This is a genomic window from Xanthomonas cassavae CFBP 4642 (genome assembly GCF_000454545.1).
In the GTDB taxonomy this organism is placed as follows: Bacteria; Pseudomonadota; Gammaproteobacteria; order Xanthomonadales; family Xanthomonadaceae; genus Xanthomonas; species Xanthomonas cassavae.
The window spans coordinates 2,188,908-2,242,678 of sequence record NZ_CM002139.1 but is presented as its reverse complement, the minus strand read 5'-3'; the positions used below and the strand labels follow the sequence as shown (position 1 = coordinate 2,242,678).

The 53,771-nt window shown below is 64.8% G+C and carries 30 protein-coding genes, 1 tRNA gene and 5 pseudogenes (1 of these 36 only partly in view); 18 read left to right on the top strand and 18 right to left on the bottom strand.

Annotated elements, in window-relative coordinates; genetic code table 11:
• Nucleotides 1-95: 95 nt before the first annotated feature.
• Nucleotides 96-4,736 (bottom strand): annotated as a pseudogene (locus tag XCSCFBP4642_RS0110035) (hemagglutinin repeat-containing protein); the annotation flags it as partial.
• A 271-nt stretch (nucleotides 4,737-5,007) separates the two neighbouring features.
• On the opposite strand from XCSCFBP4642_RS0110035, the gene XCSCFBP4642_RS0110030 reads away from it, so the two are divergent.
• On the top strand, nucleotides 5,008-5,352 hold the full coding sequence (locus XCSCFBP4642_RS0110030) for a SymE family type I addiction module toxin (RefSeq protein ID WP_029219664.1): 345 nt from the start codon (nucleotides 5,008-5,010) through the stop codon (nucleotides 5,350-5,352).
• Between the two features lie 181 nt (nucleotides 5,353-5,533).
• Here the strand turns inward: XCSCFBP4642_RS0110030 and XCSCFBP4642_RS28485 are convergent, their stop codons facing one another.
• Nucleotides 5,534-5,944, bottom strand: a complete 411-nt coding sequence (locus XCSCFBP4642_RS28485) for a hypothetical protein (protein WP_152527246.1) — start codon at nucleotides 5,942-5,944, stop codon at nucleotides 5,534-5,536.
• A 115-nt stretch (nucleotides 5,945-6,059) separates the two neighbouring features.
• Between XCSCFBP4642_RS28485 and XCSCFBP4642_RS26870 the strand changes: the two are divergent.
• Nucleotides 6,060-6,182, top strand: a pseudogene (locus XCSCFBP4642_RS26870) (transposase); the annotation flags it as partial.
• A 190-nt stretch (nucleotides 6,183-6,372) separates the two neighbouring features.
• Here the strand turns inward: XCSCFBP4642_RS26870 and XCSCFBP4642_RS30000 are convergent.
• From XCSCFBP4642_RS30000 to XCSCFBP4642_RS29995, 3 genes and pseudogenes are all read right to left on the bottom strand, one after another.
• Nucleotides 6,373-18,960, bottom strand: coding sequence for a hemagglutinin repeat-containing protein (locus XCSCFBP4642_RS30000; protein WP_228325726.1), 12,588 nt, complete (start codon nucleotides 18,958-18,960; stop codon nucleotides 6,373-6,375).
• Nucleotides 18,887-19,036 (bottom strand): annotated as a pseudogene (locus tag XCSCFBP4642_RS30740) (ShlB/FhaC/HecB family hemolysin secretion/activation protein); the annotation flags it as partial. The pseudogene XCSCFBP4642_RS30740 and the gene XCSCFBP4642_RS30000, both read right to left, overlap by 74 nt.
• Before the next feature lie 119 nt (nucleotides 19,037-19,155).
• Nucleotides 19,156-20,025: pseudogene (locus tag XCSCFBP4642_RS29995) on the bottom strand (ShlB/FhaC/HecB family hemolysin secretion/activation protein); the annotation flags it as partial.
• A 730-nt stretch (nucleotides 20,026-20,755) separates the two neighbouring features.
• Here XCSCFBP4642_RS29995 and XCSCFBP4642_RS0110020 point away from each other — a divergent pair.
• Genes XCSCFBP4642_RS0110020 through pgaD form a run of 4 tightly spaced genes read left to right on the top strand, consistent with a single transcriptional unit; the run spans nucleotide 20,756 to nucleotide 26,294 of the window.
• A complete protein-coding gene (locus tag XCSCFBP4642_RS0110020; RefSeq protein WP_029219662.1) occupies nucleotides 20,756-22,714 on the top strand; it encodes a tetratricopeptide repeat protein in 1,959 nt (652 codons plus the stop codon).
• A complete protein-coding gene (gene pgaB / locus XCSCFBP4642_RS0110015) occupies nucleotides 22,696-24,594 on the top strand; it encodes a poly-beta-1,6-N-acetyl-D-glucosamine N-deacetylase PgaB (RefSeq protein ID WP_029219661.1) in 1,899 nt (632 codons plus the stop codon). The genes XCSCFBP4642_RS0110020 and pgaB overlap by 19 nt, the downstream gene beginning before the upstream one ends.
• Before the next feature lie 3 nt (nucleotides 24,595-24,597).
• A complete protein-coding gene (gene pgaC, locus XCSCFBP4642_RS0110010) occupies nucleotides 24,598-25,851 on the top strand; it encodes a poly-beta-1,6-N-acetyl-D-glucosamine synthase (RefSeq protein ID WP_029219660.1) in 1,254 nt (417 codons plus the stop codon).
• On the top strand, nucleotides 25,848-26,294 hold the full coding sequence (gene pgaD, locus XCSCFBP4642_RS0110005; RefSeq protein WP_029219659.1) for a poly-beta-1,6-N-acetyl-D-glucosamine biosynthesis protein PgaD: 447 nt from the start codon (nucleotides 25,848-25,850) through the stop codon (nucleotides 26,292-26,294). The genes pgaC and pgaD overlap by 4 nt, the downstream gene beginning before the upstream one ends.
• A gap of 141 nt (nucleotides 26,295-26,435) precedes the next feature.
• Here the strand turns inward: pgaD and XCSCFBP4642_RS0110000 are convergent, their stop codons facing one another.
• The gene (locus XCSCFBP4642_RS0110000) at nucleotides 26,436-27,389 is read right to left on the bottom strand and encodes an AraC family transcriptional regulator (protein ID WP_029219658.1); all 954 of its coding nucleotides are present in this window, start codon (nucleotides 27,387-27,389) and stop codon (nucleotides 26,436-26,438) included.
• Nucleotides 27,390-27,513: 124 nt separating this feature from the next.
• On the opposite strand from XCSCFBP4642_RS0110000, the gene XCSCFBP4642_RS0109995 reads away from it, so the two are divergent.
• Nucleotides 27,514-27,888, top strand: a complete 375-nt coding sequence (locus XCSCFBP4642_RS0109995; protein ID WP_029219657.1) for a VOC family protein — start codon at nucleotides 27,514-27,516, stop codon at nucleotides 27,886-27,888.
• Between the two features lie 141 nt (nucleotides 27,889-28,029).
• Here the strand turns inward: XCSCFBP4642_RS0109995 and XCSCFBP4642_RS0109990 are convergent.
• Nucleotides 28,030-28,106: transfer RNA gene (locus XCSCFBP4642_RS0109990), tRNA-Arg, on the bottom strand.
• A gap of 135 nt (nucleotides 28,107-28,241) precedes the next feature.
• On the opposite strand from XCSCFBP4642_RS0109990, the gene amaB reads away from it, so the two are divergent.
• The 7 genes and pseudogenes from amaB to XCSCFBP4642_RS0109955 form a co-directional block, all read left to right on the top strand.
• Entirely contained in the window at nucleotides 28,242-29,774 is a 1,533-nt protein-coding gene (gene amaB, locus XCSCFBP4642_RS0109985; protein ID WP_029219656.1) for an L-piperidine-6-carboxylate dehydrogenase, read from the top strand.
• 364 nt (nucleotides 29,775-30,138) lie between these two features.
• Complete coding sequence (locus tag XCSCFBP4642_RS0109980) at nucleotides 30,139-30,423, top strand: DUF4190 domain-containing protein (RefSeq protein WP_029219655.1); 285 nt, start codon at nucleotides 30,139-30,141, stop codon at nucleotides 30,421-30,423.
• Between the two features lie 2 nt (nucleotides 30,424-30,425).
• The gene (locus XCSCFBP4642_RS0109975; RefSeq protein ID WP_033898217.1) at nucleotides 30,426-31,193 is read left to right on the top strand and encodes a class I SAM-dependent methyltransferase; all 768 of its coding nucleotides are present in this window, start codon (nucleotides 30,426-30,428) and stop codon (nucleotides 31,191-31,193) included.
• 5 nt (nucleotides 31,194-31,198) lie between these two features.
• A complete protein-coding gene (locus XCSCFBP4642_RS0109970) occupies nucleotides 31,199-32,254 on the top strand; it encodes a quinone-dependent dihydroorotate dehydrogenase (RefSeq protein ID WP_029219653.1) in 1,056 nt (351 codons plus the stop codon).
• Nucleotides 32,251-33,303, top strand: a complete 1,053-nt coding sequence (gene murB, locus XCSCFBP4642_RS0109965; protein WP_029219652.1) for a UDP-N-acetylmuramate dehydrogenase — start codon at nucleotides 32,251-32,253, stop codon at nucleotides 33,301-33,303. The genes XCSCFBP4642_RS0109970 and murB overlap by 4 nt, the downstream gene beginning before the upstream one ends.
• Entirely contained in the window at nucleotides 33,297-34,208 is a 912-nt protein-coding gene (locus XCSCFBP4642_RS0109960; protein WP_029219651.1) for a DMT family transporter, read from the top strand. The genes murB and XCSCFBP4642_RS0109960 overlap by 7 nt, the downstream gene beginning before the upstream one ends.
• A 195-nt stretch (nucleotides 34,209-34,403) precedes the next feature.
• Nucleotides 34,404-34,604: pseudogene (locus tag XCSCFBP4642_RS0109955) on the top strand (MFS transporter); the annotation flags it as partial.
• Nucleotides 34,605-34,746: 142 nt separating this feature from the next.
• Here the strand turns inward: XCSCFBP4642_RS0109955 and XCSCFBP4642_RS0109950 are convergent.
• Both XCSCFBP4642_RS0109950 and ispG read right to left on the bottom strand, forming a co-directional pair.
• Nucleotides 34,747-35,445: a phosphatase PAP2 family protein gene (locus XCSCFBP4642_RS0109950; RefSeq protein WP_029219649.1), complete on the bottom strand. Its 699-nt coding sequence runs from the start codon at nucleotides 35,443-35,445 to the stop codon at nucleotides 34,747-34,749.
• A complete protein-coding gene (gene ispG / locus XCSCFBP4642_RS0109945; protein WP_029219648.1) occupies nucleotides 35,426-36,691 on the bottom strand; it encodes a flavodoxin-dependent (E)-4-hydroxy-3-methylbut-2-enyl-diphosphate synthase in 1,266 nt (421 codons plus the stop codon). Before ispG ends, XCSCFBP4642_RS0109950 begins: the two co-directional genes overlap by 20 nt.
• Before the next feature lie 120 nt (nucleotides 36,692-36,811).
• On the opposite strand from ispG, the gene XCSCFBP4642_RS0109940 reads away from it, so the two are divergent.
• Nucleotides 36,812-38,038 (top strand): ATP-binding protein, encoded by a 1,227-nt coding sequence (locus XCSCFBP4642_RS0109940; protein ID WP_029219647.1) that lies wholly within the window; start codon nucleotides 36,812-36,814, stop codon nucleotides 38,036-38,038.
• A complete protein-coding gene (locus XCSCFBP4642_RS0109935) occupies nucleotides 38,035-38,613 on the top strand; it encodes a response regulator transcription factor (protein ID WP_029219646.1) in 579 nt (192 codons plus the stop codon). The genes XCSCFBP4642_RS0109940 and XCSCFBP4642_RS0109935 overlap by 4 nt, the downstream gene beginning before the upstream one ends.
• Before the next feature lie 111 nt (nucleotides 38,614-38,724).
• On the opposite strand, the gene XCSCFBP4642_RS0109930 is transcribed toward XCSCFBP4642_RS0109935, so the two are convergent.
• Nucleotides 38,725-39,717: a glycoside hydrolase family 5 protein gene (locus tag XCSCFBP4642_RS0109930; protein ID WP_029219645.1), complete on the bottom strand. Its 993-nt coding sequence runs from the start codon at nucleotides 39,715-39,717 to the stop codon at nucleotides 38,725-38,727.
• 425 nt (nucleotides 39,718-40,142) lie between these two features.
• Between XCSCFBP4642_RS0109930 and XCSCFBP4642_RS0109920 the strand changes: the two genes are divergently transcribed.
• A complete protein-coding gene (locus XCSCFBP4642_RS0109920) occupies nucleotides 40,143-41,996 on the top strand; it encodes a putative bifunctional diguanylate cyclase/phosphodiesterase (protein ID WP_029219644.1) in 1,854 nt (617 codons plus the stop codon).
• A gap of 211 nt (nucleotides 41,997-42,207) precedes the next feature.
• On the opposite strand, the gene XCSCFBP4642_RS0109915 is transcribed toward XCSCFBP4642_RS0109920, so the two are convergent.
• The 7 genes from XCSCFBP4642_RS0109915 to XCSCFBP4642_RS0109880 form a co-directional block, all read right to left on the bottom strand.
• On the bottom strand, nucleotides 42,208-42,714 hold the full coding sequence (locus XCSCFBP4642_RS0109915) for a hypothetical protein (protein WP_029219643.1): 507 nt from the start codon (nucleotides 42,712-42,714) through the stop codon (nucleotides 42,208-42,210).
• Nucleotides 42,715-42,734: 20 nt separating this feature from the next.
• The gene (locus tag XCSCFBP4642_RS24530) at nucleotides 42,735-44,090 is read right to left on the bottom strand and encodes an XVIPCD domain-containing protein (protein WP_029219642.1); all 1,356 of its coding nucleotides are present in this window, start codon (nucleotides 44,088-44,090) and stop codon (nucleotides 42,735-42,737) included.
• A gap of 48 nt (nucleotides 44,091-44,138) precedes the next feature.
• A complete protein-coding gene (locus XCSCFBP4642_RS25840) occupies nucleotides 44,139-44,702 on the bottom strand; it encodes a hypothetical protein (protein WP_029219641.1) in 564 nt (187 codons plus the stop codon).
• Nucleotides 44,703-44,728: 26 nt separating this feature from the next.
• Complete coding sequence (locus tag XCSCFBP4642_RS29990; protein WP_228325724.1) at nucleotides 44,729-45,571, bottom strand: hypothetical protein; 843 nt, start codon at nucleotides 45,569-45,571, stop codon at nucleotides 44,729-44,731.
• Between the two features lie 21 nt (nucleotides 45,572-45,592).
• The gene (locus XCSCFBP4642_RS0109895) at nucleotides 45,593-46,201 is read right to left on the bottom strand and encodes a hypothetical protein (protein WP_029219639.1); all 609 of its coding nucleotides are present in this window, start codon (nucleotides 46,199-46,201) and stop codon (nucleotides 45,593-45,595) included.
• Nucleotides 46,202-46,578: 377 nt separating this feature from the next.
• Nucleotides 46,579-48,141 carry a sodium/sugar symporter gene (locus tag XCSCFBP4642_RS0109885; protein ID WP_029219638.1) on the bottom strand — a complete coding sequence of 521 codons (1,563 nt, stop codon included), beginning with the start codon at nucleotides 48,139-48,141 and terminating at the stop codon, nucleotides 46,579-46,581.
• A gap of 261 nt (nucleotides 48,142-48,402) precedes the next feature.
• Nucleotides 48,403-51,018 carry a glycoside hydrolase family 3 protein gene (locus XCSCFBP4642_RS0109880; RefSeq protein WP_029219637.1) on the bottom strand — a complete coding sequence of 872 codons (2,616 nt, stop codon included), beginning with the start codon at nucleotides 51,016-51,018 and terminating at the stop codon, nucleotides 48,403-48,405.
• Nucleotides 51,019-51,449: 431 nt separating this feature from the next.
• Between XCSCFBP4642_RS0109880 and XCSCFBP4642_RS0109875 the strand changes: the two genes are divergently transcribed.
• On the top strand, nucleotides 51,450-53,405 hold the full coding sequence (locus XCSCFBP4642_RS0109875) for a PhoX family protein (protein WP_029219636.1): 1,956 nt from the start codon (nucleotides 51,450-51,452) through the stop codon (nucleotides 53,403-53,405).
• A gap of 216 nt (nucleotides 53,406-53,621) precedes the next feature.
• On the opposite strand, the gene XCSCFBP4642_RS0109870 is transcribed toward XCSCFBP4642_RS0109875, so the two are convergent.
• Nucleotides 53,622-53,771 carry the 3' portion of an ATPase gene (locus XCSCFBP4642_RS0109870; protein WP_029219635.1) on the bottom strand. The gene runs 474 nt beyond the window's last position, so the window shows 150 of its 624 coding nt (coding positions 475-624); its start codon lies beyond the right edge, outside the window; the stop codon is at nucleotides 53,622-53,624.

Here is a 53,771-nt window from a genome sequence, read left to right as displayed (position 1 = left end):
ACGCCGCGTCCGCTTGCGCTTGCTGTTGTACTCCGCGTCGCCGAAGGTCAGTTGCATCGTCATCGTCCTGGTGCCTCTGTGCGATTGTCGCAGGATCAGGGGGAGTTGTTCAGAGTTTCCTTAGTAAGCCAGTTGTTCTCGACAGAATTCTTCGCAATCTCTGCGGTGGACGCAGCATCCGCCAAGCTCCCACCCGTCATCCCACCCGCGATGGCACCAACGGCCTGCGACAACGACACCAGCATCTGCTTGTCCGCTTCCGGCAGCTGGTTAGGATCGAACTTGCCATCCGGGCCATAGGCTTGCGGGTCGTCGCCATACAGGCTCTTGGTCAGGTACTGCGCTGCGAGCTCGCCGCCAGCGCCAGCGAGGGCACCGCCGGTCATCGACGTGCCGTTGACTTGGGCCAGCACCGCGCCGAGGACCGCATGCGACAAGCCTTGCAGCACGGCATTCGGGTTGCTGCCGTGGTTTTGGTCGAAGGCCTTGCCGACCAGTTGGGCGGCGTAAGGTGCCAGTGCATTACCGGCAACTTGGCTCGCCCCCTGGCCGGCGACGCTCCCGACCAGCACCGTGGTGACCGCCTGCAACGCACGGCTGTAGTCGCCGCCCGTGCCCCACTGCTGCTTTGACTCGTAAGCCGCGCGGTAGTCGGGGACGTTCTGCAGCAGTTCGCTTTCCCGCTGCGCGGGGGTCAACGCTGCAAAGCGATTCCTGTCATCGTCGGTCTTGAGCCCAGTCTTGTACTGATCTTCGATGGCGCGAGCGTTGTTCTCGGCGGATGCGGCAATGTCCTGGCCGATCTGCCTGCCCGTTGCGATGACCGTGCCGGCAGCCGCCGCCATTGCCTGCTGCTCGCCCAGGATCTTGCGCACGTCCGGCAATGTGGCCACGGCCTCGTGCGCGGCACTGGCATCGGTGTTGATGCCCGTCGCTGCTGCGGTGGTCGCCTTGCCGCCGATCTTGATGGTGCCCTCGGTCAACGTGGCGCGGGTAGAGCTGGTGTCGCTGCCGCTTTCGTGCATCGGCACGCCCGGCATGAAGCTGCCGGTATTGGCCTTGCCGTAGTCACCGTTGGCGATGGTGTTGCCGATATCGCGGGATTGCTCGCCAGCGCTCTTCTGCACCGGGTTGCCGTTGGCATCGGTCTGGTTGCCGGTACTGCCGAAGCCACCGCTGATGCTGCCCGACGAGGCGCTGTAGTCCATCCGGTTCTTCAGATCGGTGAACGTCAGCGAGTCAGCGGTCAGTTCGCTAGCGCTGCCATTGGTGCTGGCGATGGCGCCGCCGATCAGGTTCACGTTGCCAGCGGTGACGTGATAGCCGCCACTGCCCGCGAACAGGCCCGACTGTTCGACCACCCCCAGATAGTTGCCGTTGGCCTTGCCGCCGCTTGCGTAGCCACTGGCATCCCAGGCGGTGCCGAACGACACCTGCACGCGGCCACCGACGCTGCTTTCCTTGGACTGGATATCCAGCTTGTCCTGCAGCGACTCGATGGTCAGGTCGCCGCCGGTCTGCACATCGATCCGGTCGCCCTTGACCACCGCACCACGCAAGGTGGTGTCGCCTTCCGAGGTGAGTGCGATGTTCTGACCGGCCAGCTGCGTGTTCTGCCAGGTGCTGCCATCCACGTTCGACTTGTGGCTGCCGACGCTGGCCTGCACATAGGCATACACGCCGGTCTGCGCGCCGACCGAGGCGCCAACGCCGACTTCAAAGCCTGCATTACTGCCCTTGCTCTGCTCGGTGTTGCTGGAGTTACCCGCTTCCAACACCAGATCGCGTGCCGAATCCAGGCGCAGCGTGTCGCCGGCCTTGAGGTTGCCCTGCACGATGTGCAGGTCGCCTTCGGTGGTTTTCAGGCTAACGTTGCCACCGCCTGTGATGGTGGAACCCTGCGATATCTGACTGCTGCTGTTGAAGCTGTTTTCGCTGGTCGCAAATCCGACACCGGCTTCCACGCTGAGCAGCGAGCCGCTCTTCACCGCCCGCGCCGTCTGGTAGGCGTTAGCCGCAGCAGCCATCCCCTGCATCGCACCCAAGCGTCCATCAGACTTGCGCGCATCGTCCACGTTGTTGATCAGATCGATCAGCGGGGACTTGATGCGCGCGAACGCGCCGATCTTGAGGTCGTCGTCCTGCTGTGAGGCGGAATTGCTGGTGTTGGCGGTCAGCAGCTGGATCGAAGCGGCGGTGATGTCCACGTCCTTGGCAGCGACCACATTGCTGGCCGACTGCGTGTACGCACCGCCAGCCGTCAGGCTGACATTGCCGCCCAGGCTGCCCACATTGCTGGCCACCTGCGTGACCTGTGCATTGTCGTCGGTGTGGTTCTTCTTGTTGTAGCCGGCGAAGCGCTCGGTGTCGGAGATGACGACCGTGCCGATGCCCTTGCTAGTGGACTGGTTGGCATTGCCGAGAATGTCCTGCCCACTCTGGATGGTCAGGTCACCTGCCGCGCGCAGGCTCACGTCGCCCTGAGCGGCGATGTTGCTTGCAGTCAGAGAGATATCGCCTTGCGTGGTGGTCAGGCTGGTGTTGCCGCCCACCGACAACTGGGTACCGGTGATGGTGTCGGTCTGGCCGTTGCCGGTGCCTTGCTGGTTGTAGTTGCCGTACGGCAAGCCGGCCGCGTTGTTGAAGCCCCAGCCATTGCCGGTGCTGGCGTTGCCGCTGGACTGGGTGTTGTGCGCAACATCGAACACGATGTCCTTGCTGGCCAGCAACAGGGCGTTGCCTTCGGCCGACATCTGGGTGCCCTGGCTGGTGATCGAGCCGTCGCTGGCGAGCAGGGTGAGATTGCCGCCGGCGGCCAGCTGGCTGACGCGCGCATCGCTGGTGCTCTCGTTCTGCGCCGCGTTGGAGCGATGGCTGCTGGCCTGGATCACCACCGGGGTGATCGCCGCCATGGTGCCGGCCGCGGCGCCTTCGGCATCGCGGCTGATCTTGCTCATGGTCGAGCCGGTATCGACCATGTTCTTGGTGGTGGAATCGCGGGCACTGCGGTAGGAAGCACCTGGATCGTAGGTCACGCCAATCGAGAAGCCGTTCGATTTGCTGGACTGGCTGGCGTCGTTATCCACCGTGTCCTGACGTGCCAGCAGCGCGATGTCCTTGGCCGCCAGGGTCAGGTCCTTGCCGGCTCCGATGTCGGAGGCGGCAATGGTCAGCTGGTTGCCGGCGCTGACCACGAGATTGCCTTCGGTCGAGCCGACTGACGAAGCGACCTGGGTGACCGAGTCGGTCGAATTCTCGCTGTTGCTGCGTGCATGGCTGTAGCCAATGCTGGCAACGCCACCGCCGATGCTGCCGGTCAGGCCCGAGCGTTTCTGGCTGAAGCGATGCGTTTCGCTGCTGGTGTCCTGCGCGGATTCGATGGTGACGTTGTTGCCCGCTGCCAGGCGCACATCGCCGTCGGCGAGGACAGTAGAGCCGACCACCGCCACATCATTGCCGGCCGAGATGTTGACCGACTCGCCGCTCAGCGCGGTGCCGATGGCCAGCGTGTCCTGCCACGCATCATGTGTGGTGGTCGTCTTGCTGCTGAACGTGCCCTTCTTCTTCTTGGTCATGTCCAGCACGGCATCGTGCTGCTCGCTGGCGGCGAGCAGGTTGACGTCGTTGCCGGCGGCCAGGGTGATACCGCCGTCCTTGGTGGCGGCCGATGCGGCGGTGAGGGTGATGTCGTTGCCCGCCTGCATGGCGAGATTGCCACCGGCACTGAACTCGGTGCCGTGGACGGTTTCGTCGCGGGTTCTGGTGGTTTGCTTGAAGCGCTTGCGCGTTTCCAGGACATCGCTGGTGTCCACCGTGGTCAGGGTGCTGGCATTGATGTCGTTGCCTGCGCTGATCCCCAAGCCCTTACCGGCATCGAGCTTGGCAGCGACCAGATTGACATCGTTGCCGGCGCTGAGGATCAGGTTGCCGCCGGCAGTGAGCGCCTGCTGGTCGATGGTCTGGGTGGTCGTGGTGGTGGTGACGCGGGTCTTGCCGTTGCGCGAGTTGTAGCTGTTGGTCTCGCTGTCGTTGAGCACGGACGCGACAGTGAGGTTGTTGCCGGCTGCGGCGATCAGATCACTGCCCGCCTTGACCTCGGCCTGACGGATGGTCAGGTCGTTGCCGGCGGTGAGTTGCAGGCTGTCGCCGGTGCGGATGCTGGTGCGCGTGGCGGGCTTGCCGTCTAGACCCGTGGTCGGGGTGAGCGACAGGTTGTTGCCTGCCTGCAGTGCGGCACTGCCGCCGGCTTTGATGGTCATGCCATGCAGTTGCAGGTCGTTGCCTGCAGACATCACCAGATCCTTGCCGGTGGTCACCGATACCGCATCGCCGCCGCGCAGCAGGCCGTTGTCGTCGCGCAAGGCGCTGGGCGTCAGGCTCAGATTGTTGCCTGCGATCAGCGCCGCACTGCCGCCCGCCTGCACGCGGGTGCCGGTCAGGGTCATATCGTTGCCGGCAAACAGTTGCAATGTATTGCTGGCACTGATGCCGGACAGGATGCCGACGCCATTGATGGCCTTGGCCGCTTCGCTGACCAGATTGTTGCCGGCCGCCAGCCCAACATCGCGGCCCTCAATTTGGCCCTGGTTGAGCAAGTCATTGCGCGCTTCCAATGCCACGCTGCCAGTGCCGCTAATGCGGCCCTGGTTGAGCAGGTTGCCTGCGGTGATGCTGACGTCGGCGCCGGCGATGACGCCCTGGTTGCTCATGGAGTTGGTGGCGTTGAGCGCGAGGTTACGAAGCCATTGACATGGTTCCTGCGCGGTAGCAATCTCTTGCTCCAAGGAGCGTAGAAACTCCTCACGTAGCGGTACCCACCTCCGTCAAACCGGTGGGTTTTTTGTGCCTGCATCTTTGCTGGCGCAACCGACGCGATGCCTGCGTCGGGAGGGCGGCTAATACAACACCCTTTGGGGAAATACGCCCGCCGGCTACGTGCGGTTTCTAACCTCCCGACATCCCGTCGCTGATCGGCGACGGCGCCTGTTCGCAACGGAGGGCTTTGCCATGCGTCAACCGCCATCTCGCACACGCAAGCGCGTAAAGCGTCAATCACCCCGCGACGCGGTCTGGCGCATCAAAGAGTCGCCGCGTACCCCGCTGCTCACCCCCGAAGAGGTTCAAGCCGCCAACGCCGCCGACATGGTCAAACAACAGCGCGCAAAACGTCGCCCGCGCCCGCCGCAGCAGCTGACCGTCGGTTATTGCTACTACTCCGCCAGCGATCAACGCATTCCTACAGTACGCTTGCGTGGTCGCTGGCTGGAAGAAATGGGCTTTGCCATCGGCAGCAAACTTCACATTCGCATACGCGATGGCGAGCTGATCGTGAGTGTTGCTCCTACGGACTGATCTGCTGCAGCGCAAGCGATATGGCACAGACGCACGTCCTCATTTCACGCACCGCGTCATACACGCCTCTAATCGCCCATATTTCTAAGCTGGATCAGGCGCAATAGACATTGGCGCCAAACGGGCTAACCAGATCAATTTAAATTCACAATCAATTCCAAACCTGACACTTAGACATCAGTTATAGCTCGCAATAAATCGCCTCTATCGAGGCCACATTAGAATCCAATATTTCAGGAGCATAAACTCGAATGCCAGCCTCGGGAATACGAATTCCAACATCTCCAATTTCGTAACCAACACTCAATTTATCAAGAATTATTAATAAATCATTTAACTTTAGAGAAAATAAATTATAACCTTTGAAAAAAATTCCATCAGCCGGGAATAATTCAACCCCCTTAATAATGTCATTTTTTGAATAGAAAACGTGCAATTTTAGATGCGGAAAATCATCTGTAGTATTTTCTGAAAACGGCGACTTCTTAAATTCCTCGTAAATACCACCCAACATATAACGCACTTCAGCTCGCCGCATCCCAACATGCAACGGCCCAACAGCCCCATTCTGGCAAACAAATTCTATTTTCATTTCTTCGGGATAAAATCTTTAGGGTCGAGAGTCTTAGTGTACTCCACCGACGTCCCCCCAAGTTTGAGTAGCGCCTTAGTTTGGAGTCCAATTCCCTACCCCGAGGAGATTGGACGTGAAGAAGCGTTTTTCCGAAGAACAGATCATTGGCTTCCTTCGCGAAGCCGAGGCCGGTATGCCGATCAAGGACCTTTGCCGTCGGCATGGTTTCAGTGAGGCTTCCTACTACCTGTGGCGACGTCCCCCCATCCTGAGTAGCAGTCGGGTTTAGAGTCCGGGGTTGATGATATCGCTGTTGGCCAGGTGCTGGGCATAGGCCGTCGGCGTCATTCCGCCGATTGCTTTNNNNCGGCGGAATGACGCCGACGGCCTATGCCCAGCACCTGGCCAACAGCGATATCATCAACCCCGGACTCTAAACCCGACTGCTACTCAGGATGGGGGGACGTCGGCACCATCTGCTTAATCGCATCATCGTACTTGCTGCCGAACTTTGAGCGAATATCATCGATATCCATCTGCTGCGCCTCCATCAAGCGTCCTTGCTCTAACAGCTCCTTCTGCTTTGCACGGTAAGCAACAGCGTCATCTCCCGACCCATTACTTGCAGTTTTTCTGTGATCGTCAGGATCCATCTTAATTGCAGGACCTCTGCTACTGCTGATAGGAGCAGCTGTGTAACAATCCTTTGCGGGACAATGATGTGAATCCAATCCATCTCCCGCAGGCTTACTAGTTTGCCGATGTGGACCTCCGATACCATCTCCTGCCAATTGATACTCGACGTTGTCTAACTTCTTGCCAATTCCTAGCGAATTCTCAAGTAAGCTTCGCGCGCCCGTGCCAGCAGTGACAATACCGGCGACAGACATCATCGCATCGACACCCATCCCTGCCATCACGCTGCTTGCAGGTCTTACCGATTGAAGCTGCTGCTCGCCCTGGGCTCCTAGGCCATAAGTCCCAATAAAATTCCCAAACGGATCAACCAGATACTGCTGCTTCTTGTTCTGCAGGAACTCTCCTGGCGCAGAGTTTTCGAACAGCGTACTCGCGACGGTCTTGACCGGTCCGCCAGCAGCTGCCATTGCGACGTAAGCGAGCGCCAACGCTGTGTCTTGGCCCAGCCAGTTGCTTGCCCTCTCGACGCCGCGGCCACCACTCTCGATGACCCCGCTGACAAGCTGACCGGCGTGCAGTAGCCCCCCGGACGATTTACCGACCACCTCTACTGCTGGAAGCTTCTCGGCACTTCCAAGAGCAGCGAGAGGCTGTCCATCAAGACCGATGCTTTGGGCGCCTTCAACATAGACCTTGCCCAGCAGCCCGAGAACCGACTTCTGATCCACCATATCCAGAGCACTGAAACTCTTGCCGAATTGCCTCTGCGCCGATGCTTCAACCAGCGCCATACTGGCCATGTTGTTGGCGACGCCAGGCGTTGTCAGCGCCGCCGCAAGGCTGGCTGGATCTGCACCATTCTTGATTGCCTCGTTGATCAGCGTACGCATGCCTTGCAGCAAAGCTTCGTCACCGCCCGCCATCTCACGCAGAGCATCGGAGGCCAGTAGCTGTCGCTTACCGTCGCGGTAGTCGTAATAGCCATATTGCTGGGAGGTGCTGGCGGCGATGGCGCCCGACGTGGCATCCCCCATCAGACCGCCAGCGACCAAACCCAGGCCAATGCTGGCCAGGTTCATCGATCCTTCGTGGGCGATACCATCGCCATCCATATCCTTGTTGATGCTTGCTGATAGCTTGGTCAGAAATCCTTCGTTGGCAGCCACACCAGCAGCAGCGCCTAGAGCGCTGCCCCCGCCCAGGCTCGCCTGGAATACGCCTGCCAGCACCTGCGTTGCCATCTTGGCGTTGCCGCCATCGGACCACTGCTTGAGGCTGGATTGAGCCGCGTCACGCCGCATCACTGCTGCCGCACGTTCTTCATCGGTTGTGGCTGCTTGATAGTCCTCGGCGGCAGCCTTCAGTTCGTCTGTTGCCGCGTCGCGCCGTGCAGCAATTACTTCCTTCGCAGTGCGGAATCCGACCTCACCTGCAACCTGGCTCAGCTCGACCTGTTCCTGCAACTTGTTCGTATCAATCGCCTTGACGCTATTGCCATCAAGCATTGATGCGCTGCGTTCCAGACCGTCCAGCGCGCTGAGATCCTTGTTACGTATCTCAATAGCACCCGCAGCAATGTCACTGCGAGTCGTACTTGTTGCATTGCTATTGGCACTACCCAGAGCACTGAGCCCTGCACTTGCGGCGGATTGCGCTAATCCTGCACCACTGGTCCCCGCGCCCACCCCGATGTTCGATGCCTTTGCTTTGGCTTCGTTCTGAAGATCATCTACAGTCAGGCTTTCCGTAGACAGGCGATTGAGCGCCGCATCCGCCGTGCTTGCAATCGCACCGCCAACGAGGTGCGTATTGCCACCAACGGTGATATCAAATCCGCCATTGCCGGCCTGGATGCCGCTTTGTTCATTGACACTGGTGTAGCTGCTATTGACCTTCTGCTGGCTGTAGTTTGCACTACTGCCGCTAAAGCCCCACACCAACGTCATGCCTGCCTGCTGCTGTTTGCTCTTGTAGTCGCTGGTGTCTTGCTCACTTTGGATCAGCAGGTCACCGCCAACGTCGGCCAGCACGCTGTCGCCGATTGCTTGTGCGCCCTTGATCGTAGTGTCGTTACCACTGATCAGCGTCAACCTGTCATTGGCAGTCACCACGCTCTCAGCGTGCACGTCACTATTGCCCTTGGCGCTGCCTTTGCCGGCATAGGCAGTCAGATACACACCTGTCGTGGTGCCAACGCTCACACCAATCTCGCCGCCGGCGTTCTTGTTCTCCGCCTTGTTGGTGTTGGTCTCCAGGTTGCTCAGCAAGTTCAAGTCGTTCGCCGCAGACAGCGCGACATTTTCACCATTGATCTTGCTACCAATGACATTCAGGTCACCGCTGGTCGCTGCGATGGTGACGTTGCCCTCGCTTAGGATTTGGCTACCGCCAGTGGTTTCCTCGTGCGTGGTCGTCTTGCTCGACGCACTGCTGGCACCGATCCCGATGCGTAGACTCACGCCCCCCATACTGCTGCCAGCGGCCGCAGCTGCTTGGTATTCGGCCACGCCATCGCTGACGGCGTAACCCGCCTTGGCGGCGTAGAGTACTTTTAGACGGTCATCCTCTACCTCTGAACCACGTTTGGTTGCGTTGTAGGCCGCTTCTGCGGCAGCCACCACCCCACCGGTCAATCCTAAAGTGATACCCGCACTCTGCTGCTTGGAGGTCTGCACCGTGTCCACGGTGTTTTCCGCCGCAGCAATCGTGACTTCCTTGCCCACGATGGTGGTGCTGGTGGCGCTCAGCACGTCGCTACCGGTGATGGCGACCTTGTTGCCGGCGGTCATCGTCACCGAGCCATCCGTACTTCCGACCAGGCTGCCGGTGTTGGTGACCTCGGTAACGTCTAATCCATCGGTCTTCTTGGTCACGCCCAGGGCGACGCTGAATCCGCCGCCGCCGTAGAGACCGGATTTCTTGACGGTCTTTTCGTGCTCTTCGCTGTGCGTGTTCTGCACCGTGTCCAGCGTGAGGTTGTTGCCTGCGGCCAACACCACATCGCCAGTGCTGGCGACTTGCGCACCCTGCGACAGCAGATCGTTGCCCGCCGCGATCTGTACCGTGTCGCCACTGAGCGTGGTGGTGACCGCCACATTGTCCTGCCACGCATCATGCGTGGTGGTGGTCTTGCTGCTGAACGTGCCCTTCTTCTTCTTGGTCATGTCCTGCACGGCATCGTGCTGCTCGCTGGCGGCGACCAGGTTGACGTCGTTGCCGGCGCTGAGGATCAGGTTGCCGCCGGCGGTAAGCGCCTGCTGGTCGATGGTTTGCGTGGTCGTGGTCGTGCTGACGCGGGTCTTGCCGTTGCGGGTCTTGTAGCTATCGGTCTGGCTGTCGTTGAGGACGGATTCGACGTTGAGGTTGTTGCCCGCGGCAGCGATCAGGTCGCCACCGGCTTTGACATCTGCCTGGCGGATGGTCAGGTCGTTGCCGGCGGTCAGCTGCAGGCTGTCGCCGGTGCGGATGTTGGTACGCGTGGCGACCTTGCCATCCAGACCGGCGGTCGGGGTCAGCGAGAGGTTGTTGCCCGCCTGCAGCGCGGCGCTGCCGGCGGCGGCGATGGTCACGCCGTGCAGTTGCAGGTCGTTGCCGGCCGAGACGATCAGGTCCCTGCCCGTGGTCACCGACACGCCGTCGCCGCCACGCAGCAGGCCGTTGTCATTGCGCAAGGCACTTGGAGTCAGGCTGAGGTTGTTGCCCGCGATCAACGCCGCGCTGCCGCCGGCCTGCACGCGGGTGCCGGTCAATGTCATGTCGTTGCCGGCCATCAGTTGCAGCGTGTTGCTGGCCGTGATGCCTGACAGGATCCCGACGCCGTTGATGGCCTTGGATGCTTCGCTGACCAGGTTGTTACCGGCCACCAATGCGACATCGCGGCCCTGGATCTGGCCTTGATTGAGCAGGTCGTTGCGCGCTTCCAGCGCCACGCTGCCCGTGCCGCCGATGCGGCCCTGGTTGAGCAGGTTGCCGGCGGTGACGCTGACATCGGCACCGGCGATCACGCCCTGGTTGCTCATGGCGTTGGTGGCGTTGAGCGCGACGTTGCCGCCGGCGATCAGCGCGCCATTGCCGCGCAGCTGCAGCGAGTTGGACGCCAGATACACCACCGGCACCAGCACGGTCTGGCCCTGGTAGTCCTGCTCCACCATCCACACGATGTCCTGCGTGAGTGCAGCCGCCTGCGCGGCAGTCAAGCCCACGCCCATGCTCAGCTGCAGCTGGCCTGCAGCGGCCACGCCGGATTCGAGCAAGGCGCGGTATTGCGCCACGCCATCGGCGTAGTTGCCCAGGTAGCGGCGGCCGGTGAGCTGGGTGATCTGGTCCAGCACCAGACGCTGCTCGTAGAAGCCGTCGCCCAGCCGGGTCTGGGTCCACTCCGGATCCACGCCCAGCTTGTCCAGCAGGAAGTCGCTGCTGATGAAGTTGTCGTAGTTGACAAAACGCGGATCGGTCTCGATCAGGTAGCGACGGCCCGGGCCGTTGCTGCGCCAGGCGTTGATGCCACCGAGGCCGGTGGCCGCGCGGCCCATTGCCGTGCGGTCGGTGGCCGCGCCGTTGGACAGGCGATACAGGCCGCCGATGGGCAGATCGATCTGCGTCAGCGACGTCTGGCCGCCGCCAACGATATTGGTGACCGGTATGGTGGCGGGGTCGACACGCGTGCGGGTTTCATTCGCGCCTGCGGTGACACCGGTACCGGAGGCGGTGGTCTGCACATGCGTCTGATCGACGCTGCTGCGCACCAGCCCACTGTCGTTGGACATCACCGGTGCGACCGACATCGCGACGATGCCGCCGGACGTGGCGAGCGTGGCGTCCTGCGTGTTGGCGCCGACTTGGGGGCCTGCGCTGCCGCTGGTGCCGGTCGCAACTTGGATGCTGCCTGCGCCACCGTTGGCGCGACCGACCACGGCCTGGCCGCCCACTCCGCCGGCGCTCTGCGCGGTGCGACCGCTCAAGCCGCCTTGCGCGCCCACACCCGTCAGCGAAGCGCCACTGATGCTGCGACCATCGCTACCGACAGCGCCATTGCTGATATTGGCGCCATTGATGCTGACGCCCTGGTTGCCGGTCATGCTGGCGCCCAGGGCGATGTAGCTGCTGCTGACCGTTGAGGAGCTCAGCCGCTGGTCTTCTTCTTCGTAGTAGCAAACGACCTTCTGCCCGACCGGCTGCATGCAGTCATTGGTAATCGCGGTGACGATATGTTCCACGTCGCTTTGTCGAACCGTCTGATTCAACGCCAGCGCCTGGTTGAGCAGTTGCTCGCCGCCTACGATCATCCCGTCCGAGAGTCCGCCAAGACCGCGCTGGTTGGCAGCGAACACGCCTGCCGCCGCAATGGTGGAGGCATTGTTCGTCACGCTCCCCGACAGCAGGATGTTTCCGCCCGCCGCAATTCTTCCCTCTGCGCTTGCGGAAGACAGCTGCTCCTGCTGGATCACCTGATAGTTGCGATAAATGCCTGGCGCAAGCCCCGTGTAGGGATAAGGCGCCCGGGCGCCCTGGATGTTCCGGATCGCCTTGCCTTCAATGAGCTCACCACCCGAATAAACATCATCGTTGCCGGGATTGGTGGAGACGCTGGTTGTATTCACCACACGCCGCCGATTATTCAGCTGCTGGGCCGCAATCAAAACACTCCCATCCGCCTCAATACTGCCCGAAAAGTTATTCACCACACCCGTACGCGCTACCAGGGTGCCGCCACCATCTTGCGCGCCACCAATCGCGATATTGCCCAGGCTGAAGATGCGCGCATCGCGGTTGAGCAGCTGATCGCGCACGACAAGGTTCATGTTGCCAGTGGAGCCGAGCAAGGCCGAGCCATAGGCGGCATTGTCGGTCGCGCCGCCGAGATCGGCGCCATTGACCAGCGTGCCGGTATTCACCGACACATTTCCACCCACGATGCTGCCGGTGTTGTAGACGCTATTGGCAACCAGCGACAAGGCGCCGTTACCGGAAATGCTGCCGGCGTTGTCGATGACAGTGCCGCCATTGAGGCGGGTATCGTTGGACAGGATGCTGGCGCCGGCGCGGTTGGTGATGCTGCTGGCAGTGATGTCCAGCGCACGTGCGGCCTTGAGCGTGGATTCGTTGACGAGGTTGCCGCCCACGCGAAGGTTGAAGTTTCCGTTGCTGACCAGGTCCTCGCCAGCACGATGGGTGTAGTCGCTACGCAGGGTCAGATCCAGCAGGTTCTGCGCCAGGATGCTGCCGCCACCATCGAACCCCACGGTATCGATCACCACATCGCCGGCACCGCCGGTCGTGCTGCCTGCGCCGATCTGTCCACCGGCGTTGCTTAGGCTCTGCAGATTCAGGCGGACCGCTTGTTCGGCCTTGATCTTGCCGTTGCGGTTGTCCAGCGTGGCGCCTGCGCGCTGCAGCAGGAAGCTTGCGCCGGCATAGACGTTGCCGCCCTGGTTGTTCAAGCCATTGGTGTTGGCGATCAGGTCGCCAGCGGCCACCAGCTGACCGCTGGTGTTGGCGATGCTGGCAGCATCGATGACCACGCTGCCGCGACCGCCCAGATTGCCGCTGCTGTTGGTCAGGGCGCCGCCGGTGGTGATGCGCGTCAGGCCAGCGCCGTTATTGACGATGCTGCCTTGCGTGTTGTCGATCAGCCCACCGGAAGCGGTCAGCGTATTGCCGGCATCGAGCTGGCCACCACTGTTGAGTAGCGCGCCTGCGACGGCGAGGGTGAGATCGCGCCCGGCACTGAGCTTGGCGTTCTGGTGATTGTCCAGCTGGCCGCGCGCAGTGACGCTGAGGTCGCGTGCCGCCTGCAGGCTGCCGCCGGTGCTGCTGATGTTCTCCGCAGTGATCACCGCATCGGTACTGGCGCCGATGATGCCGTTGCCGTTATCCAGGCCACGGTTGAGTTCCGCACGCAGGCTGCCGCCTGCCCCGCCGCTGGCAACCGCCTGCACGAGGCCGCCGGCATTGCTGAGGCTGTCGGCACGCAGGGTCAACGCGCCACCACTGGCCTGCAGCAGGCCGTTACGGTTATCGGTGGCACCGCCCGTCTGTATGCTCAGGCCGCGTGTGGCGACCGAGCCACCAGTGTTGTTGAGGCTGGCCGCCGTCAATGCTGCATCGCCGGCTGCGGCGATGGTGCCGCCCTGATTGTTCAACCCGCTGCTCGCATCCAGGGTGAGCTGGCCCTGGGTGAGGATGCGTCCACTGCTGTTACCCAGCGCGCCGCGGCTGGTGACCGACAGGTTGCCGCTACCGGCATGCTCGATCCGTCCCTGTGCGTTCTCCAGGCTTGCCGCCGTGATGGTCAGATCCTGACCATTGCTGGCCACGGTGCCGGCGGTATTGTCGATGGCGCCGCCGATGCCGACACGGGTCAGACCGCTGCCGCTCTGTACCAGACGACCACCGGCATTGTTCAAACTGCCACCGTCGATGCTGAGCTGGCTGGCCTGCATCTGGCCGCCAACCGCATTGAGCCGGCTGTTATCGATGGTACCGCCGGCCTGGATGGTCAAGCTGCCACCGGCGAGCAGATCGGCGCCCCGATGATCGAGGCTTCCGGCGGTCGCGAGGACCGCATTGCCGGTGGCACGCGTGTTGGCACCGGCAAGGCCCAGCTGACTGCCCTGCAGCAGGAGATTACCCCCTGCCAGCAGCTTGCCGGACACGCCCAGTTGGCGGTCTGCGACCAGGCTCAGGGTGCTTCCCGTCCCCAGATTGCCATCGGCCGCGATACCCGCACCCACGGTGCCGGCAACGCTGATGTCGCCGGCACGCAGGCTGAGGTTGCCCGCTGCTGTGGTCTGTCCTGCATGTTCGATGCGTGCACCTTGCAGGCCCACGGTTGCACCACTGACGACACCTTGCTGACGCAGCACCGCATCGCTGGTCAGCGTGGTCTGTTGGCCAGACAGCTGCCCTGCAACAGTGAGATCGCCCTTGGAGTGCAGGTCCAGGCTGCTGCCCGCACTCAGGCGACCGCTCTGCGACAGGCTGCCGTCGGCCTGCGCGGAAAACGCCGCTGCCGCGGCCAGGTTGCCGTCCAGCTGCAGGTTGCCGCGGCTGATCAGGGCGACATCGCCGCGCTCGCTGCCCAGTTGACCGCTGCTGCTCAGCTGCCCGGCCTCCACGCGCAAGCCGTTGCCGCCGATCAGGTCACCGCGATTGTCCACGGCACCCGATGCCGTCAGGCCAAGACGCCGCAGGCCGTACGCCTGCCCGGTCTGGCGCAGCGCGCCGACGCCGAGCGTCAGCAGATTGCCTGCGCGGATCGCGCCGGCATTGTCGAGCAACCCTGCGATGGTCAGCGTGGTGTCGCCTTGCGCAAGCAATACACCCGTACCCGTATTGCTTGCACTGGCGGCGGTGACGCTCAGATTCTGGCCGGCAACGACCTGCGCCGCGTTGGTCAGCGTGCCGGCCGCACTCAGCACCACGGCGCGATCGGCCTGCGCAACCCCGGCAACGGCCAGATTGCCGGTACTGCGCAAATTCAAATCGGTGGATGCATCGAGGGCGCCGCGGCTATCGATCGCCGCGCCATCCAGACTGATTGCGCCACCGGTCTGAAGCACGGCCGCTTGCGCCGTGCTGATGGTTGCAGCGCGCAGGGTGGCATCGCCGACACTGGACGCCTGCCCGTTCAATGCAAGCGCGCGCTGCGCCTGCAGGTCCAGCGCAGAGCCGGACTGCAACGCGCCTGCCGCGACCAGATCGCGCCCGGCATGCAGTGCAACCGACTGCGCCTTCAGCGATCCGCCTTGCTGCAGATCGCCAGCCGCGGTTGCCTGCAACGTGGTCGCAGCGGCAACCACGCCCTGCAGCGTCATTTCGCCACGGCTGCTCAGATCGACAGTGGCTGTCTGGCTCCCGAGCTGGCCGCTGCTGCGCAGGTTGCCTGCATCCACGACCAGGCGGTCGGTGGCGATCAGGCTGCTGCGATTGTCCAGCACTCCGGTGACAGTGGCGGTCAACGCCTTGCCGGCATTTGCCACACCACTTTGATCCAGGCTGGCTGCGGTGATGCGAAGGTCGCCACCGCTCTGCACGCTACCGGCGTTCTGCAGCGCACCGGTCGTCAGCGTGACAACGCCTTCGGCAGCCAGCGCGCCAGACGCGGCATTGGTAACCGTACCTGCCTGCACCGAAAGATCGCGGCCTTCAATCACCTGAGCCGCATTGCTCAGGCCACCTGCGGCGTTGAGAACCGCATCGCGGTTGGCTTGCGCCACCCCTGCCAAGGCGAGGCCACCGGTGCTGGTCACGCGCAGATCGCTGCCCGCATCGAGCGTACCGCGACTGTCGATGGCTGCACCGTCCAGGGTGATCAAACCCGCGCTTTTCAGCACGGCGGCAGCACCGGTGGCGATGCTGTGGCCACGCAATGCGGCAACACTGCCCGCCTGCGCCTGGCCATTCAAGGCAAGCACGCGCTGCGCCTGCAGATCCAGCGTAGAGGCCGATTGCAGCGTGCCGCCGGCAGTGAGGTCGCGCCCTGCCTGCAAGCTGACAGTCTGCGCACCGAGGGTGCCCGTCTGCAGCAGGTCGCCAGCCGCGGTGGCCTGCAGTGCAGTGGCAGCAGACACGACGCCGCGCAGGTCGATGGCGTTCTGGCTGGTCAGCGTCAGTGCGCCCGTCACCGAGCCAAGCTGGCCGTTGCTGACGATGTTGCTCGCCCCGATGGTCAGGTCCTTGCCGGATACCAGTTGGCCGACATTCTCGAACGCGCCGGTCGATGCAATGGACATCGCATCCCCGCTGTAGAGGCGGCCACGCTGCAACAACGCGCCTGTCGACAGCGCAAGCCCACGCTCGCCATGCAGGGTGCCGCTGTTCTCCAGCGTGCCAGCGACGTCGATCCGCAGATCGCGCAGTGCCCCCAGGGTTGCATCGGCTGCGTTGTCGACACTGGCCGCGCGCACGCCCAGATCGCGAGCGGCGATCACTTGCGCGAAATTGCGCAATGCACCGTCGGCCGCCAGAGCGACATCGCGTCCGGCCTGGGCCACACCGCCCAGTGCAAGATCGCCTGCGCTGCGCACGCTCAGATCGGCGGCTGCATCGAGTGCGCCGCGGCTATCGATGGCGCTGCCGTCCAAGCTGATGTCGGCACCGCTCTTCACCACGGCCGCACTGCCGGTGGTGACGGCTACGCCTGTGAGCGCGGTGTTGCCCGTGCTCGATATCTGCCCATCCACCGTGAGCGTGCGCTGCGCCTGCAGATCCAGGGTGGAGGCAGACTGGACGGCACCAGTGACGGCCAGATCGCGACCGGCCTGCAGTGCAAGCGACTGCGCAGTGAGCGTGCCGGATTGTTGAAGGTCGCCACCGGCGTTGGCACGCAATGCGGTCGCGGCAGACACCACGCCGCCCAACTGCAGGTCCGCCTGGCTGGCCAGCGTGACATCGGCACGCTCGCTGCCAAGCTGGCCACTGCTGCGCAGGAGCGCTGCATCGACCAGCAACGCATCCCTGGCGACCAGGCTCCCGCGGTTATCCAGCGTGCCAGCCACCGCAACATTCAAGGCCTTGCCCGCGGAGACGCTGCCGCTTTGCTCCAGCGCTGCCGACGTGAGCCGTACATCGCCGCCGGCTTGCACGCGGCCGGCGTTGGCGAGCTGCGCCACCGTGGTCAACGCCACATCGCCCTCGCCGGCCAGGACACCGGCGGCAGCGTTATCCAGTTGCTGCGCCAGCACGGTCAGATCGCGTCCAGCCACCACATGCGCGGCGTTGCGCACCGCATTGGCAGCGGTGAGATGCACGTCTCGCCCACCCTGGGCCACGCCAGCCAGCGCGAGATCGCCCTGGCTGCGGACCTGCAGATCGGTGCCGGCGTCCAGCGTGCCGCGGCTATCGACAGCGCCGCCTTCCAGCGTCAGGGCACCACCAATTTGCAGCACTGCGTCCTGGCGCGTGGTTACGCTGCTCGCGCGCAAGGACGCATCGCCGTGTACCTGGCCTTGCGCAGCAAACGTCAGCGCACGCTGCGCCTGCAGATCCAGCGTCGACGCCTGCACTGTGCCGGCCGCGGTGAGGTCCCGCCCAGCGATCAAGGCGACCGACTGTCCCGTCAGCGTGCCCGCCTGCTGCAGATCGCCACCAGCACTGGCCTGTAGCGACGTCGCCGCTGCCGTGACGCCCTGCACCCGCATGTCGCCCCGGCTCGCCAGCCGGACGCTGCCCGCCTCGCTGCCGAGTTGGCCGTCACTGCGCAGGCTGCCGGCATCGATCTGCAGCAGGTCTCGGGCAACCACATTGCCGGTGTTGTCGAACGCATCGCCAACCGTTGCGGTCAGCGTATTGCCGGCGCCAATCCGGCCGCTCTGGAGCAGCGTGCCAGCCGCAAGCTGTACTGCATCAGCGCTGTAAAGGCTACCAGCGTTGTCCAGCACACCGCTGGTTCTTACAACCGCATCGGCGTTGGAGGAGAGTGCCGCGCCCTGCGCATTACGCAGCGAGGCCGCATCGATCTGCAACAAGCCGTTCGCAACGACGTTTGCGCGATTTTCCAGCGCATTGCCCACCTGCAGCGTGGCCGTACCTGCGCTCTGCACCGTGCCGTTCAACGCCAGATCGGTGGCGCTTGCAACGCGCAGATCGGCACCGGCATCGATCACCCCATCGTGCTCGACCGTGCCACCGCGCAGTTGCAGTGCGCCGGCGCTACGCAGCTGGCCGCGCTGGCGCAGCGCGCCATCGGCCTGCAGGTCGATCGCGCCCGCAGCACTCACTAGCGCATCGTTGACCAGCTCACCGCCGGCGACCATGGCGACGTCGCCGTGTGTGGTCTGCAAGGTGCCCGATACCTCGGCATTGCCGAAGCTGCGCAAGGTCAGGCGCGCAGCGTCGACCGCCCCGGAGAGTTGCGCCGCGCTGCCGGCCTCCACTGCCAGCGCCCCACCCGCCACGGCGTTGCCGCCCAGTGCGATCCCACCACGGGCGCGCAAGGTCGTGTCGCCACGCTGGCTGCCGATATCGCCACGGCTTTCCAACTGTGCGGCGTCCACCGTCAATGCGTTTCCAGCCACAACGGTGCCGCTGTTGACGACGTCTGCGGCAACGACAAGCTGCGCGTCGCGCGCAGCGGTGATGCTGCCAGCGTTGGCCACGCCGCCGGCCTGGAGCCGCAGGTCGCGACCGGCGTAAACGCTGCCGGCATTGATCAGCGCAGCGGTGCTGTGCAGATCCAGATCGGTGCCGGCAGACACCGCAGCGCGCTGCGCAAGATCGACCGCGCCGGCACTCAACGCGACCGCGTCGGCAGCGACCAATTGCCCTTGCACCCCCAGTTCCGCGCCGATGCGCAAGACGCACGTCCAGCTGCATCGCGCCCAGATAGCGCCGATGCGTGAAGTAAAACTCAGCGCTGCTGGTATCGCGGCGCTGGATACCGATCTCCACACCATCCAGATAACTGCGCGCACGCCGCCGGCCAACCACCACACCGGCCGAGGTCTTGCTGGTGCCATCGCGATGCAGCACGCGCTGCAGATCCAGCTGCGCATTGCTGGACTCGCCACTGGACTGGAAGGTCTGCAAAACCCGTCCACGCGCTGGTGATAGCGATACGACGATGCTGACAGCGCCAATGTCCACCAGCCCCAGGGCAGGCTGTAGCTCAGGCTGTTGCCGCGGGTACCGCGCTCTTGATCGCGCGTGGCCAGATCGTGGCTGTAGCCCACGCTGAGCAGATCGTTGAGCCCCAGTGGATTGTCCAGCGAAAGATCCAGCCCGCCCTGCACGCGGCCCGTGGCCTCCACACCCGAATCGTCTGCATTGGCAACGCCATGCCAACGGCGGCCGTGCTGCAGCGTGATCACCAGATCCGACTCGCCAGGCGCTTGCCCGGGCGCGATATCGATCTTGGCGTCCTGCGATGGCAGGCGCTTGAACTGCTCCACCGCCTGCTCGATCGCGCGCAGATCCAACAAGTCACCGCTGCGCAACGGCAAGGCCGTTTTCCAGTGCGCGCCAGCGGTATCGGAAACCACACGCACTGCGCGCAGACGTCCGGGCATCAATTCGAAACGCAGCTCCCCACGCGACAGATCCTGCTCGGGCACACCGATACGGGTGGTGACAAAACCACGTGCCACCAGGCGATCCAGTGCGCGGCGGCGAATGATGTCGATTCCCGCGCGGCCAATGCAGCGGCCTTCGTAACGACGCAAGGATTTCCACAACCAGGCAAAACGGTCCGCTGCATCGCCCGCACCGGACAGGCGCACGCGCGTAATGGCAAAGCACAGGTCTTCCTTGGGCAATGCAGTGCTCCATGCGTCCACGCGGTCGGCATCCTCGCGCGGGCCGGCGAAGGGTGCCTGGCGCTCCTGCTCCTGCCTGCGCTGGATCTCTTCGGTCTGGCGCAGCTGTTCCCGACGATCCAGGCTGGAAGGTGCCGATTGTTGTGCAGCCGCCAGCCCGGCGACCGCGCATAGACAAGCCGCCAGCGCCAACGGCGCCGATCGCATCCACATCTGTCATATCCCCTGTGCAACGGTCACGCCGTGGCCTGCCGTTACTCGCACCACCACGCCTGGCCGCCAAAAGCGGCGGCACAACCCGTCAGCGCGGCGAGTGCTGCGGGACTTTGCTGTAGCGTTAACGAAACGTCAAAGCTTGCTGTAGGGGCCACCCTGTAAGAAAAACCCGACAAATCAAAATGTGATGAAAATCACAAAAATAATTGCACACGCCTGCGCTGAAGGAGGTTGCGCCACTCGTTCTTGCGCAAATATCGGCGCCAAGCTCGGCGAACGTGTCGTCAAGTCGCCAACTCACGCCATGCACTGCGAGACATAGCAAAGTTCGCTACGGTGCTTGTCACCGCACGCACGCGGTCACTCGAGCGAGACGATCCAACAACTTCGGGCAGGGATGCAACCGTGGCGCCCATGCAATTCAATGGTCATGTTGCGGCCGCTGACAAGGCAGCTTCAACCGATGAACATCTCATCAACACCGTGACCACGTCATTTTTACAAGGGTATACGCAGTATCGCCGATCCTCATAGCCGGGATCGCTAGTGACTTCTTCTCCCCATACGCTTGCACAAGCACGTGCAGCGCGGTCGCCCTGACCTCACAGGCGCACTCACTCCCTTGCTCGGCCTCGCGTTGTTTGCCATATGTGCGCCCCCAGCGCGCAGTGGCGAAGTGCGGCCTGCGGATGTGACTGACGCCTCCATCGCCCTCACGCCCATGCAGCAGGCCGAGCAATTGCGCGGCCAGCAGCGCTATGCGGACGCCTTAGCCATCTACGCGCGGGTACTGCGTGCGGACCCGCGCGACAAGGGCGCCTATACACTGCGTGCGCTTACGCTCAGCGACCTGGGAAGCGCGCAGCTGGCCGCCGAAGCGGTATGGCGCCACCCCGACTGGTTCTCGCAGCAGGAGCGCGACCGCCTCGAAAACGATCGCGTCGCTCGCATGATCGGCTGGGCCGGTGCCGAACCGACCGATGCAGCGCACCGCTATGCGGAGACCGATCAGGCATTGGTCACTATGGCGCGTATCGAACGCAGCACACCACCGCAGGTCGCCAGCGAAGCGACGCGGTTGCGCGTCGATCGCCTGATCGCACTCAATCAGCGCCAGCGTCACCGCGATGTAGTGGCTGGGTATCAGGCCTTGCGTGCGCAGGGCATCGACGTCCCGACGTATGTGCTTGCCACGGTGGGCGATTCGTTGATGGGCCTGCGTCGCCCTGCCGAAGCCGAAGTCGTGCTGCGGCAGGCGCTGCAGCATAGCCCGGACGATTTCAACACACAGGTCCTGCTCGGCTACGCCTTGCTTGAACAGGAGCGCTTCGATGCAGCGCTGCCGCTGTTCGAACGGCTGGCTGCCACGCAGGCACCCTGGCCGCGGCGGGCCGGCGCCACCAGCGGCTACGAAAACTGGGACCGTTTCAGCGCCGACCTCGCACTGGCCACCGCGCGTTCTGCAGCCAACGACAACCGTCATGCCGAACGCCTGCTGCGCGAACGTGTCGCCATCGGTCCGGACAATGCCCAATTGCAGGCAGCATTGGCCTCGATCCAGGCGCGGCGCGGGCACACCACGCAGGCCCTGCAGCGCAATCGAGTTGCACTGACGCTGGACCCGCACCAGAAACAGGCGCGTAGCGGCATGCTCGAAACCCAGCGCGATCTGGACCGGCTGGATCTGGCCGATGCGCAGTTCAACACCCTGCGCAACGAGTATCCCGATGATGTGGGCCTGCAACGGCTGGGTGCATCGCTGCAGCGCCAGCGTGGCTGGCAGGTGCATCTGAGCCATGCATGGGGCCGCAGCGAAAACGACAGCCGCGCCACATCGATCTCGCCACTCGGCAACCACTTCGGCAGTACCTTGCTGGAAGCAGAGTCGCCGTTGCTCGGCGAGCGCTGGCGTGTCGGCCTGCGTGCCCGCGACGACTGGGCCGACTTTCAGGACACCCGCGTGCGCTACCGCAGCTTCTGGCTGGGCACGCATTACCGCTACGACCGCCTGGATGTCAGCGCCTACGGCGGCCGTGCCCTGGATGATTTCGACCGTGATGGCACCGCGTGGGCGCTGGACGCCGGATGGCGCTTTTCCGATGCGTGGTACGGCAACGTTGCCTGGCGGACACGCGACCCGGAGGCCTCGTTGCAAGCGCGTCGCCTGGGCATCACCGCCGACAGCATCGGCGCTACCGCGCATTGGACACCCAGCGATGAAAGCCGCTGGGAACTGCAGGCGCGCCAGTTGCGCTACAGCGATGGCAACCGGCGCGATCAGCTCGATCTCTCCGGCAGCCAGCGCCTGTGGGCACGCCCGCATGTGCTGGTCGATGGCCTGTTCGCCGCATCCGCCGGGCGCGCCGAAGACGACCGCGTTGTCGATTACTTCGATCCACGCCGCAGCTCGGGCGTGGCCGCGGGTGTACGCATCGAACAAATCGGCTGGCGCCGCTACGACTACGCGTTTCGGCAGCGTCTGGAAGTCACCGCCGGGCCGACCTATCAATCCGGCTTTGGCAGCCGATGGGTGCCTGCGGCTGCGTATCGGCATCTGTGGTCGCTGGGCGATGGCAGCGCGTTGACGTATGGCGTGAGCTGGTCGCGCCCGGTCTATGACGGCCGCCGCGAACACCAACTTGGACTGGACCTGGATTTCCGATGGGGAGGTACGCCGTGATCCGCCTGCCGCTGTTGCTATTCGCGCTGCTGCTGATGACCTTTGCGTCGTCAGCGCAGGCGGGTCTGCTGGTGCTCAGCTACCACGATATTCGCGACGACGTCGCGGCCAAGGGCGACCCGGATCGCTACGCGGTGTCCACCAGCAACTTCGCTGCGCATCTGGATTGGCTGCGCTCGCATGCGTACCACCCGGTAAGCGTGCAGCAGGTGCTGGACGCACGCGCCGGCCGGCGCGCCCTGCCCTCGCGGCCGGTGCTGCTCACCTTCGACGATGGTCTGCGCAGCGTCTACACCCGGGTCTTCCCGCTGCTGCAGGCGTATGGCTACCCCGCGCTGGTTGCGCCGGTGACCAGTTGGGTCGAACTGCCTGCAGGCAGGGTCGTCCCCTATGGCCCACGCGATTTCACTCGCGACGACTTCATCACCTGGGCACAACTGCGCGAGATGCAGGACAGCGGCCTGGTGGAGATCGGCTCGCATAGCGACGACCTGCACAAGGGCATCGCCGGCAATCCGTTCGGTAATCAGACCCCTGCTGCGGTCACCCGGTTATGGGATGCGAGCAGCGGCTACGAAAACGAAGCCGACTATCGCCAGCGTATCCAGACCGATCTGCGCCACAGCCGCGACGCCATCGTGGCGCATCTGGGCAAACCGCCGCGTGCGATGGTATGGCCCTACGCCGCGTACAACCGCGCCAGCAATGCCATTGCCGCGCAGCTGGGGATGACGCTGAGTTTCGACCTGGAAGGCCGCTCGCACGAAGCCGATATCGGCCTGCAGGGCCGCGATCGCGTGGACGGGCAATCGCTGGTCAGCCTTGGCCGCCTGCTGCTGTTCAACAACCCCGATGTGCGCGATCTAGCCGGCGAACTGCGCCGCGATCTATCGCGCGATGGCCTGCGCGCGATCCAGATCGATCTGGATTACGTCTATGACCCGGACCCGGCACAGCTGGCGCGCAACCTCGACATCCTGGTCCAGCGCATCAAGGACATCGGCCCCAGCCATGTCTTCCTGCAGGCCTTTGCCGACCCGGATGGCGATGGCGCAGCCGATGCGCTGTATTTCCCCAACCGGCATCTGCCGATGCGCGCGGACCTGTTCGGGCGCGTGGCCTGGCAACTGCGCACCCGCGCCGGCGTGCGCGTGTTCGCCTGGGTGCCGGTGCTCGGCTTCCACCTGCCCGATGCGCAGCAGCAGGCTGCATTGCAGATCCGCGGCAACGATCCCAAGGACGTACCGCGGCTGGACCCGGGCAACCCGCGCACCCGCGCCCTGGTGGCCGACGTCTATGAGGACCTTGCCGCCAATGCCTACTTCGAAGGGCTGCTCTTCCACGACGATGCCTACCTGCGCGACGACGAACTGCCGGCCTATGGCAATGGCGATCCCGCCAAGCGCACCCAGGCGCTGATCGGCTTCACCCAGCAACTGAAGACCGCCGCCGAACGCTGGCGCCCCAAGCTGGTGACGGTGCGCAACCTGTTTGCGCAGCCGGTGCTGGAGCCGCACAGCGAAGCGTGGTTTGCACAACGGCTGGACGCGTTCACTGCCGCGTACGACTACACCGCGTTGATGGCGATGCCGTACATGGAAAAGGCCGACGACCCGCAGCAGTGGTTGGGCCGGTTGGCCAGGCGCGTCGGCGAAAACCCGCACGGCTTCGACAAGACCATCTTTGAACTGCAGACCGTCGATTGGCGTACCGGCAATCCCTTGGCCGATGGCGTGCTGCTTGCGCACAGCCAGTTGCTGCTGGCCGCAGGTGTGCGCCACCTGGCGTATTACCCGGACGATTTCATTGGCGGCCATCCGTCTCTGCCCGAAGCGCGCGAGGCCATCTCGGCCCGCCAGTTCCCCTATATCGAGCGATGACCGATGACGACCAGCCTCTTACTGGCCGCCCTGTTCAATTTTGCGTTCTTCTACCCGATCATCATGGCGTTCTTCTGGATGATCGGTGGCATCTACTACTACCTGCGGCGCGAACGCGGCACGCCCGGCCCGTCCAAGCCGCCACCGATGGCCAGCGAACCGTTCGTGTCGCTGCTGATGCCCTGCTACAACGAAGCCAAGCACGTTGCCGAAACCATCGCGGCGATGAGCGCGCAGAACTATGCCGATTACGAGATCATCGCGATCAACGACGGCAGCACCGACCGCACCGCTGAAGTGCTGGACGACCTCACGCACCATTACCCGCGCCTGCGCGTAGTGCACCTGGAGCAGAACCACGGCAAGGCCAACGCGCTGCGCGTCGGCACGCTGGCGGCGCGCTCGGATTACCTGGTGTGCGTGGATGCCGACGCCATTCTCGACCCCAACGCCACCCGCTGGATGGTGGGCCACCTGGTGGCCGGTCCGCGCGTGGGTGGCGTCACCGGCAATCCGCGCGTGCGCAATCGCACCACCTTGATGGGCCGCATGCAGGTAGGCGAGTTCTCTGCGATCGTCGGCCTGATCAAGCGCGCGCAGCGTGTCTATGGCCGTCTGTTCACGGTGTCCGGCGTGATCTGCGCGTTTCGCCGCTCGGCACTGCACCACGTCGGCTTCTGGTCCGACAGCATGGTCACCGAGGACATCGACATCTCCTGGCGGCTGCAGCTCGACGGCTGGGATATCCGCTACGAGCCCAATGCCTTGTGCTGGATCCTGATGCCGGAAACCTTTCGCGGCCTGTGGATGCAGCGCCTGCGCTGGGCACGGGGCGGCGTGGAAGTGCTGCTGAGCCATGGACGGCGCGCGCTCGGCTGGCGCAGCCGGCGCATGTGGGGCGTGTTGCTCGAATACGCACTGAGCCTGATCTGGGCCTACGTGATGCTCTTCATCATCGTGCTGTGGGCGCTCGGCAAGTTCATCGCGATGCCGCCCGCACTGTATGTCGACACCATCCTGCCGCGCTGGCATGGACTGGTACTGGCGGTGGTCTGCCTGCTGCAGTTCGGCACCAGCCTGCTGATCGAGCGACGCTACGAAAAGGGCCTGGCACGCCAGTTTTTCTGGGTGATCTGGTATCCGGCCGCCTTCTGGATGATCGGCATGTTCACCGCCGTCATCGCCTTCCCCCGTGCGCTCATCGCCCGTCGCAACACGCGCGCCCGCTGGAAAAGTCCCGACCGAGGAATCCAATGACACCGCCCATCATCAACCTGCCGCAACGCCTCGGCCGCTCGCGCCGCCTCGCCTACGGCGCCGCCACCGCCGGCGCCTGGATGGTCTACTTCTATTTATGGGCGCCGCTGGCCACGCTGATCGCCTGGTTCCTGGGCCTGCGCAGCGCCTACACAGAGTTGTATCTGCAGCACAACGCACTGGACCCCTTCGCCCTTGGCGCGCTGCCGGTGATCGCGTTGATGAGCGCCATCACCACTGTTGGCTGGGCCGAGTACAACCGCCTGCGCTTTGCCAAAGCCGACAAGCGCAAGCGCCCGCGCACCGTACCCGAACCGGAAGTCGACCAACGCCTGGGCGCCACCGAACAACTCGGCCCGCTGCTTCGCCACAGCCGAATCTCGACGGTCGCGATGGACAAGTTTGCGCGGCCTGTCGCGGTACTTGTGGTGCAACATCGGTGACGAGAAAGAAGTGCCGGAGTCGATTTTGGGCAGCAACTAACGGCGTGTTCGAAAGATAGCGGCCAGCAGCAGCTCCGTTGAGGACCGCGTTCTGGTCCACTCCAGAGCAAGCCCATCCAATCGGTATCGGGCGGAGGCGAGTCAGTAAATGCGCCCTTCCTTCGCGTGCCGCAGCTGATCCCACGCATTCGACTCTGACGGGCTACGGATGGGAAGCTGGCACGCAAGCTCGAAGTGATCGTTACCGTGCGCATACGGCAACCCCAGCCATGCCTCGAAGGCGGGCAAGTCTGCTGGCAAGTAGCCGCTTGCCGGCAGCCAGACAGAACGCAACCAGGTGAAGGCACGCGCCTCCAGCTGCAGATCCCCGCGAATCACCACTTCAGCCACCTTCATCGGCGGAAACCGGAATAGGCCGATATCGCCGTAGGGCCGCCCATGTGCCACTTCCACCGCGACGTCATAGCGGCAATCGTCGGCGCACGCCAGTCGCGGTTGATCCCAGAGATAGCCTATCCACTGATGGTGTGCCACGCCGGCATCTCGCGCCCACGACAGCAGGCGCAGGGCCGCCGCCCCAACCGCGCCCTCATCGAATGGACGATGCACGCGCACGTACTGAACGGTGCGCTCGGGATTATCACGAAGATTGACCGAAAATTCCCCGGCATTGGGGGCGCCACCGCCATCTCCATGCGAAGTCAGTGCCAGGGTGGCATCCAGTGCGCTCCGGCGCGCGTCCAGACAGGCACCGAGATCCAACTTGGCGGGCGAATATCCGAAATGCCTTCGAAAGTTTCTCGAGAAATCCGATAGCGAAGAAAACCCGCGGGCCAGCGCTATCTCGGTCAGGGGCCGGCCCGGCTGGTGAGACAGATCGCCCAAGGCGTTTTCCAGCCTTCTGCGTAGCACGAACGCGCGAGGGGTTTCACCCACTACGGCACGAAAGATTCGCTGAAGGTGGAAAGGCGACACACAGGCAGCGCCAGCAATCAGGGATAGCGAAAGCTTCCCGGCGAGATTGACCTCGATGTAGTCGAGCGCACGATTCACGCTCTGGACCATGGTGAGGGATGGCGTTTGGCTGATCGTCATGTGAGCAAGATCTGGCAAGCGGCTGAACTCGCAGTACTTTATCGTCGTTGCGCGTCAGCCGAGTCTGGACGCATGGAGCGGCTCCGCTGTTGGTCATCAACCCACTCAGTCAAAGGAATCGGGCATGCACGCAGTGAACGGGATCGGCGGGATCATCATCAAATCCAAGGACGCGGTTGCGTTACGCACCTGGTATGCAACGCAGCTGGGAGTCGATGTACAGGCCTGGGGTGGAACCGTGTTCGATGCGGGATCGCGAGAGGCAGGCCCCGAGAACCCGCTGGCATGGGCAATTCACGATCAGGCGAGCAGCCAGTTCGAGAACACCGCAGCCCCGTTCATCGTGAACTACCGGGTCGATGATGTGCAGTCGCTGGTTGAACGGCTGAGAGCTGCCGGTTGCCAGGTATCGGAGACCGTCACCACCTCGGAATTCGGACTGTTTGCCTGGGTCATCGACCCCGACGGCAACAAGGCGGAACTGTGGCAGCCGACGTGAGGCCACTGCGCTGACCTGGGAAACGATGCGCACGCCTCTGCGGACACTGCGCCGTCAACGCCCTGCCGTCTCAACGCGGCAGCTGGCTGGCTCCTATCGCCCGCCAGCTCATACGGCCATCTGGAACAAAGGCTCTCGGTCTGGTGACCCCGGCCCGATTCGAACGGGCGACCTTCCCCTTAGGAGGGGGACGCTCTATCCAGCTGAGCTACGGGGCCAAGGGCGGCATTGTCGCATGTTCAGCCAGCTTGCCAAGCCGGCCGGGGGTGGGTGGAGCCTGCTAAAATTGGCAGCTACCCGTGTCGTGGGCCGGCCCTGCCGCCGCGCGACCGCCACTGTTTCCAGGAGATTCCATGTCCGCTGACCTGCTCAAGGCGCTCGACCTCGCCGCGTCCAATTCCGGCACCTACCTCGGCGAGGCGACCTGGTCGCAGGCCACCGGTGCCGGGGTGCTGCAGCCGCTCAATCCGACCACCAACGCGGTCATCGCCGATGTGCAGGCGACCACGCCGGACGATTACGAACTGATCGTCCAGCGCGCCCAGGCGGCCTTCAAGGTGTGGCGCACCACGCCGGCGCCGCGCCGCGGCGAAGCCGTTCGCCTGTGTGGCGAAGCGCTGCGTGCGCACAAGGATGCGCTCGGTTCGCTGGTGGCGCTGGAAATGGGCAAGAGCAAGCCCGAAGGCGATGGCGAAGTGCAGGAGATGATCGACATCGCCGATTTCGCCGTGGGCCAGAGCCGCATGCTCTACGGCTACACCATGCATTCCGAACGTCCTGGCCACCGCATGTACGAGCAGTACCAGCCGCTGGGCCTGGTGGGCATCATCAGCGCGTTCAACTTCCCGGTGGCGGTGTGGGCCTGGAATGCGTTCCTGGCGGCGATCTGCGGCGATATCTGCATCTGGAAGCCGTCCAACAAGACGCCGCTGACCGCGATCGCCACGATGAAGATCTGCAACGCGGCGCTGAAGGATGCCGGCTTCCCGGACATCTTCTTCCTGATCAACGATGCCGGCACCTCCCTGTCGGAGAAGCTGGTCGAAGACACCCGCATCCCGCTGATCAGCTTCACCGGTTCCACCCAGATCGGCCGCGTGGTCGCTGAAAAGGTCGCCCACCGCCTGGGCCGCTGCCTGCTGGAGCTGGGTGGCAACAACGCCATCATCCTGGACGAGACCGCCGACCTGAAGCTGGCGATTCCCGGCATCGTGTTCGGTGCGGTCGGCACCGCCGGCCAGCGCTGCACCACCACGCGCCGCCTGATCGTGCACGACTCCATCTACGGCAACGTACTGGCCACGCTGGTCAAGGCGTACAAGCAGCTCGACAGCAAGATCGGCGACCCCACCGACCCGGCAAACCTGATGGGCCCGCTCAACAGCCAGGGCGCGGTTGCCCAGTTCCTCGACTCGATCGCCAAGGCCAAGGCCGCTGGCGGCACGGTGGAAGTGGGCGGCACCGCGATCGATCGCCCGGGCAACTTCGTGCTGCCGGCGATCGTCACCGGGCTGCAGAACAGCGACGCGGTGGTGCAGCACGAAACCTTCGCGCCGATCCTGTACGTGATGAAGTACAGCACGCTGGACGAGGCGATCGATCTGCAGAACGGTGTGCCGCAGGGCCTGTCGTCGTCGATCTTCACCCAGAACCTCAAGGCGGCCGAGAAGTTCCTGTCCGCTGCGGGCAGCGATTGCGGCATCGCCAACGTCAACATCGGTACTTCCGGGGCGGAGATCGGCGGTGCGTTCGGTGGCGAAAAGGAAACCGGCGGCGGTCGCGAATCCGGCTCGGATGCGTGGAAGGTCTACATGCGCCGCCAGACCAACACCATCAACTACTCCGATTCGTTGCCGCTGGCCCAGGGCATCAAGTTCGATCTGTGATGTAGGGACCGCGCGCCGGACACTGTTCCGGCGCGTGGGCCTGCCTGCGGGGCACGCGCGCGCAGCACGCCTGCTGCCTCGCGCTGCTGGGATGCTGGGATGCTGGAGCACCAGGCCATTGCGCTGATGGCGGAGCGGGCCGCCGAAACAGGCCGCGGCAGGCTGTCACCTCCCCTGCCCGACCGCGCATCAGGTCATGAACCACGCGCTCGCACAGCGCCGCCGGCGCTCCCCACAGCCCTCCAAACCGCTTGAATCCGGCCATCGGCCACGGTTCGCCTCGACCGGCACGCCTTTTGGCCGGCCGCTCTGGGATAATCGGGCGACGCCAGCCGCCGGCTGCGGGCCCTTCAAGGAGTTCATGATGAACGTTGTCGTTCGACAGACCAGCGCCATGGCCATCGTCAGCCTGGTAGCCGGCATTCTCGGCTGGACGCTGATTCCCTTCCTCGGCAGCATCTGCGCCATCATCACCGGCCACCTGGCACGGGCGGAAATCCGCCGTCATCCACAGGACCTGGATGGCGACGGGCTGGCGATCGGCGGTCTGATCCTGGGCTGGCTGGCAGTGGCACTATGGGTGCTGGGCATTGCGGTCTTCATTCTTTTCTTTGGCGGCATGGCGTGGCTGGCGGCCGCCAACAGTTGAGCATGGCCGCGCCCTCCTCGGCCCAGCGTTTCAATGACCGGGTAGCGACGTATGTGCGCTACCGGCCGAGCTATCCGCCGCAGCTGCTGCGCTGGCTGCACGACGACCTGGGCGTCACCCCTGCCACGCCGGTGGCCGATATCGGCGCCGGCACCGGCATCTCCAGCCGCCTGTTCCTGGAGGCCGGCTACTCGGTCACCGCAGTGGAACCGAACCCTGCCATGCGCGCAGCCGCGCAACAATGGCTGGCGGAATTCGGCAGCTTCCAGGCCATCGACGGCACCGCCGAGGCCACCGGGCTGGCCGATGCCAGCGTTGGCCTGGTGTCGGCAGCGCAGGCCTTCCACTGGTTCGATACCCAGGCCGTGCGCCGCGAGTGGGCACGTATCCTGCAGCCCGGCGGCCTGGCGGTGGTGTACTGGAACTCGCGCGAACTGGACTCCACCGCGTTCCTGCGCGGCTACGAACAGCTGCTGCTGGACTACGGCACCGACTATTCGGCGGTGGCAGAACGCTACCAGGACGATGCGGCCATGCAGGCCTGGTTCGGCGATGGATTTCGGGCGATGGCGCGCTTTCCCAATGTACAGCGGCTGGATTTCGACGCCTTGCGTGGCCGCCTGCTGTCCTCGTCGTATGCGCCGCTGGCGCACGATGCACGCCACGCGCCGATGCTGGCCGCGCTGCGCGCCCTGTTCGACGCATACGCGCACGACGGGGTGATCGACTTCCATTACCAGACCCGCATTTTCGCCGGGAGTTTGAACTGACCCGCATGTATTCGCTTGCCCGCCCCTTGCTGTTTTCCCTCGATGCCGAACGCGCCCACGCGCTGGCATTGCGCTCCATCGATACCGCCTACCGCACCGGCACCACGGCGCTGCTGGCCAAGCGCCCGGTGCCGCTGCCGACGCCCGCGTTCGGGCTGATGTTCCCTAACCCGGTCGGGCTCGGCGCCGGGCTGGACAAGAACGGCGAACATATCGACGCGCTGATGGCGCTGGGCTTCGGCTTCGTCGAGATCGGCACGGTGACGCCGCGTGCGCAGGAAGGCAACCCCAAGCCACGCATGTTCCGGCTGCCCGAGTACCAGGCGGTGATCAACCGCATGGGCTTCAACAACCTGGGCGTGGATGCGCTGGTGGCCAATGTGCAGCGCGCGCGCCGTCGCGGCGGCCTGCTCGGCATCAACATCGGCAAGAACAAGGACACCCCCAACGAAGAGGCCACCAGCGATTACCGCTATTGCATGGAGCGGGTGTATCCGCTGGCCGACTACATCACGGTCAATATCTCTTCGCCCAACACCGCCGGTTTGCGCGAGTTGCAGGAAGAACAGGCGCTGCGCCGCCTGATCGCCGACCTGCGCGAAACCCAGGAAGCACTGGCCGCACAACACGGCAAGCGCGTGCCGATGCTGGTGAAGGTGGCGCCGGACCTCAACGACCGCGACATCGATGCGGCCGCGCGCGTGTTGGCCGATCTGGCGGTGGATGGCGTGATCGCCACCAACACCACGGTCACGCGCACCTTGATCGCCAATCATCCGTTGGCTGCGGAAGCCGGCGGCCTGTCGGGCGCACCGTTGCTGGGGCAATCCACCCTGGTGCTGCGCCGCCTGCGCGCACGCCTGCCCGAATCGATTCCGTTGATCGGCGTGGGCGGCATCACCTCCGGCGCCGATGCGGTAGCCAAGATGGCCGCGGGCGCGAGCCTGGTGCAGTGCTATAGCGGGCTGGTGTATCGCGGGCCGCCGCTGATCGGCGAATGCGTCGATGCCATCCGCCGTCGCCGCGAGGCGCCCAGCGGCGGCGCGGTGTCGCCGTTATGAGCGATGCCGTGCAACCGGGCTGGCACCTGAGCGAACACGCGTCGCTGCATGCGTTGAACACGTTCCATGTGCAGGCCACGGCGCGCTGGCTGTTGCATATCGACACACCCCAGGCCTTGCCACAGGCGCTGTCAGCGCCGCAGATCGCGGGCGAACCGCTGCTGGTGCTGGGCAGCGGCAGCAACGTGCTGCTGGCCGGCGACCCGCCAGGCTGCGTGCTGTGTTTCGAAAACCGCGATATCGCCATCATTGCGCACCATGCCGACCATGCCATCGTGCGTGCCGGCGCTGGAGTGAACTGGCATGCGCTGGTGCTGTATTCGCTGCAACAGGGCCTGTCGGGCCTGGAGAACCTGGCGCTGATACCCGGCACGGTGGGCGCCAGCCCGATCCAGAACATCGGCGCGTATGGCGCGCAGGTGGGCGACTTCATCCATGCGGTGGAGGCCTTCGACCGGCAGGGCCAGCAGTTCGTGCGGCTGGGTGCAGACGACTGCGCGTTCGGCTACCGCGACAGCGTGTTCAAGCAGCAGCCCGAGCGTTACCTGATCGTGGCGGTGGAGTTCAACCTGCCGCTGTTGCACGAACTGCGGCTGGACTATGCCGGCATCCGCGAAGAGCTGGCCCGCATGGGAGCCGAACTGGCCGGTGCAGCGGAAGTGGCGCAGGCGGTGATCAACATCCGCCGGCGCAAGCTGCCGGACCCGGACGTGCTGGGCAATGCCGGCAGTTTCTTCAAGAACCCGCTGCTGCCAGGCGAGCAGATCGCGGCCTTGCAGGCCACCTTTGCCGACATGCCGGTCTACCCCGGCGAATACGCAGGCCATGGCAAGTTGTCGGCGGCGTGGTTGATCGAGCATTGCGGCTGGAAGGGCCGGCGCGAAGGCGATGCCGGCGTGTCGCCGGATCATGCGCTGGTCCTGGTCAACCACGGCAGCGCCAGCGGCGCGCAGTTGCTCGACTTCGCACGGCGCATTGCCGAATCGGTGCGCGAGCGCTACTCGGTGATCCTGGAGCCGGAGCCCCGCATCATCGGAGCACATTGGTGACGGCATCGCCGGCGTCGGTGCGCGCCGCCGTCTGGATGCTGATCAGCACGCTCGCCTTCGGCCTGATGGCCATCAGCATCCGGTTTGCCTCCGCGCACATTCCGACCACCGAGATCGCATTCTTCCGCAATGCCTTCGGCCTGCTGGCACTGTTGCCGTTGATCGTGCGTCCGGGCAAGCCGCTGCCGCGCACGCGCCAGCTGCCGCAGTATGTCGCCCGCACCTTGATCGGCCTGGCTTCGATGCTGTGCGGGTTCTGGGCGATCGGGCACCTGCCGCTGTCGCAGGCAATTTCGCTGTCCTATTCCACGCCCTTGTTCGTCACCGTGCTGGCGGTGGTGTGGCTGCAGGAACAGGTGCGCATGCGGCGCTGGCTGGCGGTGGCAGCGGGCTTCATCGGCGTGCTGGTGATCCTGCGACCGGGCTCGTCCACCTTCAGCCCGGGCTTGCTGGTGGCGCTGCTGGCCGCGGTGATCAGCGCCATCGTGGCGATCCAGATCAAGCAGCTCTCGCGCAGCGACGACTCCGACACGGTGGTGTTCTACACCTACGTGTTCTGGGTGCCGATGTCGCTGATTCCCGCGCTGTTCCAGTGGAGCTGGCCGCAGGGCATCGACTGGCTATGGCTGATGGCCACCGGCATCTTCGGCACCGCCGGGCAGTTGTTCTGGACCCGCGCGCTCAAGCTGGGCGAGGTCTCGGCGCTGCAGCCGATCAGCTTCATGCAATTGCCACTGGTGGCGCTGCTGGGCTGGTGGTTGTTCGGCGAGGCGATCGAGCGCCATACCCTGATCGGTGCGGCCATCATCATCGGCGCCAACGTCTACATCGCCCACCGCGAAGCGGTGCTGGCGCGCCGCGCCGCCACCCATGCGCCGGTGGAAGGCGCCAAACCCGGCGAATAAGCGCGGCCAACAATCCTGCTGCGCAGCCGCCCGGCGGGCGCAGACTATGCCCGGAATTCCCTGTGGCACTCGTACACTCCCGGGTCTGGTGCGTCGTCCACGCCCTACCTGACAATGCATCGCGACGTGTGTTCGCCACTCCAGGGCCCGACGGCCGGCGGCGGTAGCGCTGCAAGCCATCAGCCTGGCGATCGTGCTGCGCTGGGTTTCGCCTACAACCTGGGCTATGCCGTCTTCGGCGGGCTGACGCCGCTGCTGGTGGTGATGCTGGTCAAGCAGCACCCGATGGGCGCGGGCTATTACGTGATGCTGCTCGCGCTGATCGGCAGCGTGATCGGCGCAGGGCTCTGGCGCAGGTCGCCGGCGCAAGCGCATCATCCGACGCACTCCGCGTGAACAAGGCTACGCCAGCTGGTGCGTGACGCCACCGCCGCGGGAATGGGTGCCAGACTGAGCCGGCTTCCAAGGGGTGCGACAATGCCGTTCGATCACCCCATGCGCTGAAGCGCGATGGCATGCAAGCCGCACAGCCTTGCATTCAGACCGACGCGGCGGTGCGACGCCAATGCGGGCGCCGCGTGCCGCGGAACATCACCAGATACAGGCCGACCACCCAGACCAGCGCCGCCGACCAGCCACCCAGGATGTCGGAGGGGTAATGCACGCCCAGGTAGATGCGCGACACGCCGACCAGCAACGCGAACGCACTGGCAACGATGGTCACCGGCCAACGCCAGCGGGTGCGCCAGGCCAGCGCGATGACCACCGCCGCCAAGGTCATCGACCCCATCGCGTGACCGCTGGGAAAGCTGAAGGTGCTTTCCGGCGCGATCGACTCCCACAGGCTGGGCCGGTCGCGCTGGAAGACCTGCTTGGCCCCCATGTTGAGCAGTGCCGAACCGCCGAAGCCCAGCGCCGCAAAGGTGCCCTCGCGCCAGCGACGCAGCACCAGCAGCACCAGCACGATGGCGATATCGGCCGGAATCACGCCGTACTGGTAGCCGATCTTGGAGATCGCCCCGAAAAACGTATCCAGCGTCGGGGTGGCAATGCTGCGCAAACTCCACAGCAAGGGTTCGTCGAAATAGAAATTTTCCAGCTCATGCACTTCGTCGGCCAGGTCCACGAACAGACCCAGCGGCACCAGCACGCCGACGAACAACAGCCCCATGCGCCATGCGTTACGGCGCAGCCATACCTTGAATCCGGCCGGAGACTCAGCCGGCGCGGCGGACATAGGTGCGTTCGACGTACTGATCGATCAGCGCGATGAAGTCCCGCGCAATGTTCTCGCCACGCAGGGTGACGGTTTTTTCGCCATCCACGAACACCGGCGCCGATGGCGCTTCGCCGGTCCCCGGCAATGAGATGCCGATATTGGCGTGACGCGATTCGCCCGGCCCGTTGACCACGCACCCCATCACCGCCAGGGTCATGTTCTCCGCACCGGGGTTGGAGATCTTCCATTCCGGCATGCGCGCACGCACGTGGTTCTGCACTACGCCGGCCAGCTCCTGGAAGAACTCGGAGGTAGTGCGACCGCAGCCCGGGCACGCGGTGACCATCGGGGTGAACGCGCGTTGCCCGGTGGTCTGCAGCAGTTCCTGCGCCACCACCACTTCCTGCGTGCGCGACTGGCCCGGCTCGGGCGTCAGCGAAATACGGATGGTGTCGCCAATGCCTTCCTGCAACAACACGCTCAGGGCCGCAGCCGAGGCCACAATGCCCTTGCTGCCGATGCCGGCCTCGGTGAGCCCCAGGTGCAGCGCAAAATCACAGCGCGCGGCCATGTCGCGGTATACCGCGATCAGCTCCTGCACGCCGGAGACCTTGGCCGACAGGATGATGCGCTCGCGCGGCAAGCCCAGTTCCACCGCCCGCTCGGCCGAATCCACCGCCGAACGGATCAACGCCTCGCGCAGCACGCGGCCGGCGTCCCACGGCGATTGCTGCCTGGAATTTTCGTCCATCAGCTGCGCGGCAAGCGATTGGTCCAGCGATCCCCAGTTGGCACCGATACGCACCGGCTTGTCGTACTTGATGGCGAATTCGATCAGCTGCCCGAACTGCAGGTCCTTCTTCTTGCCGAAGCCGACATTGCCGGGGTTGATGCGGTACTTGGCCAACGCTTCGGCACAGGCGGGCTCGGCGGCGAGCAGCTGATGGCCGTTGTAATGGAAGTCGCCGATCAGCGGCACCTCGATCCCCATCATGCGCAACTTGTCGACGATGCGCGGGATGGCGGCGGCGGACTCGGCGTTGTTGACGGTCAGGCGCACCATCTCCGAGCCGGCGCGCCACAGCTCGGACACCTGTTTGACGCTGCCGGCGATGTCGGCGGTATCGGTATTGGTCATCGACTGGACGACCACCGGGTGGCCTCCGCCCACGATCACGCTGCCGATCCTGACGGCTTGGGTGATGCGGCGCGGCCAGGCGGTGGCGTCGGCGGGAGGGGTTGGGCGGGTCACGGCGTCATGCATCGGAGTATTTTAGCCTGTCCTCCGTCCGCTCACAGCTGAAGCGTGGTGCGGGCGGTCTGTCGGGCCGATGCGACGGTTTGTCGCAGGCCGCCACGCCCCCGAGCGCATAGCATTGCGGTGATGAACAGCTCCGACGCCTCCTTCCTGCGGACCCTGTGCAGCCTGCGCTGGCTGGCCACGGCCGGCCAGGCCGCCACCATCCTGGTCGCCACCGGCCTGATGGGCCTGCACCTGCCGCAGCAACCGCTGTGGGCCGGCGTGGCCGCGCTGGCGGTGTTCAACCTGTATGCGCAGCTGCGTGTGGCCCATCGCGGCGCGGTGAGCCCGGCCACCGAATTCGGACACATCCTGGTCGATGTCACCGTGCTGACCTGGATGGTGGGCTGGAGCGGCGGCATCGCCAATCCGTTCGGCTCGCTGTTTCTGGTATTGATCGCGCTCGCCGCGCTGGCCCTGCCGCTGGGCTGGGCGATGGCGGTGGCGGCGTCGTGCGTGGCCGGCTACGTGATCAGCGCGGCATTTGGCCTGCCGCTGCCGTACGGCAGCTTCGACCCGCTGAGCCTGCACATGTGGGGCATGGCGGCCAACTTCCTGCTGTCCACCGTGGTGGTGCTGGCGTTCGCCACGCGGCTGGCCTTGTCGATGCGCGAACGCGAACGCGAAATCTCCACCCTGCGCGAACGCTTCGCCCGCAACGAGGGCATCGTGGCGCTGGCCACGCATGCAGCCTCGGTGGCGCACGAACTCAACACCCCGCTGGCCACGATGACGCTGCTGGTGGACGACATCGCCGACCAGTGCGACCAGGTGGAACTGCGCGAGGATCTGGACACTTTGCGCGAGCTGCTGGTGCAGTGCCATGAGCGCGTGCTGGCGCTGGCCGCACCGGCCGACAACGGCCACCTGAGCCGCGAGGTCGCGGTCAAGGACGTGCTGGAACAATGGCGACTGGTGCGCCCCACCATCGAGCTGCGCCGCAACGAGGACGCACCGATGCGGCTGATGCTGCAGCCCGGCGTCAGCCACCTGTTGATGGTGCTGCTCAACAATGCCGCCGATGCCGGCGAGCGCGCCGGCCGCCCGCAGATCGACCTCACGCTTCGAGTGGAAGACGATCACCTCAGCGGCGAGGTACGCGATTACGGCCCCGGCTTCGACACTGCGCAAGCCATGCTGCCGGGCACCTTGTTCAACAGCGGCAAACACGACGGCATGGGCGTGGGCCTGGCCTTGTCGCATGCCACCGTCGAACGCCTGCAGGGCGAGCTATGGATGCTGCCCGCCGAAGGCAGCGGCGCCCGCGTCGGGTTCCGCCTGCCGCTTTCCGAACACGAGGCCCTGGCATGACCAGCCCCCCGATCCGCACCGGCCTGTTGGTCGACGACGACACCTTGTACCTGCGCACGCTGCAGCGCAGCCTGGCACGGCGTGGCGTGGAAACGCTGACCGCCACCGATGTCGCCAGCGCGCTGTCCACCGCGCGCAGTGCGTTGCCGGATTTCGCCCTGATCGATCTCAAGCTCGGCCACGATTCCGGCCTGAGCCTGATCCAGCCACTGCGCGAGATCCGCGCCGACATGCGCATCCTGCTGGTGACCGGCTATGCCAGCATCGCCACCGCCGTGGAAGCCATCAAGCTCGGCGCCGACGACTACCTGCCCAAGCCGGCCAATATTCCCACCATCATGCGGGCGCTGGGCGAAGAAGACGACGACCTGCCCGAGCCGGACGAAGAAGAAACCGCGCAGGAAATGATGACCCCGCTCAGCCGCCTGCAGTGGGAACACATCCAACAGGCGCTGCACGAGACCGGCGGGAATGTCTCCGCGGCCGCGCGCCTGCTCGGCATGCACCGCCGCTCGCTGCAGCGCAAGCTGACCAAGCGCCCCAGCCCGGCCCCCCTGCGCGAACCCGGCCGCTGACCGCGGCTAGGCAGTGCGCAGGAACCGGACTCTACGCGTGGTACATGAGGTTCGAACATCGACCGCGCCCACCTGACGGCTGCGCGGCAGGTCGGTTAGCCGCGCTTGGACCTAGCGACGCCTCGGACCAAAGATGCTGGCCCTGCGCGAGGTGGCGCGGATGCCGTCGGCGCCGTCGATCAAGGTGCGCCCCCAGCTGCTCAGGCGGGTCGGATCCCAGCCCGATACGATATCCAGCGACTGGATACTGCTGTCGTTGCCCGACCACGACCAGCCCATGTAACCAACCCCGTATTCGTGCGCGCGCCGCATGATCGCCGCCTCGTCCACCTGTGCGCCGCGATGGTCGGCACCGAACTCGCCCACCACCAGCGCCAGGCCATTGCTGCGGAACGCGCGCAGATAGCTGTCCACCGGCGCATCGCTGCCGAACACTTCGTACATGTGCACGCTGAAGACCAGATTGCGGCGGCTATCCAGCGCCAGCAGCGCGGTAGCATTGTCGCGCATGTAGAACTGCCAGTCCTGGCCCCAGTTGGGCGCGTCCACCATCAGCGCGTGGGTCAGGCCGGCGTTACGCAACGTGGCGATCGCGCGCGCGTGGCCGGTGACCCATTCGCTGGCACTGAGACGATTGCCGAACGGCTCGTTGCCGATATTGATGATGACGTAGTCCTCCTGCCCCACCAGCGCGCCGCGCACGCTGGTCCAGTAGCTGGCGGCATGGGCCAGGGTGCCGGCCGCGCCGTCTTCGCCGTAACCGGTGGTGTCGTGCACTTCCAGCACCGCGATCAGGCCCAGGCTCTTGCAGCGCGCGATGATGCGCGCCACCTCCGCTTCCGGGGTGCGGCTCCAGCGATGGCCGGAACCGAGCACGACGCGCACGCTCTTGGCACCGGTGGCGGCGATCTGCGCCAGTGCGGCATCGGTGCGATCGGCAAACCACGCGTGCGGCAGGTTGATGCCACGCAAAACCAGGGTGTTGCCATTGGTCTCGCGTAATTGCGTGCCGGAGACGGATAGACCGGCATGCGCCACCGATGTCAGCGCCAGGCCGGCAATCAGCAGCACGGCGCGCTGCGCCAGGGACGTGAAGATCTTCATGATCGGCTCCAGAGGGTGAGTGCCACGGGCGCTCCGGCACGCATGCGTGCCCGGCCCGCGTGCGGTCACCCTGCCCATGGCACGCCGGTGCGATCAGCGGCCGGGTCACAGAACCGACAAAATCCGCAGAGACCGACCCAGTGCGCAGACCGCCGCGCCAGTCGGCTGGTAGCGTTAACTTCCGTGTATTCGAGCGCTTACGCAGGGTATGGTGAGTAGGCGCCCAGCCTGACAGCGCAGCGCCTGGCTGCCGTACCGTGTTGCGCAGCGCGATGCTGCAACGCGAAACGCGCATGCGTCGACCGAATGCTGCCAATGCGGCGGGTGGCCGACGCCCTGCACTGCACCATGCATTTGCGCTGCTGGCAGCTGAATAAGCCAGCGCGGCTACGTCAAGTGGATAGGGCCGAGGCCGATACAGCCACATGCGATCCGTGCCCGCCCCTGTTAGCCAGCCATCCCCCATGTCCGAAGAATCCACCCGTCTGGCCGTCCTGCATGGCCTCTGCCTGCTGGATTCGCCGCCGGATCCGGTGTTCGACACCATCGCCGCGATGGCCACGCGCGCCCTCGGTGCGGAGATCGCGCTGGTATCGCTGGTGGACGAACACCGTCAGTGGTTCAAGGCGCGCGTTGGCCTGCAGGCGTCCGAGACACCGCGCGATCAGGCGTTCTGCGCGCACGCGATCCGCTCGGACGAGGTGATGGTGGTGGCAGATGCGCAACTGGATCCGCGCTTTTGCGACAACCCGCTGGTGCTGGGCCCTCCCTTCATCCGTTTCTATGCGGGCGCGCCCCTGCAGCTGCGCGACGGGCACCGCATCGGCACGCTGTGCGTGATCGGCACCAGCCCGCGCGAGGGTCTGGATGCCGAGGCGCTGACGCAACTGGAAGGCCTGCGCGACCTGGCCGTGCTGCGTGTGGAAAACCTGCGCAGCACCACGTATCGCGATGGCGCCACCGGCCTGCCCAACCGCTCGCGCTTTGGCGAAGACCTGGATACCTGGCTGGCGCAGCGCGAGACCGTGCCGGCCACCACCGCGGTGGCCATCGATGTCTGCGGCAGCGATTACTTCCGCGACATGGTCAAGGCACTGGGCTGGGACTACGCCGATGGATACGTGGCGCTGGCGCAGCGTCGCCTGACCGCCTATCTGCCCGCTGGCACCCTGCTCTACCGGCTGGACCCGACCACCTTCGGCTTTCTGACTCCGGCCGAAAACCAGCGCCTGTCCAGCCTGTGCACCAAGCTGTCCAAGGCGTTTACCGAACCGCTGGATCACCAGGGCATCCCGCACACCGCGGTGGCCTCGATCGGCGCAGTCTCGCTGCACACCAGTTATGGCGCGGCCGACACCATTCGCTCGCTCACCACTGCAGTGGATGTCTCACGCGAGCGCGGCCTGGCGTGGAGCATGTACGAGCGCAAGTACGACGTGGCCCAGCGCAATACCTTCCGCCTGCTCGCCGCGCTGCCGGCCGCGCTGGACAGCGCCAGCCAGCTGCGCCTGCACTACCAGCCACGCGTGGATCTGCACGACCATCGCTGCGTGGCGGTGGAAGCGCTGCTGCGCTGGCAGCACCCGATGATCGGCCCGGTGATGCCGTCGGACTTCGTGCCGATGGCCGAGAAGACCGCGCTGATCAACCGCATCACCGCCTGGGTCATCGACCGCGGCATCGCCCAGGCCGCGCGCTGGCAGCAACAGGGCCTGGACTTCAATCTGGCCTTGAACGTGTCGGCCGCCGACCTGGACCGCCCCGGCTTTGCGTTGCTGCTGCGACGCGGGCTGGAACGCCACAAGCTGGATCCACGCCGGCTGGAAATCGAATTCACCGAAAGCGCGATGATCCGCCACCCCGACCAGCTGGCCGAACAGCTCGCGGCAGTGGCCGCACTGGGCGTGCACATCGCCATCGACGATTTCGGCACCGGCTACAGCAATTTCAGCTACCTCAAACAGCTGCCGGCCAGCTCGTTGAAGATCGATCAATCCTTCATTCGTTCGCTGCCGGACAACCGCACCGACCGCACCCTGGTGCCGGCGATGATCCAGCTCGGTCACAGCCTGGGCCAGCGCGTGGTGGCCGAAGGCATCGAATCGGCCGAGGCCTATGCACAGCTGCGCGCCTGGGGCTGCGACGAAGGCCAGGGCTACTGGATCGCAAAACCCATGCCGGCCGCGGCGCTGGAAACCTGGTTGCAGACACCCTGGCAGGCGCAGTTCGCCGCGCCGGTCACGCTGCTTGCGGCACACATGCCGGCGGCGCGGGTCTAAGCGCAGACGGCCCGAGCCGGCAACGCTCGCCGGCAGGCTTGGAATCCGATCCGTGCCAATTCCTGCCACCGGCCCGCCTTGGCGACAGCCGCAACCAGGCGTACCGACGCGCTTGCCTGAAACGCGCGCGTCGGTGTGGTTCGCCAGACAGGGGCGTAGGGCGCGGCAATTGGCTGCATCGCTGAGGCAACAGCACGCGCAAGACCCTGGCTTACTGCCGCGTACGCGCCTGTTTCTCGGCGGAGGCATCCACCAGGATGTACTCGCCAGCCTTGCTCTTCCAGGTTGGCACCTGTTTGTCCAGCTTGATGCACGGCCGGCCGCCGCACGAGGTGATCTCGACATGGCGGGATGCCTGCAGAACCTCCGCACGCACCTCTGCCGCCGCCGCGCGGGCATCCGCCGCCTGCAACCGGTCGTTGGCCTGCCTGAGCAACAACAGGAATCCCGCCAGCAGTAGCGCGAAGACCACCGCCAGCGTGGCGATGATCTTCCAGGCCCAGGCGATGCGAGGCCGCAGCGCATCCTCCATCCGCTGCTGCTGTTCGCGGAACAGCGCCACCATCGCCTGCCTGAACATGGCCTCTTCCTGCTCCCGGGCCGCCTGCATCGCCGCTTGAGCGCGCTTGGCCTGGTCCTGCAACTCGGCAATCAAGGCGTCCAGACGCCCGGCGCCCAGCGCCATCTGCGCAAGAATCAGTCGTCCTTCCTCGTTCATCTCGGCAGGCTCCGCTTACATCAGTAGGAAAACCCTTGCTGCTGCGTCTGCATCTGTTGCTGCGCCTGGAACATCGCCTGATCCTGCTGCCGCCGCGTTTCCGCAACCAGCTGCTGCAGGCTCTGCTCCAGCGGCTGCGTGGCGGCCTGCGTCGTATCGATACTGACGCGGTCGATGAACGCAGGTAGGTTCGGGTTGCCCGATGTCGCCAGCAGCGCACCACCATGCTGGCTCGGTGTCAGCGCATCGATGCGGGGCAGCTGGTGCAGCCCGGCCTGATAGGCGACAGCCCCGGCAACCTGCTCCATCTGCACCCGATCCCGATAGCCGCCGGCCTGCGGCCCCAGCCGCTCCAGCTGGGTCAATGCCTGATCGAAGAGCGGATTGTCCCGGCCAGGCAATTGCTGTTGTCTGGCCAGCACCCGCTCCTCTGCGGCGGCAAGTGTCTGCTGCCAGCGCTCGGGGGTGGCATAGGCCATCGACGCCGTCCGCGCGCCCTGTTCGTCGCCGGCTTGCAGGGCAGCGTAGAAGCGTTCGACCAACGGATCCTGGTGGCGCAAGACCGCTTGCCCCGAGACCGAGTGCGTGGCTGGCGGCGGGGCTGCCGGAGCGACCGGCACGTACTGATGGTCGTGCCCCCGGGTGCCGTCCTGGGTGTGGTGGAAATGGCCCAGCGCGGCCGGTGTCTGGCCGGTATCCAGATAGGGACGCGACGCCTTGTTCGCACCAAGGTCCAGACCTTCCATTTCGATCAGGTCCTCCTTCAGGCCCAGAGCCGCCATATCGATGGCGATCTGCGGCTTGGCGCCCTGGTAGCGCACCTTGGCTTGGTCCTCGACGGCGATGATCTGTTCCAGCGCCCAGGTGCCGTAGAAATTGGTGTAGTCGGCGGTGGGGGTCGGTTTGTGCTCGCCCAGATGCACCGGGCGTTGATTGGGCTGGGCATGGAGCGCAGAGGGGCGGTCGAAGTAATGCTGCCCCATGGCGGCAATATTGGCCGGGGTCTGCGAGAGACTGCCGTCTTGGTTGAAGGTGAGGCCGGGTCTGGCGTGTGCCCGCGGAGTAGCAGCATTGCGGTCTGGCTCCACGAAATCCAGAACTCTGTCGTTCTTGGTAGTAAACAACATATGACGCAAGTTAGCGTTGGGGGCACTTTGTTGCTCCCGGCTCAGCAACGCATTCCAACCCGCTATCTCTGCTTTGGCCTCATCGTCGCGGCCGGCCTGAATGTAGGCACGCAATTCGTCGGTGTAGTCGTGTACGGGCCCCTGCACCCGGGCCTGCGCCGCGATGCTCTGCATGAACGCCTGCGTTGCCCGGTCCTTGGCGACATCGTTGAAGCCATGCTGGATCTCGTGGCCCAGCACGAAGGTCATGTCCCGCGCATCGTATTTGCCCTGCGGATGCGCAGCGGTTCTGCTTTGCTATCCCAGCGGCGGCAGATTGATGCCCTTGGGCGTGCCGTCCTGCTGCACCGTGCTGCCATCATAGGTGGCGCCAGCCGCCATGCTGTTGCCCAGCAGGCTGACATGCTGCACATGCCCCTGGGTCACCGCCGCCTTGATTTGCGAGGCCAGCAGCGGCGAGCCATTCAGGGTGGCCTGCAGATTGCTCACCATGTCCTGGTCCACGGTATGCGTCTGCCCGGCCGGGTCCCGCCAGGTCTTGTGGGCGAAATCGACGCTTATGCCCTGCAGCCCAACTACCGCCTTCAGATCGCCATTCGCTGCGCTGCCGCCCGGCTGAAAACTCGCGGCCGGAAGCGTCACAACACCTGTTGCCTTGTCGTAACGGCCGGTCAAATTGGGCGCGCCGCCCGGCACCTCCAACGCAAAGCCCGTGAGTTGACCGGACACGGCCTGCCGGTTGAGCCGGTCGGCATCGGCCACGACTGCGGCACGCAGCTGCGCTTCCTGCGCCGGCGTGGTGCCAGGCTGGGCGGCGAATTGCGCCAAGGCAGCTTCGAGTTGCGGATTTGGATTGGCCATGCAACCCCCTCCCTAGGCGATCAATTTCAGTTCAAGGTGCCGATGGATTTGACACACACGCGGCCTGCTTGCCCGGCAACCACGTTCTGCGGAACGAGCGAAATCGTCATGTCCACCGTGCCATCGCTCTTCTTGAACTTCGTGTAATTCCAGCTTCGCAGCTCACCGATCTCACCGTAATGCGGATCGGCCAGGAAACCCATGGCAACCAATGCATTGTGGTAGTCATCAAAATCAAGACCGCACACCGCCGACATGTCCGAGAAGCCATCGCTGCGATGTTCGAAGTACAGCCCAACGCCTTTCTTGGCAGCAAGTGACTCTGGAATATAGGTGAAAAGATAGAACCAACTACCTTCCAGATCTTGGCGATGCCCAAAAAGGGAACCATCTTCTACAGGCGCAAGGTTAAGCCCCATGACCGACTGAACCTGTTCAAGACTTAAGTCCTGGCGCGATTCCAATCCCTCGATCAGCTTCAGGAACCGCTTGCCGATCTCTTCGGCACTGAGGGTCGGATTCTGGGTGGTGGCAACCGGATGCATCGTGGTGGTCTCGTTGGCGGGTGGGTGCCGTTCGGCAGCGGTCGCGCAGGCTGTCATCGCCAGGACGCACGATAGCGCAAGCCATCGCGCAATCGACGTTTTCACCTTCCGCAGCGGTCTGTCATCGCGATCGATCAGGTCGAGCGAGCCGCCCGGCACCTCCAACTCAAAGCCCTTGAGTTGGTGGCTGACCGCCTGCCGGTTGAGCCGGTCGGCGTCGGCCACGACTGCGGCACGCAGCTGCGCTTCCTGCGCCGGCGTGGTGCCAGATTGCGCAGCGAACTGCGCCAGCGCGGCTTCGAGTTGAGAATTCGGATTGACCATGTCATCGATCTCCTGGTTCGATTAACGACCGTTCAATGTGCCGATGGATTTGACGCACAAGCGACCGGCTTCCCCGGAAATCACGTTTTGCGGAATGATCGACAGTGTCATATCCACCGTCCCATCACTCTTCTTGAACTTCGTGTAATGCCAGCTTCGCAGCTCACCAATTTCCCCATAATTCGGCTCGGCCAAGAATCCCATAGCGACCAGTGCGTTATGGTAATGATCGAAATCAAGGGGGCACACAGGGGTCATGTCACCAAATTCTTCCTTCGAATTGATGAACATTAGACTGAGACCATTCTTCAAGGAGTCAGATTCAGGGTTGTACCAAAACATGTAGTACCACCCATTCCCAAGCGGCTCACCGTACGAATAACGCTCACCCTTTGGCACATAGGACAATGTAATTCCCGTGACTTCCTTGATCCGCTCCACGCTCAAGTCGTTGCGTGATTCCAACCCCTCGATCAGTTTCAGGAACCGCTTGCCGATCTCTTCGGCGCTGAGTGTCGGATTCTGGGTACGGGCAACCGGATGCATCGTGGTGGTCGCCTTGGCGGATGGGTGCCGTTCGGCGCGGTCGCGCAGGCTGTCATCGCCAGGATGCACGATAGCGCAAGCCATCGCGCAATCGACGTTTGCACCTTCCGCAGCGGTTTGTCACCGCAACCGGTCAGGTTGGGCGCCCCACCCGGCACCTCCAACGCAACGCCCCTGCGTTGGCCGGACGCGGCCTGCCGGTTGAGCCGGTCGGCGTCGGCAATGACCGCAGCACGCCGCTGCGCTTCCTGCGCTGGCGTGGTACCAGGCTGCGCGGCGGACTGCGCCAAGGCAGCTTCGAGTTGCGGATTTGGATTGGCCATGCCATTGCTCTCCTGGGCCGATGACCATCGGTCAATCCATCAGGGATCAAATGTCATCCTCCGCTGGCCAGTCCGCGCGACAACAAAGCATCGCGCGACGGGCGTATTGGCGCGACCGCGCAGTCGTGGTGCCTGCGCTTACCAGAACACCGTGTACAGCACGACCAGGATCGCGATCACGCCGGCAGCGCCCACCTTGAAGCCCAGCGTGGTGCCGTAGGCCACATCGGTGGTACGAATCAGGTCGCGTGCCTGGGTGGGTGCAGTCACCAGCGACACCATCACCGCCAGCACCAGCGCGGCCAGGAACACCACGCCGATGCGGTCCATGAACGGCAGCTCCGGCCACGCGAACTTGAGCGCGAACGACAGCACCACCGAGCCGATCGCCGCGGTCAGTGCGCCGGCTTCGTTGGCGCGCTTCCAGAACAGGCCGAGCATGAAGATCACCACCACGCCCGGGGTAAAGAAGCCGGTGAATTCCTGGATGAACTGGAACCCCTGATCGAAGTTGCCCAGCAGTGGCCGCGCGGTGAGGATGCCGATCAGCACCGACACTGCCGCCACGATACGGCCCACGCGCACCAGCTGCTTCTGTTCGGTCTGCGGGCGGAACTTGGCGTAGAAGTCCAGGGTGAAGATCGTCGCCACCGAGTTGATCTTGGATGCGAGCGAGGCCACGATCGCCGCCACCAGGGCCGCGAACACCAGTCCCAGGATGCCGGTCGGCAGCAGCTGCATCATGGTCGGATAGGCCTGATCGGGCTTGGCCAGATCCGGCGCCAGCACCACCGCGGCAATGCCCGGCACCACGATCACCAGCGGCATCAGCAACTTCAGGAACGCCGCAAACACCATGCCTTTCTGCGCCTCGCCGATGTTCTTGGCCGCCAGCGCACGCTGGATGATGTACTGGTTGAAACCCCAGTAACTGATGTTCATCACCCACAGCCCGCCCAACAGCACGCTCAGGCCCGGCAGATCCTTGTAGAACGGGTTGTCCTTGGTCAGGATCATGTGGAAATGCTCGGGGTGCGCGCTCCACAGATGCTTGAAGCCGGCCAGCACGCCGGCGCCATCGCCGATGCGCGCCAGGGTCAACCCGGCCACCAGCAGCCCACCCAGCACCAGCAGGGTGACCTGCACGATGTCGGTCAGCGCCACCGCCTTCAGCCCGCCGTACAGCTGGTAGACCAGCGCGAACACGCCGATCAACGCCAGCGCCAGGGTCTGGTCCATGCCGGTGACCTGGCTGACCGCGATCGATCCCAGCCACAGGATCGAGGTGAGATTGACGAACACGTACAGCATCAGCCAGAACACCGCCATCAGCGTGCGGATCCACTTGCCGTAGCGCTGCTCCAAGAACTGCGGCATGGTGTAGATGCCGTTGCGCAGGAAGATCGGCAGGAAGAACTTGCCGACGATCAGCAGCGTCAATGCCGCCATCCATTCATAGGACGCAATCGCCAGCCCGATCGCATAGCCGGAACCGGCCATGCCGATGATCTGCTCGGCAGAAATATTCGCCGCGATCAGCGATGCGCCGATCGCCCACCACGGCAACGACTTGCTGGCCAGGAAGTAATCCTCGGCGCTCTTGCTGTGGCCTGCCTTCTCGCGCGACACCCACTGCGCGAGCACGAAGATGCCGGTCAGGTAGACCAGCACAATCACGATATCCAACGTCGCCAAACCCACTGCACTCTCCTGTCTGGCTCTGGGGTATGCGCCGACGATCAGGCAGGGCTGCAGAAGGCCGCCGCCGCGCACCCGGTGCGCAATGGAGGCGCGGCGAACCGCATCTGCAGGCCATCCCGGCCGATCGACAACACCGCCCCCGCGGCGGCTGATGGCACCACCGCGATCGGTGGCCGCTTTGACACGTCGCCGGACCCGGCGACGCAGTTGTTTCGCTTGACCTGCACCGTGCCCCGGAAGCGTGCCTCCGGGCATAAAGGATTACTTGACCGGGCAATCCACCGTGACTTCGGCTTCGTTGAGCGCACCCAGCGCCACCTTCGACACCGACAGATCCAGTGCTGCGCCGCTTTCGATGCTGGCAACCTGGGTCAGCTTGGTCACGTCGGCACCGGCCTTGGCAAAGCACTTGAGCGGAATGCCCACCACCTTCCACTGGCCTTGCGGCAGTGCGGCCAGGGTCTTCTGCGCATCGACGCGTCCGCTGCACTTGTCGCCGCAGCCCACGCCCAGCCACACCGGCGCGCTCACTGCGCTGTCGCGGCGCACGGTCAGCTGCAGCTGCACATCGCCGTTGCTCTCGCGCGATACATCCACCGGCTTGCCGGACACCAGCAGCACGCTGGCGGTCTTGGCACCGGACCACACCAGGCGGCGCGCATCTTCCTGCGCCTTGTGGTCGACGGCGGTCATCTTCAGGCTGCCATCGGACAGGCCCACCGGCAGCGTGGTCGCCGGCATGTTGGCCTGGCCCGCGTTGGACAGCTGCATCGCAATGCCGAGCGCCGGCTTGCCGCGCACGAAGTACACCCCGCCCACCGACTGCTCACCGGACACGCCCGAGTCTTCCGGCAGCGCCGCCAGGTCGCCCTTGTCGGCGTAGGTCAGGCCAAAGCCAAACTTGAACTGCGGGTCGTAATCCTTCTGGCCCACGTTATTGGCGAACTGCACCGCGGTCTTGGGCCAGGAGAAGCTGAGCTTGCCCTTGAAGTCGTTCTGCACGCTGCCATCGGCCTTGCGCAACAGCACATCGGCAATGCCCTCGCCTTCGGAGCCCGGCAACCACGCCGCCACGAACGCATCGGAGGCATTGATGTACTGATTCATCCACAGCGGACGGCCGCTCAGGAATACCGCCACCACCGGGATGCCGTCGGCCTTGAACTTCTTCAGCAGTGCCAGCTCGCTCTCGTCGCCCGGCTTGTACAACAGGGTGGCGATGTCGCCCTGGAATTCGGCATACGGGTTTTCGCCGAACACCACCACCGCCACATCCGGCTTGGTCTTGTAGGCGCCGTCTACAGCCAGCTCGGCGCTGCCGCCGGCGGCCTTGATCTGCTTGTCCAGACCTTCCCAGATGGTGTTGCCGTTGGGGAAGTCGCTGCGCTTGGTGCCGGTGCCCTGCCAGTTCAGCGTCCAGCCGCCGGACTGCTTGCCCATGTCGTTGGCGCCATCGCCGACCACCAGCACGCGCTTGGTCGGATCCAGCGGCAGGATGCCGGCCTGGTTCTTCAGCAGCACCAGCGACTCGCGCACCGCTTGACGGGCGATGGCGCGGTGCTCCGGCGCGCCCAGCAATTCGTACTTGCCACCGAGCGGGCGCTTGGACGGTTTGCCGGCTTCGAACAGGCCCAGGCGCAGCTTGACGCGCAGGATGCGGCGCACCGCATCATCCAGGCGCTCGGTGCTGATCTGGCCGGACTTTACTGCGGCCAGTTCGGTGTCGTAGATGCCCTTCCAGCTGTCGGCGGCCATCGCCATGTCGACGCCGGCAATGAACGAGGCCGGGCAGTTGTCGTTGGTGCAGCCCTTGACCTGGCCCTGGCCGTTCCAGTCGCCGACCACGAAGCCGCCGAAGTTCATGCGGCCCTTCAGCACGTCGGTCAGCATGACCTTGTTGCCATGCATCTTCTCGCCGTTGAAGCTGTTGAACGAGGCCATCACCGTCTGCGCGCCGGCCGCGATCGCCGGCGGATACCCGGCCGCGTGGATGTCGCGCATGGTGGCTTCGGACACCTTGGTGTCGCCCTGGTCCTTGCCATCGGTGGTGCCGCCGTCGCCGACGAAATGCTTCACCGAGGAGATCACGTGGCTGCCGTCCAGGAACTGCGGCGTGCCAGGCGTGCCCTGCACGCCTTCGACCATCTTGCCGGCGAAGCTGGCCACCACGTCCGGCGACTCGGAATAGCCTTCGTAGCTGCGGCCCCAGCGGTCGTCCTGCGGCACCGCCACGGTGGGCGCAAAGGTCCACTCCATGCCGGTGACCCGGGTTTCGGCGGCGGTGACTTCACCGATTTTCTTGATCAGGTCCGGGTTGCGCGTGGCCCCTAAGCCAATGTTGTGCGGGAACAGCGTGGCGCCGACGATGTTGCTCTGGCCGTGCACCGCATCGATGCCGAAGATGATCGGAATCGCGTTGCCGCCCTTGGAGGTATCCATCGACGCCTCATAGAACGCGTCGGCCAGCTTCAGCCATTCGGCCGGGCTGGCATCGTACTTGCCGCCGGGATCGGAGTTGCCGCCGGCCAGCACCGAGCCGATGCGGTACTTGCGCACATCGTCCGGGGTCATGCTGGCGATGTCGCCCTGGATGGTCTGCGCGACCTTCTCTTCCACGCTCATCTTGGCCATCACATCGGTGATGCGCTGCTCCAGCGCCGCGTCCTGCGCGAACGGCCAGGTCGGCGAGGGCCACTGGTCCGGATGGATGGTGGTGGAGGCCTCGGCAGCTGCTGCAGCCGGCGCGGTCTTGCCAGCTTCGGCGGTGGTGGTGTCCTTGCCTTGGCAGGCCGCCAGCATCAGCACCGCCGCAGCGGTGGCAAGAGAAAGAGCGCGGCGCGCGACGGGCGCGGCAGTACGGCGAAGCAGCTTGTCCAAGATCCGGGTCTCCAGGGGTGTCTCCCGCCGCGATGCATGCGCCGCAGGCCTTCAGGCGGCGTACGCTCACGTGATTCAGCTACCCTGTCAACCGCGCTCGCCCGTATGCCAAATCGCGGTCAACTTATTGGCCGGAGCTATAGGCTTGGAATACCGGCAGCACCTGTCAAACCACGGAAATTCGCTGAATCCGGCGCGCTGCTTGGCCTTGCGCGACTCCGCACTTTGCTGCATTGCACCACCGGGATCGAGGCGCACTGCGCAGTGTTGCGCCTCGCGGCGCACTGGTCGCGCCCGCTTTTCGGGCGGCATCCGAACCGATGCCAACAGGTGAGCTCGCCGTCAGACAACTGTCATATCCGGGGCCTAGCGTGAGCGCTCGCCGATGCGCCGTTGCCCATCGTTGATCGTCGTCTTTGCCTGGAGTTTCGATGTCCGCCTCCCCCGACCCCTCCCGTCGCCGCCTCATGCAATTGATGGCGGCCGTTCCCCTGTTGCCGCTCGGCAGCGCCAGCGCCGCCACGTTCCAGCAGCTGGGCAGCGCCGCGCTGGCCGCGCGCCCGCTGCGACCTTCGGAAACCCCGGCCCGCCTGGTCTCGGCCACCTTCCATGGCATGCCCGCTCCCAGCCTGGCCGACCCTGCCGCCATGGCCACCACCACGGTGGGCTCGTCGCTGAGCGTGGCCCGCAGCGACGGCAGCACCCAACGCTATGCGCTGGCTTACCACCCCTTCTTCGTCACCGGCGACCAGGTGCCCGACGGCAAGGGCGGCACCGTGCTGGCCGGCGGCTATTACGACATCCAGCATCGCCCCATCATCGACCGCTCCAAGCCCGGCGCCGAACGGCCGTTCTTTTCCGATTGCCCGGATGGTTCCTCCCTGCTGACCCTGCGCGATGCCAAGGTGCCCGGGGTCAAGGGCAACCATGTGTTTGCGGTGGTGCAGTTCGAATACACCACCCGCGACCAGGCCGGCAACGACACCAACCGCCACCTGCCCGCGCCGATCGCAGTGCTGACGCTGGACCAGGACCCCGCCACCGGCAAGCTGTCGCTGGTGAAATACCACAACGTCGACACCGCGCCGGTACACGGACTATGGACCACCTGCGGCGCCAGCCTGTCGCCGTGGAATACCCACCTGTCCAGCGAAGAGTACGAACCCGACGCCACCGCGCTGGCCGGTAACACCCAGTTCCGCAGCTACAGCACGCACTTGTACGGCGACCCGGACAAGGCCAACCCGTATCACTACGGCCACCTGCCGGAAATCACCGTGCATCCGGACGGCACCGGCAGCGTGCGCAAGCACTATTGCCTGGGCCGCATCTCGCACGAGCTGGTGCAGGTGATGCCAGACCAGCGCACCGTGCTGATGGGCGACGATGCCACCAATGGCGGGCTGTTCATGTTCATCGCCGACCGCAAGGCGGACCTTTCCGCCGGCACGCTATATGTCGGCAAGTGGCACCAGACCTCCGGCGTCGGCCCGGGCGCTGCCACGCTGAGCTGGATCAAGCTGGGCCACGCCACCAGCGCCGAGATCGAAGCGCTGGCCGACCGCCTCACCGCTGCCGATATCCTCGATGTGCATCTGAGCGACCCGGGCGATGCCAGCTTCACCAAGATCCCGTTCAACGGCACCTTCAACTGGATCCGCATCACGCCTGGCATGGAAAAGGCGGCGACTTATCTGGAAACGCACCGCTATGCCGCGCTGGCGGGCGGCAGCCTGGGCTTCACCAAGCTGGAAGGCACGACCGTCAACGCCAGGGACAAGATCGCCTACATGGCCATGTCCTATATCGTCACCAGCATGCGCAACGGCTCGGGCGATGTGAAGGTGGAAGGTCCGGATGCGGGCGCGGTGTATGCCTTGAACCTGCGCGGCGGGCGCCGCGACAGCAGCGGTGCGCCGATCCACAGCGACTGGGTGCCGATCGACATGGCCGCACCGGCCGCGCTCACCGGCCACGACCTGGCGCAGCCGGACGCGCTGGGCAATCTGGCCGATCCGGACCGGCTGGCCAACCCGGACAACCTCAAGTTCTCCGAATCGCTGCGCACCTTGTTCATCGGCGAAGACAGCAGCCTGCACGTCAACAATTTCCTGTGGGCCTACCACGTGGACAGCGGCACGCTGACGCGGGTGTTGTCGGTGCCGGCCGGCGCAGAATCCACTGGCCTGCATGCGGTGGACCAGATTCACGGTTGGACCTACGTGATGAGCAACTTCCAGCACCCCGGCGACTGGGAAAGCCCGCTGCACGACACCGTCAAGGCAACGCTGGATCCGCTGGTACGCGCCAACTACAAGAACCGCTTCGGCGCGGCCGTGGGATATCTCACTGGCGACCCGGTGGCGGTGAAGTTGGGCAAGGCGTAAGCGCCGCCGTTGCAGCTGCAGCGCTGCGTGACGCGACAGCTCATACGTGCAGCGTGGCGTCTTGCTGCTGTCGCAATGCCGGTAGGAGCGCACCCGGGCGCGAGGAGCGTTGCCGGTTGCCTGTCGCGCCCGGGGGCGCTCCTACGGGTGAGGTCGATGGATGTCTGGCCGCGTCGGTGAGAAGCAGATCAGACCGCACGTGCCCGAGCGCGCGGTTCAAGACTGCCGCAACTCCAGCGCCGCCATCACGATGGGCTTGGCCCAATCGGGCACCTGCGCCAGCTCTTCGGACGTTTGCGGGTACTGCAGGCCATTGCGGTCCAGTTCCAGCACCAGCAGCGGCGCGACCTGCCCGGTCGCGTCGGC

What these genes read in the sequence shown, in the direction of transcription:
- XCSCFBP4642_RS0109895 (WP_029219639.1), bottom strand. Translation starts at nt 46,201, where the DNA reads ATGGCTTGCGCTATCGTGCATCCTGGCGATGACAGCCTGCGCGACCGC.
- XCSCFBP4642_RS28485 (WP_152527246.1), bottom strand. Translation starts at nt 5,944, where the DNA reads ATGAAAATAGAATTTGTTTGCCAGAATGGGGCTGTTGGGCCGTTGCAT.
- XCSCFBP4642_RS0109930 (WP_029219645.1), bottom strand. Translation starts at nt 39,717, where the DNA reads ATGAAGATCTTCACGTCCCTGGCGCAGCGCGCCGTGCTGCTGATTGCC.
- XCSCFBP4642_RS0110020 (WP_029219662.1), top strand. Translation starts at nt 20,756, where the DNA reads ATGCAGCAGGCCGAGCAATTGCGCGGCCAGCAGCGCTATGCGGACGCC.
- XCSCFBP4642_RS0109975 (WP_033898217.1), top strand. Translation starts at nt 30,426, where the DNA reads ATGGCCGCGCCCTCCTCGGCCCAGCGTTTCAATGACCGGGTAGCGACG.
- XCSCFBP4642_RS29990 (WP_228325724.1), bottom strand. Translation starts at nt 45,571, where the DNA reads ATGGTCAATCCGAATTCTCAACTCGAAGCCGCGCTGGCGCAGTTCGCT.
- XCSCFBP4642_RS0109915 (WP_029219643.1), bottom strand. Translation starts at nt 42,714, where the DNA reads ATGAACGAGGAAGGACGACTGATTCTTGCGCAGATGGCGCTGGGCGCC.
- XCSCFBP4642_RS0109940 (WP_029219647.1), top strand. Translation starts at nt 36,812, where the DNA reads ATGAACAGCTCCGACGCCTCCTTCCTGCGGACCCTGTGCAGCCTGCGC.
- ispG (WP_029219648.1), bottom strand. Translation starts at nt 36,691, where the DNA reads ATGCATGACGCCGTGACCCGCCCAACCCCTCCCGCCGACGCCACCGCC.
- amaB (WP_029219656.1), top strand. Translation starts at nt 28,242, where the DNA reads ATGTCCGCTGACCTGCTCAAGGCGCTCGACCTCGCCGCGTCCAATTCC.
- XCSCFBP4642_RS0110000 (WP_029219658.1), bottom strand. Translation starts at nt 27,389, where the DNA reads ATGACGATCAGCCAAACGCCATCCCTCACCATGGTCCAGAGCGTGAAT.
- pgaC (WP_029219660.1), top strand. Translation starts at nt 24,598, where the DNA reads ATGACGACCAGCCTCTTACTGGCCGCCCTGTTCAATTTTGCGTTCTTC.
- XCSCFBP4642_RS30000 (WP_228325726.1), bottom strand. Translation starts at nt 18,960, where the DNA reads ATGGTGTGGAGATCGGTATCCAGCGCCGCGATACCAGCAGCGCTGAGT.
- XCSCFBP4642_RS0109935 (WP_029219646.1), top strand. Translation starts at nt 38,035, where the DNA reads ATGACCAGCCCCCCGATCCGCACCGGCCTGTTGGTCGACGACGACACC.
- pgaB (WP_029219661.1), top strand. Translation starts at nt 22,696, where the DNA reads ATGGGGAGGTACGCCGTGATCCGCCTGCCGCTGTTGCTATTCGCGCTG.
- XCSCFBP4642_RS0109920 (WP_029219644.1), top strand. Translation starts at nt 40,143, where the DNA reads ATGCGATCCGTGCCCGCCCCTGTTAGCCAGCCATCCCCCATGTCCGAA.
- XCSCFBP4642_RS0109970 (WP_029219653.1), top strand. Translation starts at nt 31,199, where the DNA reads ATGTATTCGCTTGCCCGCCCCTTGCTGTTTTCCCTCGATGCCGAACGC.
- XCSCFBP4642_RS0109950 (WP_029219649.1), bottom strand. Translation starts at nt 35,445, where the DNA reads ATGTCCGCCGCGCCGGCTGAGTCTCCGGCCGGATTCAAGGTATGGCTG.
- pgaD (WP_029219659.1), top strand. Translation starts at nt 25,848, where the DNA reads ATGACACCGCCCATCATCAACCTGCCGCAACGCCTCGGCCGCTCGCGC.
- XCSCFBP4642_RS0109875 (WP_029219636.1), top strand. Translation starts at nt 51,450, where the DNA reads ATGTCCGCCTCCCCCGACCCCTCCCGTCGCCGCCTCATGCAATTGATG.
- XCSCFBP4642_RS0109980 (WP_029219655.1), top strand. Translation starts at nt 30,139, where the DNA reads ATGAACGTTGTCGTTCGACAGACCAGCGCCATGGCCATCGTCAGCCTG.
- murB (WP_029219652.1), top strand. Translation starts at nt 32,251, where the DNA reads ATGAGCGATGCCGTGCAACCGGGCTGGCACCTGAGCGAACACGCGTCG.
- XCSCFBP4642_RS25840 (WP_029219641.1), bottom strand. Translation starts at nt 44,702, where the DNA reads ATGGCCAATCCAAATCCGCAACTCGAAGCTGCCTTGGCGCAATTCGCC.
- XCSCFBP4642_RS24530 (WP_029219642.1), bottom strand. Translation starts at nt 44,090, where the DNA reads ATGACCTTCGTGCTGGGCCACGAGATCCAGCATGGCTTCAACGATGTC.
- XCSCFBP4642_RS0110030 (WP_029219664.1), top strand. Translation starts at nt 5,008, where the DNA reads ATGCGTCAACCGCCATCTCGCACACGCAAGCGCGTAAAGCGTCAATCA.
- XCSCFBP4642_RS0109995 (WP_029219657.1), top strand. Translation starts at nt 27,514, where the DNA reads ATGCACGCAGTGAACGGGATCGGCGGGATCATCATCAAATCCAAGGAC.